The sequence below is a fragment of the Streptomyces sp. NPDC107498 genome (genome assembly GCF_055582805.1).
On the sequence record NZ_JBVJPE010000001.1, the window covers coordinates 502722 to 559169 of the forward strand.

General features: G+C 73.2%; 49 protein-coding genes and 1 pseudogene (2 of these 50 running past the window's edge). 22 read left to right on the forward strand and 28 right to left on the reverse strand.

Annotated elements, in window-relative coordinates; all coding sequences use genetic code 11:
• Positions 1-113 carry the end of a GntR family transcriptional regulator gene (locus ACZ66Z_RS02390; RefSeq protein WP_469932076.1) on the forward strand. 541 nt of this gene lie to the left of the window's left edge, so 113 of the gene's 654 nt are visible here — the last part of the coding sequence; the start codon falls outside the window, past its left edge; the stop codon is at positions 111-113.
• A 248-nt stretch (positions 114-361) separates the two neighbouring features.
• Here ACZ66Z_RS02390 and ACZ66Z_RS02395 read toward each other — a convergent pair whose 3' ends face one another.
• From ACZ66Z_RS02395 to ACZ66Z_RS02410, 4 genes are read right to left on the reverse strand one after another with little or no spacing between them, the layout of a single operon-like run.
• Positions 362-1309 (reverse strand): S66 peptidase family protein, encoded by a 948-nt coding sequence (locus tag ACZ66Z_RS02395; RefSeq protein WP_469932077.1) that lies wholly within the window; start codon positions 1307-1309, stop codon positions 362-364.
• Complete coding sequence (locus tag ACZ66Z_RS02400) at positions 1306-3327, reverse strand: S9 family peptidase (protein ID WP_469932078.1); 2022 nt, start codon at positions 3325-3327, stop codon at positions 1306-1308. Before ACZ66Z_RS02400 ends, ACZ66Z_RS02395 begins: the two co-directional genes overlap by 4 nt.
• Positions 3328-3347: 20 nt before the next feature.
• The gene (locus ACZ66Z_RS02405) at positions 3348-4682 is read right to left on the reverse strand and encodes a M20/M25/M40 family metallo-hydrolase (protein WP_469932079.1); all 1335 of its coding nucleotides are present in this window, start codon (positions 4680-4682) and stop codon (positions 3348-3350) included.
• On the reverse strand, positions 4675-5508 hold the full coding sequence (locus tag ACZ66Z_RS02410) for a M55 family metallopeptidase (protein WP_469932080.1): 834 nt from the start codon (positions 5506-5508) through the stop codon (positions 4675-4677). The genes ACZ66Z_RS02405 and ACZ66Z_RS02410 overlap by 8 nt, the downstream gene beginning before the upstream one ends.
• Before the next feature lie 262 nt (positions 5509-5770).
• Between ACZ66Z_RS02410 and ACZ66Z_RS02415 the strand changes: the two genes are divergently transcribed.
• Complete coding sequence (locus ACZ66Z_RS02415) at positions 5771-6994, forward strand: hypothetical protein (RefSeq protein ID WP_469932081.1); 1224 nt, start codon at positions 5771-5773, stop codon at positions 6992-6994.
• Here ACZ66Z_RS02415 and ACZ66Z_RS02420 read toward each other — a convergent pair.
• The 4 genes from ACZ66Z_RS02420 to ACZ66Z_RS02435 form a co-directional block, all read right to left on the reverse strand.
• Positions 6991-8277, reverse strand: coding sequence for an FAD-dependent monooxygenase (locus ACZ66Z_RS02420; protein WP_469932082.1), 1287 nt, complete (start codon positions 8275-8277; stop codon positions 6991-6993). The genes ACZ66Z_RS02415 and ACZ66Z_RS02420 overlap by 4 nt on opposite strands.
• A 45-nt stretch (positions 8278-8322) precedes the next feature.
• Positions 8323-11223 (reverse strand): BTAD domain-containing putative transcriptional regulator, encoded by a 2901-nt coding sequence (locus tag ACZ66Z_RS02425; RefSeq protein ID WP_469932083.1) that lies wholly within the window; start codon positions 11221-11223, stop codon positions 8323-8325.
• Positions 11224-11306: 83 nt separating this feature from the next.
• Positions 11307-13757, reverse strand: a complete 2451-nt coding sequence (locus tag ACZ66Z_RS02430; RefSeq protein WP_469932259.1) for an MFS transporter — start codon at positions 13755-13757, stop codon at positions 11307-11309.
• Positions 13758-14009: 252 nt separating this feature from the next.
• On the reverse strand, positions 14010-14453 hold the full coding sequence (locus ACZ66Z_RS02435) for an SRPBCC family protein (protein WP_469932084.1): 444 nt from the start codon (positions 14451-14453) through the stop codon (positions 14010-14012).
• Positions 14454-14600: 147 nt separating this feature from the next.
• On the opposite strand from ACZ66Z_RS02435, the gene ACZ66Z_RS02440 reads away from it, so the two are divergent.
• The 3 genes from ACZ66Z_RS02440 (at position 14601) to ACZ66Z_RS02450 (ending at position 17901) form a co-directional block, all read left to right on the forward strand.
• Positions 14601-15632: an Rv2578c family radical SAM protein gene (locus ACZ66Z_RS02440; protein ID WP_469932085.1), complete on the forward strand. Its 1032-nt coding sequence runs from the start codon at positions 14601-14603 to the stop codon at positions 15630-15632.
• A 137-nt stretch (positions 15633-15769) separates the two neighbouring features.
• A complete protein-coding gene (locus ACZ66Z_RS02445) occupies positions 15770-17422 on the forward strand; it encodes an alpha/beta hydrolase (RefSeq protein ID WP_469932086.1) in 1653 nt (550 codons plus the stop codon).
• Between the two features lie 71 nt (positions 17423-17493).
• Positions 17494-17901, forward strand: coding sequence for a RidA family protein (locus tag ACZ66Z_RS02450; RefSeq protein WP_469932087.1), 408 nt, complete (start codon positions 17494-17496; stop codon positions 17899-17901).
• A 232-nt stretch (positions 17902-18133) separates the two neighbouring features.
• Here the strand turns inward: ACZ66Z_RS02450 and ACZ66Z_RS02455 are convergent, their stop codons facing one another.
• Positions 18134-18781 (reverse strand): HEAT repeat domain-containing protein, encoded by a 648-nt coding sequence (locus tag ACZ66Z_RS02455; RefSeq protein ID WP_469932088.1) that lies wholly within the window; start codon positions 18779-18781, stop codon positions 18134-18136.
• Positions 18782-19079: 298 nt separating this feature from the next.
• Here ACZ66Z_RS02455 and ACZ66Z_RS02460 point away from each other — a divergent pair, with 298 nt between their 5' ends.
• The 9 genes from ACZ66Z_RS02460 to pssA all read left to right on the forward strand — a co-directional run bounded on the left by ACZ66Z_RS02460 (position 19080) and on the right by pssA (position 30008).
• Entirely contained in the window at positions 19080-20861 is a 1782-nt protein-coding gene (locus ACZ66Z_RS02460; protein ID WP_469932089.1) for a 3-hydroxyacyl-CoA dehydrogenase family protein, read from the forward strand.
• 115 nt (positions 20862-20976) lie between these two features.
• Entirely contained in the window at positions 20977-21819 is an 843-nt protein-coding gene (locus ACZ66Z_RS02465; RefSeq protein WP_469932090.1) for a TetR family transcriptional regulator, read from the forward strand.
• Between the two features lie 425 nt (positions 21820-22244).
• Positions 22245-23582 (forward strand): crotonyl-CoA carboxylase/reductase, encoded by a 1338-nt coding sequence (ccrA, locus tag ACZ66Z_RS02470; RefSeq protein WP_469932091.1) that lies wholly within the window; start codon positions 22245-22247, stop codon positions 23580-23582.
• 10 nt (positions 23583-23592) lie between these two features.
• On the forward strand, positions 23593-25629 hold the full coding sequence (locus ACZ66Z_RS02475; protein WP_469932092.1) for a protein meaA: 2037 nt from the start codon (positions 23593-23595) through the stop codon (positions 25627-25629).
• A complete protein-coding gene (locus tag ACZ66Z_RS02480; protein ID WP_469932093.1) occupies positions 25626-26591 on the forward strand; it encodes an HpcH/HpaI aldolase/citrate lyase family protein in 966 nt (321 codons plus the stop codon). The genes ACZ66Z_RS02475 and ACZ66Z_RS02480 overlap by 4 nt, the downstream gene beginning before the upstream one ends.
• Positions 26592-26596: 5 nt before the next feature.
• A complete protein-coding gene (locus tag ACZ66Z_RS02485; protein WP_469932094.1) occupies positions 26597-27121 on the forward strand; it encodes a MaoC family dehydratase in 525 nt (174 codons plus the stop codon).
• A gap of 2 nt (positions 27122-27123) precedes the next feature.
• On the forward strand, positions 27124-28329 hold the full coding sequence (locus ACZ66Z_RS02490; protein ID WP_469932095.1) for an acyl-CoA dehydrogenase family protein: 1206 nt from the start codon (positions 27124-27126) through the stop codon (positions 28327-28329).
• Positions 28330-28498: 169 nt separating this feature from the next.
• Positions 28499-29155 carry a phosphatidylserine decarboxylase gene (locus ACZ66Z_RS02495; RefSeq protein WP_469932096.1) on the forward strand — a complete coding sequence of 219 codons (657 nt, stop codon included), beginning with the start codon at positions 28499-28501 and terminating at the stop codon, positions 29153-29155.
• The gene (pssA, locus tag ACZ66Z_RS02500; protein ID WP_469932260.1) at positions 29148-30008 is read left to right on the forward strand and encodes a CDP-diacylglycerol--serine O-phosphatidyltransferase; all 861 of its coding nucleotides are present in this window, start codon (positions 29148-29150) and stop codon (positions 30006-30008) included. The genes ACZ66Z_RS02495 and pssA overlap by 8 nt, the downstream gene beginning before the upstream one ends.
• Positions 30009-30095: 87 nt before the next feature.
• Here the strand turns inward: pssA and ACZ66Z_RS02505 are convergent, their stop codons facing one another.
• The gene (locus ACZ66Z_RS02505; RefSeq protein ID WP_469932261.1) at positions 30096-30629 is read right to left on the reverse strand and encodes a GNAT family N-acetyltransferase; all 534 of its coding nucleotides are present in this window, start codon (positions 30627-30629) and stop codon (positions 30096-30098) included.
• 45 nt (positions 30630-30674) lie between these two features.
• Positions 30675-31094: pseudogene (locus ACZ66Z_RS02510) on the reverse strand (GNAT family N-acetyltransferase); the annotation flags it as partial.
• Between the two features lie 57 nt (positions 31095-31151).
• On the opposite strand from ACZ66Z_RS02510, the gene ACZ66Z_RS02515 reads away from it, so the two are divergent.
• Positions 31152-31988 carry an NAD-dependent epimerase/dehydratase family protein gene (locus ACZ66Z_RS02515; RefSeq protein WP_469932097.1) on the forward strand — a complete coding sequence of 279 codons (837 nt, stop codon included), beginning with the start codon at positions 31152-31154 and terminating at the stop codon, positions 31986-31988.
• A gap of 152 nt (positions 31989-32140) precedes the next feature.
• On the opposite strand, the gene ACZ66Z_RS02520 is transcribed toward ACZ66Z_RS02515, so the two are convergent.
• The gene (locus tag ACZ66Z_RS02520) at positions 32141-33292 is read right to left on the reverse strand and encodes a glycerate kinase (protein WP_469932098.1); all 1152 of its coding nucleotides are present in this window, start codon (positions 33290-33292) and stop codon (positions 32141-32143) included.
• Positions 33293-33404: 112 nt separating this feature from the next.
• Here ACZ66Z_RS02520 and ACZ66Z_RS02525 point away from each other — a divergent pair, with 112 nt between their 5' ends.
• Both ACZ66Z_RS02525 and ACZ66Z_RS02530 read left to right on the forward strand, forming a co-directional pair.
• Positions 33405-35075: a BCCT family transporter gene (locus ACZ66Z_RS02525; RefSeq protein ID WP_469932099.1), complete on the forward strand. Its 1671-nt coding sequence runs from the start codon at positions 33405-33407 to the stop codon at positions 35073-35075.
• An 84-nt stretch (positions 35076-35159) separates the two neighbouring features.
• A complete protein-coding gene (locus ACZ66Z_RS02530) occupies positions 35160-36227 on the forward strand; it encodes an ADP-ribosylglycohydrolase family protein (RefSeq protein ID WP_469932100.1) in 1068 nt (355 codons plus the stop codon).
• Positions 36228-36240: 13 nt separating this feature from the next.
• Here ACZ66Z_RS02530 and ACZ66Z_RS02535 read toward each other — a convergent pair whose 3' ends face one another.
• From ACZ66Z_RS02535 to ACZ66Z_RS02560, 6 genes are all read right to left on the reverse strand, one after another.
• On the reverse strand, positions 36241-36741 hold the full coding sequence (locus tag ACZ66Z_RS02535; RefSeq protein WP_469932101.1) for a methylated-DNA--[protein]-cysteine S-methyltransferase: 501 nt from the start codon (positions 36739-36741) through the stop codon (positions 36241-36243).
• Positions 36742-36754: 13 nt separating this feature from the next.
• Positions 36755-38233 carry an AlkA N-terminal domain-containing protein gene (locus ACZ66Z_RS02540; protein ID WP_469932102.1) on the reverse strand — a complete coding sequence of 493 codons (1479 nt, stop codon included), beginning with the start codon at positions 38231-38233 and terminating at the stop codon, positions 36755-36757.
• Positions 38234-38309: 76 nt separating this feature from the next.
• Positions 38310-39074, reverse strand: coding sequence for a metallophosphoesterase (locus ACZ66Z_RS02545; RefSeq protein ID WP_469932103.1), 765 nt, complete (start codon positions 39072-39074; stop codon positions 38310-38312).
• 155 nt (positions 39075-39229) lie between these two features.
• Positions 39230-39850, reverse strand: a complete 621-nt coding sequence (locus ACZ66Z_RS02550) for an L-threonylcarbamoyladenylate synthase (protein ID WP_030694474.1) — start codon at positions 39848-39850, stop codon at positions 39230-39232.
• Between the two features lie 10 nt (positions 39851-39860).
• Positions 39861-41264 (reverse strand): phytoene desaturase family protein, encoded by a 1404-nt coding sequence (locus ACZ66Z_RS02555; protein ID WP_469932262.1) that lies wholly within the window; start codon positions 41262-41264, stop codon positions 39861-39863.
• Positions 41265-41345: 81 nt separating this feature from the next.
• Positions 41346-42182, reverse strand: coding sequence for an inositol monophosphatase family protein (locus ACZ66Z_RS02560; RefSeq protein ID WP_469932104.1), 837 nt, complete (start codon positions 42180-42182; stop codon positions 41346-41348).
• A 113-nt stretch (positions 42183-42295) separates the two neighbouring features.
• Here ACZ66Z_RS02560 and ACZ66Z_RS02565 point away from each other — a divergent pair, with 113 nt between their 5' ends.
• Together ACZ66Z_RS02565 and ACZ66Z_RS02570 are read left to right on the forward strand one after the other, a co-directional pair.
• Positions 42296-43363: a lipoate--protein ligase family protein gene (locus tag ACZ66Z_RS02565; RefSeq protein WP_469932105.1), complete on the forward strand. Its 1068-nt coding sequence runs from the start codon at positions 42296-42298 to the stop codon at positions 43361-43363.
• 214 nt (positions 43364-43577) lie between these two features.
• The gene (locus tag ACZ66Z_RS02570; RefSeq protein WP_469932106.1) at positions 43578-44369 is read left to right on the forward strand and encodes a serine protease; all 792 of its coding nucleotides are present in this window, start codon (positions 43578-43580) and stop codon (positions 44367-44369) included.
• Here the strand turns inward: ACZ66Z_RS02570 and ACZ66Z_RS02575 are convergent.
• Positions 44323-45864 carry an NCS1 family nucleobase:cation symporter-1 gene (locus tag ACZ66Z_RS02575; RefSeq protein ID WP_469932107.1) on the reverse strand — a complete coding sequence of 514 codons (1542 nt, stop codon included), beginning with the start codon at positions 45862-45864 and terminating at the stop codon, positions 44323-44325. The two genes, ACZ66Z_RS02570 and ACZ66Z_RS02575, sit on opposite strands and share 47 nt — an antisense overlap.
• A gap of 527 nt (positions 45865-46391) precedes the next feature.
• On the opposite strand from ACZ66Z_RS02575, the gene ACZ66Z_RS02580 reads away from it, so the two are divergent.
• Positions 46392-47051, forward strand: coding sequence for a hypothetical protein (locus ACZ66Z_RS02580; RefSeq protein WP_469932108.1), 660 nt, complete (start codon positions 46392-46394; stop codon positions 47049-47051).
• Here the strand turns inward: ACZ66Z_RS02580 and ACZ66Z_RS02585 are convergent.
• The 7 genes from ACZ66Z_RS02585 to ACZ66Z_RS02615 all read right to left on the reverse strand — a co-directional run bounded on the left by ACZ66Z_RS02585 (position 47041) and on the right by ACZ66Z_RS02615 (position 54096).
• The gene (locus ACZ66Z_RS02585) at positions 47041-48057 is read right to left on the reverse strand and encodes a TIGR03842 family LLM class F420-dependent oxidoreductase (protein ID WP_469932109.1); all 1017 of its coding nucleotides are present in this window, start codon (positions 48055-48057) and stop codon (positions 47041-47043) included. The genes ACZ66Z_RS02580 and ACZ66Z_RS02585 overlap by 11 nt on opposite strands.
• 10 nt (positions 48058-48067) lie before the next feature.
• Positions 48068-49471, reverse strand: coding sequence for a dihydropyrimidinase (gene hydA / locus ACZ66Z_RS02590; protein WP_469932110.1), 1404 nt, complete (start codon positions 49469-49471; stop codon positions 48068-48070).
• Between the two features lie 19 nt (positions 49472-49490).
• Entirely contained in the window at positions 49491-50774 is a 1284-nt protein-coding gene (locus ACZ66Z_RS02595; protein ID WP_469932111.1) for an aspartate aminotransferase family protein, read from the reverse strand.
• On the reverse strand, positions 50771-51613 hold the full coding sequence (locus tag ACZ66Z_RS02600; protein WP_469932112.1) for a nitrilase-related carbon-nitrogen hydrolase: 843 nt from the start codon (positions 51611-51613) through the stop codon (positions 50771-50773). The genes ACZ66Z_RS02595 and ACZ66Z_RS02600 overlap by 4 nt, the downstream gene beginning before the upstream one ends.
• 276 nt (positions 51614-51889) lie before the next feature.
• Complete coding sequence (locus ACZ66Z_RS02605) at positions 51890-53200, reverse strand: UL36 very large tegument protein (protein ID WP_469932113.1); 1311 nt, start codon at positions 53198-53200, stop codon at positions 51890-51892.
• Between the two features lie 109 nt (positions 53201-53309).
• Positions 53310-53690: a PPOX class F420-dependent oxidoreductase gene (locus ACZ66Z_RS02610; protein WP_469932114.1), complete on the reverse strand. Its 381-nt coding sequence runs from the start codon at positions 53688-53690 to the stop codon at positions 53310-53312.
• Positions 53691-53700: 10 nt separating this feature from the next.
• On the reverse strand, positions 53701-54096 hold the full coding sequence (locus tag ACZ66Z_RS02615) for a winged helix-turn-helix transcriptional regulator (protein WP_469932115.1): 396 nt from the start codon (positions 54094-54096) through the stop codon (positions 53701-53703).
• A gap of 61 nt (positions 54097-54157) precedes the next feature.
• On the opposite strand from ACZ66Z_RS02615, the gene ACZ66Z_RS02620 reads away from it, so the two are divergent.
• Positions 54158-54814, forward strand: coding sequence for an NAD(P)-dependent oxidoreductase (locus ACZ66Z_RS02620; RefSeq protein ID WP_469932116.1), 657 nt, complete (start codon positions 54158-54160; stop codon positions 54812-54814).
• Positions 54815-54829: 15 nt separating this feature from the next.
• Here ACZ66Z_RS02620 and ACZ66Z_RS02625 read toward each other — a convergent pair whose 3' ends face one another.
• Positions 54830-55081 carry a helix-turn-helix domain-containing protein gene (locus tag ACZ66Z_RS02625; protein WP_469932117.1) on the reverse strand — a complete coding sequence of 84 codons (252 nt, stop codon included), beginning with the start codon at positions 55079-55081 and terminating at the stop codon, positions 54830-54832.
• A gap of 34 nt (positions 55082-55115) precedes the next feature.
• Here ACZ66Z_RS02625 and map point away from each other — a divergent pair, with 34 nt between their 5' ends.
• Positions 55116-55883, forward strand: coding sequence for a type I methionyl aminopeptidase (gene map / locus ACZ66Z_RS02630; protein WP_469932118.1), 768 nt, complete (start codon positions 55116-55118; stop codon positions 55881-55883).
• Positions 55884-55887: 4 nt separating this feature from the next.
• On the opposite strand, the gene ggt is transcribed toward map, so the two are convergent.
• Positions 55888-56448, reverse strand: the final stretch of a protein-coding gene (gene ggt, locus ACZ66Z_RS02635) for a gamma-glutamyltransferase (protein ID WP_469932119.1). It continues 1245 nt past the right edge of the window; the window shows 561 of its 1806 coding nt (coding positions 1246-1806); the start codon falls outside the window, past its right edge — the gene reads right to left on this strand; the stop codon is at positions 55888-55890.

Sequence of the window (56448 nt, forward strand, 5' to 3'; positions counted from 1 at the left end):
ACCGGGGAATCGAGGCCCGGGACGTGGAACGCGTCGAGAAGTTGGCCCTGCGCCATCTGGAGACGAGCCGGGACGAGGCTGCCGCGCACCAGCACAGGGCGGCGCCGGAGTAGGACCGCGGCCCACGCGGAGTGCGCGGCACGACGGACCGCCGCCGCCCGGCCGTGACGGCACGCCCCACCGCCCTCCCGGCCCGAGCCATAGACGCGGCCGGGGCGGGGCCGAGGCCGGACCGGGGTCGGACCGGGGTCGATGACGGGCCGGTTCGGGGCCGACGCCAGGCCGGGGCCGGGCCCGGGCCAGGCGGGCAGCGCCGGACGGGCCTCGTCGGTGCGTCGGCGTCGGCCGCGCACGCTCCCGCTCAGCGCAGGGCCGGTGCGTCCAGGGTGAGCGTGCCCGTGTCCGCGTCGAGTGCGGCGGGCACCCCGAGCGGCAGGGTCAGCGCGGTCGTGCCGTGCCCGAAGCCCATCTCCTCCACGACCGGCACCCCCAGGCCTCCGAGCCGGTCGGCGAGGACCGCCCGCACCTCCTCGTACGGGCCGCACTCCTCCCAGGAGCCGAGGCCGATCCCCGCGACCCCGTCGAGCAGGCCGGAGCGCAGCAGTTGGGTGAGGATGCGGTCGAGGCGGTACGGCTCCTCCCCCACGTCCTCCAGGAGCAGCAGCCCGCCGCGTGCCGACGGGCGCCCGTACGGGGTGCCGAGGTCGGCGGCGAGGAGGCTGACGCAGCCGCCGAGCGTCACGCCCCGGGCGCGGCCGGGCACCAGGGCCCGTGCCGTCTCCAGGCCGAGCGTGAGGACGGTCTCGGGCTCGAAGAGGGTGGCCCGCAGCGACTCCCGGGTGCGCGGGTCCGACAGGAACGTCCCGGCGGCGACCATCGGTCCGTGCAGGGTGGCGAAGCCCGCGCGGACGGCGAAGGCCTCGTGCAGGGCGGTGACGTCGCTGTAGCCGACGAACGCCTTGGGGCCGGCCGCCCGTATCGCCGCCCAGTCGACCAGGTCCACCATGCGCTGGGCCCCGAACCCGCCGCGCGCGCAGAGCACGGCGGAGACCGAGGAGTCGCACCAGGCCTCGGTCAGATCGCGGGCACGCGCCCGGTCCGCGCCCGCGAGGTGGCCGAGCGTGGGGTGGGTGTCCAGGACGTGCGGGGCGACCACCGGTTCCAGGCCCCAGTCGCGCAGGACGTCGAGTCCGGCCGTGAGCCGTTCCTCGGGGACGGGCCCGCTGGGGGCGACGACGGCGACCCGTGCCCCGGGCCTGAGCCGCTCGGCCCGGGCCAGGGGCTCGACGGCGGAGGACGGGCCGGTCACGTGCGGTACTCCAGGTCCGGCACGTCCGTACGATCGATGCCGAAAGCCCGTACGTACAACGCGAGTTCGGCCTCCAGGGCCTGGATCACGGTGTCGTCCCTGCGGAAGCCGTGCCCCTCCCCCTCGAAGGCGAGGTAGGCGTGCGGGACGCCCCGGCCGGCCGCGCGGGCGAGGAGGCGCTCGGCCTGCGCGGGCGGACAGATGACGTCGTCGAGGCCCTGGAGCAGCAGGAAGGGGGCCGTGACGCGGTCGACGTGCTCGATCGGCGAGCGCTCCTTGTAGCGGGCGGGCACCTTGTCGAGCGGTCCGATCAGCCCGTGGAGGTACTGGGACTCGAAGTCGTGGGTCTCGTCGGTGGCCCAGGCGCGCAGGTCCAGGACGGGGTAGATGATCGTGCCGCAGGCGTACACGTCGGTGGAGACGAGGGACGCGGCGGCGGTCCAGCCGCCCGCGCTGCCGCCGCGCACGGCGAGCCGTGCCGGGTCGGCGGTGCCCTCGGCGGCGAGCGCCGTCGCGACGGCCGCGCAGTCCTCGACGTCGACGACGCCCCACTGCTCGCGCAGCCGCTCCCGGTACTCGCGGCCGTAGCCGGTCGAACCGCCGTAGTCGACCTTGGCGACGCCGATGCCCCGCGAGGTGAAGTAGACGGTCTCCAGGTCGAGGGCGAGGGGCGCCCGGCCGGTGGGGCCGCCGTGGGCCCAGACGACGTAGGGCGGCAGCTCGCCCTCGGGGCCGGTGAGACCGGGGTGGTGCGGCGGGTGCACCTGGGCGTGGATCTCCCGCCCGCCCGGTCCGGTGAAGGTGCGGATCCGGGGCTCGGGGAGGTACGCGGGGTCGACGGCGTCGGTGTGCGCCGCACCGACCACACGGCTGCGGCCGGTGCGGGTGTCGAGCTCGACGAGCTCGGCGGAGCGGTGCGGTCCGGCGGCGACGCCGACCACCCGGGTGCCGTGTCCGGCGAGGGTGGCGGCCCAGTCGGTGCGGGGTCCGCCGGCGTCGACGAGGGCGCGGCGCTCGGGGTCGAGGATCCCGAGGGCGGTGGTCCCCTTGCCGTGGACGACGGCGATCAGCCCGTTCTCCAGGGGGGTGAACCAGCGGAGCCCGAGCTGCCAGAGCGGGCCGCCGAACTCCTCGGCGCGGGGACAGAGCGCCTCCGGTTCGGCGAGACGGCCGTCGGCGTCGACCTCGGCCCGGTAGAGGTTCCACCAGCCGGTGCGGTCGCTGACGAGGAGCAGCCGGCCGGCCGCGTCCCAGTCGATCTGCGGGATCGACTCGGCGGCCGAGCCGGCGACGGTCCTGATCTCCCGGAAGGCGCCGTCGGGGGTGACGTCGGCGAGCTGGACCTCGGTGCCGTCCCAGGGCATCCGGGGATGGTCCCAGGCGATCCAGGCCGCCCGACGGCCGTCCGGGGAGAGCCGGGGTCCGGTGACGAACCGGTGGCGTCCGTCGGAGAGTTCCCGGACGGCGGCACGGTCCTCGGCGGCCGAACCGTCGAGGGGCACGGCGGCGAGGACGCGGCGCACGTCGGTGGGCGCGGGACCGGTGAACTCCTCCAGGACGCACCACGCCTCGCCCCGGTCCGGGTGGATCACCGGGTCCGCCCACCGCAGTCCGCCGCCGACGGAGGAGACCGGGGTGAGCGGTCGCGGCTCCGCGGCGGGCCCGGCGTCGGGTTCGTACGCGTAGAGCCGCTGGTCGGGGAAGTGGCAGAACACGGCGAGCGGTCCGTCCGCCGGGCGCGCGACGGCCGCCCAGGGCTGCCCGCCGTACTCGATCACCCTGCTGCGGACGTTCCACGGGGCGGGCAGCAGGCTCTGCTCGGAGCCGTCGGCGCGCCGCCTGACGAGGGCGCGCCGGCCGCCCTCGGCCGGGCGGGGCGCGGTCCACCAGAGCTCGTCGCCGACGGCACCGAGGTACTCGGGCCGCCCGCCGTGGGCGGCGGCGAGCGCGGCGTCGACGGGCGACGCCCAGCTGCCGTACCCGGCCGTGGTCGTGGCCATCTCGTCTCCCCCTGTCATGGGACCGGTCCCCCTCTGTCCTACGCGGACTTCAGATAGTGGTCGAGCACACGGACGCCGAAGTGCAGGGCGTCGATCGGGACGCGCTCGTCGACGCCGTGGAAGAGCGCCCCGTAGTCGAGGTCCGGGGGCAGCCGGAGCGGCGAGAAGCCGTAGCCGGTGATGCCGAGCCGCGAGAACTGCTTGGCGTCCGTGCCGCCGGACATGGTGAACGGCAGGACGTGCCCGGCCGGGTCGAAGCGCTCGACGGCGGCCCGGAGCTTGGCGAAGGTCGGGGAGTCGACCGGGGCCTCCAGGGGCACCTCGCGGTGGTGGAACTCCCACTCCACGTCGGGCCCGGTGAGCAGGTCCATGGTCGCGGCGAACTCCTCCTCGCCGCCCGGCAGCATCCGCCCGTCGACGTGGGCCACGGCCTGGCCCGGGATGACGTTGACCTTGTAACCGGCCTCCAGCATCGTCGGGTTGGCGCTGTTGCGGACGGTCGCCTCGACGAGGGCGGCGGCGGGGCCGAGCTTGTCGAGGAGGAGGTCGACGTCGAGGTCGGGGGCGCTCGTGTCGACGTCGATCCCGTACAGCGCGGCGAGTTCGGTGAGGGCGGCGCGGACGGTCGCGGTGAGGCGGACCGGCCAGGTGTGGGCGCCGATCCGGGCGACGGCCGCGGCGAGGCGGGTGACGGCGTTGGCCGTGTTCACCTTGGAGCCGTGGCCGGCCCGGCCGCGGGCGGTGAGCTTGAGCCAGGCGGTGCCCCGCTCCCCCGCCGCGATCGGGTAGAGGGTGGTGCCGGGCTGCGGGTGGAAGCTGAACGCCCCGGACTCGCTGATGCCCTCCGTGCAGCCCTCGAAGAGCGCCGCGTGCCGGTCGGCGAGGAAGTCGGAGCCGTCCTCGGCGCTGGCCTCCTCGTCGGCGGTGTAGGCGAGGACGATGTCGCGGCGGGGCCGGATGCCGTGGCGGGCCCAGGAGCGGACGACGGCCAGGACCATCGCGTCCGTGTTCTTCATGTCGACGGCGCCGCGCCCCCAGACGACCCCGTCGCGGACCTCGCCGGAGAAGGGGTGCACGGTCCATTCGGCGGGGTCGGCGGGCACCACGTCCAGGTGGCCGTGGACGAGGAGCGCCTCGGCCGAGGGGTCGGTGCCGGGGATCCGCGCCACCACGTTGGTGCGGCCGGGGGTGCGCTCCAGGAGGGTGGGCTCGATGCCGGCGTCCGCGAGCCGTTCGGCGACGTACTCGGCGGCCGGCCGCTCGCGGCAGTCGCCGCCGCCCCGGTTGGTGGTGTCGATGCGGATGAGCTCGGAGGTGAAGGTGACCACCTCGTCGAGCGCCGTCGTGTCCGGGCTCCGGACCTCCTCAGCCATACTGCTCCTCCACCGCGGCCGAGACGATGGTCGTGACCGCCTTGAACGTGCGAATTGCCTCGTACATCGTCTCGCCGGTGTACGCGACGCGCCGCTCGCCGCTCCGCGCCACGCCGGGAACCACCGTGGCGGCGGCGCCCAGGTGCTCGGCGTCGAACTCCAGCTCCACGGTGAACGGGCCGCCCCGGACCGGCGCGTACCGGACGGCGAGCGCGGCGGCGGTCTTCGCCGCGGCGCGGATGTCGGTGGCGGTCCTCGCCGGGGGCCGGCACACCGCCGCGTACCGCGAGACGTGGTCCTTGACGGCGACCTTGAGCGCCCCGGGCGCGTAGCCGAGGGCGTCCTCGCAGGTCAGGTCGTCCCCGGTGACGAGGACGACGGGCACGCCGTACTCCGCGACCACATGGGCGTTGAGCAGGCCCTCGCTCGCCCGCTCGCCGTTGAGCCAGACCCCGGTGATGGAGTTGGCGAGGTAGGTGTGCGCGAGGACGCCTTCGGTGCCGGCGCCGGTGTGGTAGCCGACGAAGGCGATGCCGTCGACGTCCCCGTGCTGCACGCCCTCGACCATCGAGAGGGACTTGTGCCGTCCGGTGAGCATCTCGGCCCGCTCGTCGAGCCGCTCCAGGAGCAGGTTCCGCATGGACCAGTGCGCCTCGTTGATGAGCACCTCGTCCGCGCCGCCGTCGAAGAAGCCGAGCACGGCGGCGTTCACGTCGGAGGTGAACATCGCGCGGCACCGCTCCCACTGCGGCGTGCCGGGCAGCACGTCGGCGGGCCAGGTCACACCGGTGGCGCCCTCCATGTCGGCGCTGATGAGGATCTTCATGTCTGGCACCGTACGCGCCGCCCGGCAGCCCTACCACCCCTGTGGATAACCTCCGTTGGAGTGGACCACTGACACGCACCGGACGGCGGTACGGATCACCCGGCCGGTTCCGGATCCCCCTGGTTCCTCCTCCGCGAACCGGCGCAGCGCGGCGGCGGCCCGCCACCCGGCCGGCGGCCTCCGATTCGGACGAAACATCGCCAACGGGTGCGGATAGGCTGTCGGCCGCAGTTGTCGTTGTCGACCTTCCGGAGAGCCCTCGGTGACCATCGCCTTCACCCCGCCCGAATCCGCGCCCGCCGAGACCGAGCCCGTTGCCGTCCCCGAGCCCGCCGGGCCCGTCATGGCGGAGGAGCCGGAGTTCTGGGAGCCCTCGGACCCGGAGCCCGAGGAGGCGCGCGCCTCCGGGGACGCGGACGACGTACGGAACGCGGACGACGCCCCGGACGCGGACGACGCCCCGGACACGGACGACGCCGACGGCCGGGGCCACGACCCCGTCGTCGTGCGTGACGCCCGGGACTTCGGGGTCTACGCGCGGACCGGTGGCTGGGCCTTCGCGCTGAAGGTGGCCCGGAGCGTCCGGCCGGGCGGCCAGCCCGCCGAGGGGACGGCCCGGACGAAGGTCTCGGCGAGGGCCTTCGCGGAGCTCGCCGGGTGCTCGCCCGAGCGGGTCATGCGCCACTACAAGGCCTGGGACATGGCGGCCGACGACGGTCTGGTCCCGCAGTTCGAGGTCCTGGTCCCGGGCGAGGACGTCGAGCTGCCGGACGCGGACGTCTGGCTCTCGTACTACGCCTCCCGCAACAGCGCGTCCTCCGTGCGCGGCCAGGCGATCAGCGCGGCGGCCGAGGCGGAGGGCATCCGGCCGACGAAGGCCCTGGAGGTCGCGGAGAACCCGACGGCGCTGCGGGCGGCGATCCTCGCGGACCCCGGGACGGCCCAGGCGGCGCGCGGGGCGCTGCTCGACCGGATGAAGGAGGACCCGGCCCTCCAGACCGAGATGGCCCGCGCCATCGCCCGCACCGACGACCTGAAGAAGGCGGTGGCGAGCGAGGCGAAGGCGGCCGACCGCATCGGGTACGTGCGGCAGATCGTCGAGAAGGGGCAGATCAAGACTCCCGCCGGGCAGACCGTGGAGGCGCCGGCCGAGATCCGGGCCGAGGCCGAGCGGCACCTGTCGCTCCTCGACGAGCTGGACGACTCGGAGGAGGCGGGCGAGTGGGCCGGCGAGGCCTACGACACGGTGAAGAACCTGGTCGCCAAGGCGGTCGAGGAGGATCCGGCGCTCCGCGTCCAGGAGCGGCGGACCAAGTTCTACAACAGCCTGCAGAAGGCGACGAAGGTCTTCGAGGAGCTGACGCTCGACGAGGTGATGGAGGAGGACATCTACGAGGTGGACATGCTCCAGCGCCTCGAAGCCCTCCAGGAGGCGATCGGCACCTGCATCAGCGCGCTGCGCAAGGCGACGGCCCCCTCCTCCTAGGACCTGCCGTAGTCGCGCAGGGTGATGTTCTCCGCGGTCCTGCGGGCGATCCTGGCGGCCATGTTCTTGCCCGGCAGATAGGGCATGACCTTGTAGTAGCGGTTGAGGAGGGCGGCCGTCAGCCGGCTGCCGGGGACCATCAGCCCGGCGACTCCGTCGCCCATCCTCCGGCAGCCCTCGGCGTACTCCCGCATCTCCTCCTCGTAGCGGGCGAACGCGACGCGGTGGTCGCCGTGCGCGGCGGCCAGCTCTCCCGCCAGGACGTACGCGCCGACGAGGGCGAGTCCCGTGCCCATGCCGGACAGGGAGGAGGGGGAGCAGGCGGCGTCGCCCAGCAGGGCGACGCGGCCGCGGGACCACGAGTCCATGCGGACCTGGGCGACCGAGTCGAAGTAGAAGTCGGGCGCGTGCCGCATGTCCTGGAGCAGCCTGTCGCACTCCCATCCGGTGCCGGCGAACTGCTCGGTCAGGATCGCCTGCTGCCGCGGGACGTCCTTCCGGTCGAGGTCGAGGGCTTCGGAGGCGAAGTAGAAGACGGCCTTGGCCTCCGTGTTGTCGCGGGCGCTGTACAGCGCGGCGAGCCTGCCCGCGGTGCGGTAGGCGTGGCCAGTGCGGTCGAGCCCGAGGTGGTTGGCGGTGGTGAAGACCGCGCAGTGGACGCCGAGGTGCTTCACGAACCGCTCCTCGGGTCCGAAGGCCAGTCGGCGGGTGGTGGAGTGCAGCCCGTCGGCGCCGATCACCAGGTCGAAGCGGCGCGGCGCGGCGCGTTCGAAGGTGACGGTCACGCCCTCGGCGTCCTCGGTGAGCGAGGTGACGGAGTCCCCGAAGACGTACTCGGTGTGCTTCTCGGTCGCGTCGTGGAGGATCCGGGCCAGGTCGCCGCGGAGGATCTCCACGTCTCCGGCGAAGAGGTCGGCGGGCAGCTTCGCCTGCGGTTTGCCCGCGCTGTCGACGTACGACATGGAGCCCATGCCGGTCCTGGCCCGCTGGACGGCGCCCAGGATGCCCATGCGGCGCAGGACCGACAGGTGGGCCTCGCCGCGGAAGTCGACGGCGTAGCCGCCGTCGCGGAGCGCGGGGGCACGCTCCACCACCGTGGTGTTGAAGCCGTACCGGTGGAGCCAGTGGGCGAGGGCGGGGCCGGCGACGGAGGCGCCGGAGATCAGGACGTCGATGTTCTTGGTGTTCTCGGTGTTCTCGGTGTTCTCGGTGGTCCTCGTGGGCTTCGTGTTCTTGGTGGACTTCGTGTACTTCGTGTTCTTGTTGTTCTTCGCGTTGGTCACGGGAAGAGCTTCCGGCGAGGCCCTCACCGCGGGCTCACCGCGCGCTCACCGCCGCCGGCACGCCCCCGACACGCTCTCCACGACGTGCTCGGGAAGGCCGAGGAGGCGGAGCGCGCCCAGGGTGTCGGGCCCCATGGCGACGGCGGTCTCGCCGGCCTCCCGGTAGCGGGCGCGGGCGGTCGTGCGGTCGCCGCGCGCCTCGGCGACGCGGCCCAGTCCGGCGAAGGTGCGGACCCGGGTGCCGACGCTCCTGATCCAGTGCGGGTCGACCTGTTCGAGCGCCTCCGTGTACAGGCGCTCGGCCCCGGTCAGGTCCCCGTCGAGCAGGGCCGTGTCGCCGAGCCCGCGCAGGGCCGCCGCGAGGCCGGTGGAGCTGCCCGCCCGGCGGGCGAGGACCATGGCCCTGTCGTAGTCGGCGCGGGCCGACGCCGGGTCCGGGACGAGGCGTTGGTCGCCCCGGTTGACGAGCAGGTCGGCGCTGTCCTCCAGGGCGCCGATCTGCTCGGTGAGCGCGAGGGCCTCGTCGGTCAGCGCGACGGCCCGCTCGGGGTCTCCGCGTCCGCCCGCGAGGCCCGCGAGTGCGTCCAGGGCCAGCGCGGTGCCCCAGCGGTCGCCGAGCGAGCGGAAACCCTCGACGGCCGTGACGAAGGCGCGTTCGGCCGACGCGGTGTCCCCCTCGCCGAGGGGACCGAATCCCGACATGTACCGCGCGGTCGCCCGCGTCCACGGCTCCGCGCAGTCGCGCAGGGAGGAGACGAGGGCGAAGGCGCTCCGCGGGTCGGGCCCGCTCGCGTCGCGCAGCATCCACAGGAGCGGGGCGACGGGGTGACGGCCCGTCCGTCCGTCCGCCCACGCGGCGGCCAGAGCCTTCTCGGCGGTCGTACGGTGGCGCTGCCAGACCGGCCGTCCGGCGGCGCCGGAGGCCGCGAGCAGCACGCACAGCACGTACTCCTCGTCGTCGAGGAGTTCGCCGTCCGCCCCTTCCAGGAGCGCGACCGCATGGGGTGCCACCGAGGCGGAGACGCCCCGGATCCAGAGGTAGGTCGAGGCGTGGGCGAGCAGCTTCAGCGCCGTCTCCCGCTCCGCGGCCCGGACCGAGCGGTGCACCGCCGCGAGGAGGTTGCCGTGCTCGGCGGCGAGGACGGGCAGCCACTCCAACTGTTCGGCCCGGCGCAGACGGGGGTCGGCGGTACGCAGCAGTTCCAGGAGCCACCGGGCGTGGGCCCGCTCGGCGGAGACGCGCTCGTCCGCCGCGGCGAGGCGTTCCGCGCCGTAGGCGGCGATCGTCTCCAGCATCCGGTAGCGGCCGCCCGCCACCTCCAGGAGCGACTTGTCGACCAGCGACTCCAGCGTCTCGTCGTCGGTCGCGCACACCCGCAGCGCGGACTCGGCCGTCGCTCCCCCGGCGAAGACCGTGAACCGCCGGGCGGCCCGCTGCTCCTCCTCGGAGAGCAGGTCCCAGCTCCACGCGACCACGGCACGCAGGGTCCGGTGCCGTTCGTCGGCCGTGCGGCTGCCCCGGGCGGCGACCCCGAGCCGGTCGTCGAGGCGTCCCGCGAGGTCGTCGACGTCGAGCGTCCGGGTGCGTGCCGCGGCGAGCTCGATGGCCAGCGGCAGGTTGTCGAGGGCCGCGCAGATCCGGCCGACGACCTCCGGATCGGCGGCGAAACCGCGCCGCACGGCGCGGGCCCGGTCGGTGAAGAGCCGCACGGCGGCACCGCCGTCGAGCGGTTTGACCTGCCAGAGGTTCTCGCCGGTGATGCCGAGCGGCTCGCGGCTCGTCGCCAGGACCCGCAGCCGTGGGCAGGCCGCCAGGAGCCGCGCGGCGAGCGCCGCGCCCTCCTCGATCACGTGCTCGCAGTTGTCGAGGACGAGGAGGAGCGCCCGGTCGGAGAGCGCCGCGATCAGCCGGTCGACGGAGGTCTGCCCGCCGGCTCCCGTGCCGAGGCCGTTCTCGCGCAGGCCGAGCGCGCCCAGCAGCGTCTGGGGCAGCGCGGAGGCGTCGCGCAGCGGCGCCAGCTCCACGAAGCAGATGTCGTCGGCCGCGACCTCGGCGAGTCCGGCGACCTCGACGGACAGCCGGGTCTTGCCGACGCCGCCGGGCCCGATCAGCGTGACCAGCCGGGCCGCCCGCAGCAGTCGGGCGACCTCCGCCACCTCGTCGGCGCGGCCGACGAACGCGGTCAGCTGGGCGGGCGGGGCGGCAGGGCCGGGTGACGGAGCATTGCTCAGCAACTCCCGGTGCAGTGCGACGAGTTCGGCAGAGGGGTCGGCGCCGAGCTCCTCGGCCAGGTGCCGTCGGGTCTCCTCGAAGACCACGAGCGCCGCGGCCTGCCCGCCCTCGGCGAACAGGGCCCGCATCAGCAGTCCCGCGAGGCGCTCCCGCAGCGGATGGCGGCCGACCAGCTCGCGCAGCTCGGGTACGACGGAGCGCGGGTCGCCGATCCGGCACTCCGCCTCGATCCGGTCCTCCAGGGCCCCGAGCCGGTGCTCCTCGAGCCGTACGGCGGCGGGCCCGGCGGGCCCGCCCTCGGCGAGTCCCGCCAGTGCGGGCCCCCGCCACAGCCCCAGCGCCTCGCGCAGCGGGGCGAGGGCGCCTGCCGCGTCCCCGGCGCGCAGGGCGGCCCGCCCCTCGCGGGCCAGGCGCTCGAAGCGGCCGGCGTCCACGTCGTCGCGGGCGACCAGGATCCGGTAGCCCGTCCCGGCCTGTTCGATCACGGCCCCGGGGCCGAGGGCCTTGCGCAGCCGGGAGATCTGGGACTGGAGCGCGTGCGCCGACACCGCGCCGTCCGGGTCGACGGCGTCGGCCAGTCGGTCCGTCGACACGACCTCTCCGGGCCGTATCAGCAGCAGGGCGAGCAGCGAGCGGCGGGCCGGTCCGCCCAGCGGAACCTCGGTCCCGTCGTCGTACCACGCCCGCGTCTCACCGAGGATTCCGAACAGCATGCCGGTGATTATCCAACGGCGTGCCGACGTCGGCGGCGGGCGCTCACCGCCCGCTCGCCGCCCGACGCGGTGGTCCTCGGTCCTCAGTCCTCGTGGCCGAGTTGGAGGTCGCGCTCGGTGCGACCGCCGCCGGCCACCTGGAGGACGGTGGCGACGGGCGGGTACCCGGCGGCGATGACCGTGTACTCGCCGGAGGACAGGTCGACGAAGCGGAAGGTGCCGTCGGCTCCGGTGGTGAGGGTGTCGACGACGTTGCCCGCGGCGTCGAGGAGGGTGACCCGGGCGTCCTCCACGGGACGCCCTCCCCCGGCCCTCACGGTGCCGCGCAACACCGCGCCGCCGGCCAGTTCGATGTCCTGGCGGGTCTCGCGGGAGGCCTGGACGCTCACGGGGAGCGCGGCGGGCCGGAAGGCGGGGGCGCTGGCGGCGAGCGTGTACTCGCCCGCGACCAGTTCGCCGATGACGTAGCCGCCCTCGCGTCCGCTGCGGGTGGAGGCGACGACTTCGCCGCGCACGTCGGTGAGGGTGACGGCCGCGTCGCGCACGGGCGTGCCGTCGGCGGTGACGACGCTGCCCGCGAGCCGCCCGGCGCCGCCGAGGACGACGTCGAGCTCGACCGGCCGGTCGCCGACGGTGACGGAGACGGCCTGCGGCTGGTGGCCGCCCGCCGCCGCGATCAGGACGTACGCGCCGCCGCCGGGGACGCTCAGGGCGTACCGCCCGTCCTCGCCGCTCGCGCCGCGGCCGACCTGCCGGCCCTGGACGTCGATGAGGGTGAGCGCGGCCCGGGGGACCCGGCTGCCGTCGTGGTGCTGGACGGTGCCGCAGACGGGCACTCCGGAGTGCGGAGGGACGGCGGGAGCGGGGGCGGCGTGGCGGGCGTGCGGGACCGACTGGGTGCCGCCGGGCTCGTCGGCGTGCGTGGCCTCGGTGAGGGGGCTGTGGTGGGACACCAGCGGTTTCTCCTTGAGGAAGAAGGCGAGGACGAGGCCGAGCACGAGGACCGGCACGAGGTAGAGGAAGATCCGCGGCATCGCGTCCGCGTACGCCTGGATGTACGCGTCGCGGAGGGCGGGCGGCAGGGTGTGGACGGTTCCCGGGGTGATCGACTCGGCCGGTGGCAGGGGGGTGGGGCCGTCCTGGGCGAGGACGCCGACGAGCCGGTCGCCGAGGGCGTCGTCGAGCCGGGAGGCGAAGAGGGTGCCGAAGACGGCGGCGCCGACGCTGCCGCCGATCTGGCGGAAGTAGGTGTGGGCGCTGGTGGCGGTGCCGAGGTCGGCGGGGCGTACGGAGTTCTGCACGGCGAGCACGAGGACCGGCATGACGAGGCCGATGCCGGTGCCGAGGACGGCCTGCCAGAGGCTGTGCTGGAGGCGCGGGGTGTCGGCGTCCACGCGGGAGAGCAGCCACATGCCGAGGACGGAGACGGCCCCGCCGGTCACCGGGTAGATCTTGTAGTGGCCGGTGCGGCTGATGAGTTGGCCGGAGACGACGGAGGCGATGACGATGCCGCCCATGAGGGGCAGCATCAGGAGGCCGGATTCGGTGGCGCTGGCGCCCTCGACCATCTGCAGGAAGCTGGGGAGGTAGCTGGCGGCGCCGAAGAGCGCGATGCCGACGACGGCGCCGACGAGGGCGGTGACGGTGAAGACGGGGTCGCGGAACAGCCGGAGCGGGATCAGGGGTTCGGGCGCGAAGTGCTCGACCACCAGGAAGAGCAGGGTCGTTCCGGCGGCTCCGCAGGCGAGGGCGAGGATGACCCGGGAGTCCCAGGCGTACTCCGTTCCGCCCCAACTCGTCAGCAGGACGAGGCAGGTGGAGGCGGCGGCGAGGAGCAGCGCGCCGAGGACGTCGAAGCGCGCGCGTACGGTGGGTTTCGGGAGCTTGAGGACGGCGGCGACGACGGCGAGGGTGACGAGCCCGAAGGGCACGTTGAAGTAGAAGCACCAGCGCCAGGAGACGTGATCGGTGAAGAAGCCGCCGAGCAGCGGTCCCGCGACGGAGGCGAGGCCGAAGGCGCCGCCGATGAGCCCCATGTAGCGGCCGCGTTCCCGGGCCGGGACGATGTCGGCGATGATCGCCTGGACGCCGATCATGAGGCCGCCGGCGCCGATGCCCTGGACCGCCCGGAAGGCGATGAGCTGGTCCATCGTGCGGGACCAGCCGGCGAGACCGGAGCCGATGACGAAGACGACGATCGCGAAGAGGAAGACGCCCTTGCGGCCGAGGAGGTCGCCGAGCTTTCCGTAGACCGGCAGGCCGATGGTGGAGGTCAGCAGGTAGGCGGTGATCGCCCAGGACATCCGGTCCAGGCCGTGGAGCTCGCCGACGATCTTCGGCAGGGCGGTGGCGACGATCATCTGCTCCAGCGCGGCGAGGAGCAGCGCGAGCACGAGGCCGCCGAAGACGAGCCGGACGCGGCGGGGGTCGAGGCCGGCGGGCCCCGGGCCGGGCGGGGGCGCGAGGTCGGTGGGCGGGCCGTCCGGGGCGAGCGGTTCCGCGTCCCCCGCAGCACCCTCGGCGCCCTTCACCATCGTGATCGCACCCACGTGTCTGCTCCCCTCGTCACGGCGTCTGCGCCGCGCCATTCTTCGCATTGCATGCGAAGGGGGAGCAAGTCGGGCGGTACGGGAGGGCGGTGGCGGCCCGGGGGTGAACGTCCCTGCGCCACGGCGCACTTGGGTCGCTCATCAGCGCGTTTACGAGAAGGCCCGCGCCCCCCGGCGCACGGGGGGCCGATACGGGGGGCGCGGGCGATCCACTCGAATCGGTGAACGCTCCGGGCGTTACTTCTCGACCTCGTCGGCCAGCTTGGCGAGGACGGCGTCGTAGATGCGGCCGAGCCCCTTGGGCGCGAAGGTCTTCTCGAAGAAGCCCCCGATGCCACCGGCGCCGTTCCAGACGGTGGTGACGACGGCGCGGGACTTGCCCTCGCCGGCGGGCGTCACGGTCCAGGTGGTGACCATGGAGGAGTTGCGGTCCTTCTCGACGAGCTGCCCGTCGGTGGGCTCGGTGACCTCCAGGAGGCAGTCGCGGACGCGCTTGCTGGTGGCCTGGAGCTTCCAGTGGACGAGGGTGCCCTCGCCGTCGCCGCCCTCGCGCACCTCGTACTCGCTGAAGTGCTCGGGGAGCAGCTTCGCGCGCGTGCCGCTGTAGTCGGCCAGGGCGTCGAACACCGTCTCCGCGTCCGCCGCGACGATCCGTTCCGTGGTGGCTTCGACCTGCGCCATTGACTTCCTCCAGCTCGTGGTTCCTCGGGCGTGTGGGCCAAGCGAACCACGTGGGCTCCGGGGGGAGAAATCCGGGTTGCGGCGATCAAGGGAACAGATGTTCTATTCTGGGCGAACGGTCGAGGCCGAGCCACCGAGGAGACGTCCATGCGCTGGGACAATCTGGGCGACACCCCCGCCGCCCCCGCCGACATCTCCCTGTTCGGCACGGACGCGGTCACCACCCGCACCTTCGACGCCCCCGAGTTCCGGGGCATCACCTTCCACGAGGTCCGGGCCCGCTCGATCCTGAACCGGGTGCCCGGCGCCTCCCGGATGCCGTTCGAATGGACGGTCAACCCGTACCGCGGTTGCGCGCACGCGTGCGTGTACTGCTTCGCCCGCAAGAGCCACGCCTTTCTCGACCTGGACACCGGCCTGGGCTTCGACTCCCAGATCGTCGTCAAGACCAACGCCCCGGAGCTGCTGGCCCGACAGCTCGCCTCCGCCCGCTGGCAGGGCGCGCACATCGCCATGGGCACCAACGTCGACTGCTACCAGCGCGCCGAGGGCCGCTACCGCCTCATGCCGGGCATCCTCACGGCGCTGCGGGACCGGGCGAACCCGTTCTCGATCCTCACCAAGGGCACCCTGATCCTGCGCGACCTGGAACTCCTCGTCCAGGCCGCGCAGGTCACCGAGGTCGGCATCTCCGTCTCGGTCGGCTTCGTCGACCAGGAACTCTGGCGGACGGTCGAACCCGGCACCCCCTCGCCGCGGCGCCGCCTCGACGTCGTCCGCGCCCTCGGCGAGCACGGCATCGACTGCGGGGTCCTGATGGCGCCCGTGGTGCCCTTCCTCGGCGACCGGCCCGAGCAGCTGCGCGCGACGGTCCGCGCGATCGCCGAGGCCGGCGCGAGCTCGGTCACCCCGCTCGTGCTGCACCTGCGCCCGGGCGCCCGCGAGTGGTTCACGGCCTGGCTGCGCGACCACCACCCGGGCCTGGTGCGGCGGTACGAGCGGATGTACGCGGAAGGGGCCTACGCGCCGACCTGGTACCAGCGCCGGATCACCCGTCAGGTGCACGAGCTGGCCGCCGAGTTCGGCATCGGGCCCGCCCACCGGGGCGCGGCGCGCCGGATCCCCGTACCGCGGGAGCCGTCCCCGGCGGCCGTCCCGGAGCAGCTCACCCTCCTCTGAGCGTCCGGGCGGCCCCTGACGGGCCGTCGGTCCGATCATCGGACCGGCCGCCTGACACGCCGTCCGATCCGCATCCGTTCGGGTCAACTCTCGCCGAAACAGGTCCTCTCGGCGGCGGTTCGGGACACAAACGCCCTATGACCCCACGCGCAGGAATGCTGATCGCCGCTGGAGCGCTGGTCGCCGGGACGGTCACCGTCCTGCCCACCGCCCCCGCCGACGCCGGCGAGCCGACCCCCCGACCGCTCCCCGGGCTCACCTGGACCGAGTGCGCCACGAAGGCGTACCCCCGGCTCCAGTGCGCCACCCTGAAGGTGCCGCTCAACCACGACGACCCGGCCGGGCGGAAGGTCACCCTGGCCCTCACCCGCGTCCCGCACACTGCGAAGGCCTTCCAGGGCCCGCTGCTCGTGAACCCGGGCGGCCCCGGCGGCAGCGGGCTCGGCATGGCCGGGTACGTGGCGGCCTCCCTGCCCCCGAAGGTGGCCGCCGAGTACGACGTGATCGGCTTCGACCCGCGCGGGGTCGGCAGGAGCGAGCCCGCGCTCGACTGCGAGCCCGGCCACTTCGCGCCGGTGCGGGCGGACTCGGTGCCGACCGGGGCCGAGGCCGAGCGGGCGGCCGTCGGGCGGGCGCAGTCCTTCGCCGAGGCCTGCGGCCGGAAGTACGCGGACGTGCTGCCGTACATCGACACCGTGAGCACCGCCCGGGACCTGGACGCGATCCGGCAGGCGGTCGGCGCGCCGAGGATCACCTACCTCGGCTACTCGTACGGCACCTACCTGGGCTCCGTGTACGCGCGCCTGTACCCGGACCGGGTGCGGCGGATGGCGCTCGACTCCGTGGTGAACCCGCACGGCGTCTGGTACGAGGACAACATCGCGCAGGACTACGCCTTCGACAACCGCCACAAGGACTTCATGGCCTGGGTGGCCCGGCAGAACGCCGTGTACAAGCTGGGCACCGACCCGGCGGCCGTCGAGGCCGCCTGGTACCGGATGCGCGACGCCCTGCGCACGGAGCCGGCCGGCGGCAAGGTCGGCCCGGCCGAGCTGGAGGACACCTTCCTGCCCGGCGGGTACTACAACGGCTACTGGCCCCGCCTGGCGAGCGCCTTCGCCGCGTACGTCAACGACGCGGACCCGGCGCCGCTGAAGGAGGCGTACGAGCGGTACGGGGAGGCCGACGCGGCCGCCGACAACGGTTACTCGGTCTACACGAGCGTGCAGTGCCGGGACGCGGGCTGGCCCCGCGACTGGAGCGTGTGGCGCAAGGACAGCTGGGACGTGCACGCGAAGGCACCGTTCTCGACCTGGAACAACGCCTGGTACAACGCGCCCTGCGCCTTCTGGCCGGTGGAGTCCCTGACCCCGCCGGACCTCACCAACGACCAGCTGCCGCCGGTCCTCATCCTCCAGGCCACGGACGACGCGGCGACGCCGTACGAGGGCGGGGTCGCCCTGCACCGCCTGATGCGCGGCTCCAGCCTCGTCGTCGAGGAGGGCGGCGGGAACCACGGGGTGACCCTCGGCGGGAACGACTGCCTCGACGAGCACCTGGCCGCCTACCTCGCCACCGGCAAGGTCCCGCGCGGCGAGGGCGACACCGAGGTGGACGCGGTCTGCGCCGCGCTCCCCGAGCCGGAGCCGGAGCCCGTGACCGCGGCCGCGCCGAAGACTCCGGAGAAGGCCCCGGGGAAGGACGCGGAGAAGAGCGGCGACCGGGTGGGCGCGGTGCGCGCGGAGTCGGCCGGCGTCGTCCTGCACGGCCTCCTCGGCCACGTGCGCTGACCCGGTCCTCCTCAGTGCCCGCTCCCCGGGAGGGGCGGGCACTGTCAGTGGCGTGCGCCAGGATGGGGGACATGACGAGCCACCTCACCCATGTGCCCGCCCCCGCCGGCCTCGCGCCCAGCCCCCAGTACAGCCACGTCGTGTGGGGCACGGGCCGGTTCGTCGCGATATCCGGGCAGTGCGCCCTCGACGCCTCCGGCGCGGTGGTCGGGGAGGGTGACGCGGCGGCCCAGGCCCACCAGGTCTTCGCGAACCTGGAGCGCTGCCTCGCGGCGGCGGGCGCGGGCTTCGGGGACGTGGTGAAGCTGACGTACTTCGTCACGGACGTGGCGCACCTCCCGGCGGTGCGGGAGGCCCGGGACGCCCGTTTCGCGGGCGCGCCGCTGCCGGCGAGCTCGGCGATGCAGGTGTCGGCGCTGGTCCGGCCGGAACTCCTCGTGGAGATCGAGGCGTTCGCGCTGATACCGGAGCGGGCCTGAGGGCGATCCGGTGAGACCGGGGCGGACTGTCGGCGGGCCGCGCGTTGGGCGGCCTGCTCCACGGCGCCGTGTCCTGGCGGCTGCCCACCGCCGCGCGCCTCTCCCTGTTCACGCTCGGACTCGGCGGGGTCCTGGCGGTGGCGGGACTCTTCCGCATCCGTACGCGCTGGTCGGCGGGGTGGCGCTCGGCGGTCTGTTCCTGGCGCCGGTGCTCCCGCGTCCGGGCGGCCGGTCAGCCGACGGGGCCGAGCAGGTGCAGTGACCGTGCGGCGGCCATGCCGAGCCTGGGGTGCGGAAGGGCCGCCTCCAGGGCGGGGCGGGCCCGGGCGTCGCCCAGGGCGCCGAGCCCCTCGACGCAGGCGAGGCCGACCCGCCAGTGGGGATCGTCGGCGCGAAGTCGCCGTCCGAGGACGGCGATCAGGGCCGGCACGGACTCGGGGGCGCGGAGCTCCGCGAGCAGCCGGACCGGGAGCAGGGCGTAGGCGACGCGGAGTTCGTTGGTCGCGAGGGCGGCGGCCGCGCGGGCGGTGCGGGGATCGCCGAGCCGGACCAGGGCGTGGGCGGCGGTGACGCAGCGCTCCGGGTCGCGGTGGTTGAGGAGCAGGACGAGGGCCTCGAAGGCGCGGGGGTCGCCGGCGACGCCGAGGGAGTAGGCGGCGATCTCGCGGGCCCAGAGCGGCTGTCCGGGTGCGGTGAGGACACGGTGCAGTTCCTCTGAGTCCTCGGAGCCCCCGGCCCCGGCGAGTTCGGCGGGTCCCACGAGTTCGGCGAGTTCCACGAGTTCCGTGAATGCCGTCGGGACTTCTCCGGACTCATTCTCGATCTCGTCCCGCAATCGATCGATCATCGAGCAGAATTCCGGATCCTCGGAGATTTCCATGAATCCGACCCTATCCGCGATCCAGATCACACTTTCCCCACTTCCCGGGACTGGCGCGCTCGTTACCGGCCGGTTAGTCTCAGGTGAGCGGGCACCACCCGCACTTCTCACGACGGCCTGGTGACGCAGCCGTTGTGTTCGCTCGTCGGTTCGGCAGTTTCGACGTGGCTCCGGGACAGAGTCCGTCGCACCTTTTCCCAGGGCACCGCCCTCTTTTCCGGGCGCCGCCCTCGCACTTTCCGCGCCCCTTTCGCGCGCGCACTGCCCTCAGTCGTCACTCTTCCTCTGGAGTCCCCTGATGGACACCCCTCTCTCCACCATCGCCGTCGTCGGTCTCGGCACCATGGGCACCGGCATCGCCGACGTCCTCGCCCGGGCCGGCCGCGAGGTCATCGGCATCGACATCAGCGACACCGCCGCCGCCCAGGCCGTCGCCGCCCTGGAGGCCTCCACCGCCCGCGCGGTGGCCCGCGAGCGGATCACCGAGGAGGAGCGGCAGGACGTCCTGGCCCGCTTCCGTACCTTCTCCGACCTCCAGGCGGCCGCCGGGGCCGACCTCGTGATCGAGGTCGTGCCCGAGTCGTACGAGGCGAAGCAGGAGGTCCTCCGGGCCCTCGACGGGATCGTCCGGCCCGACGCGATCCTGGCCACCGGCACCAACGCCCTCTCGGTGACCCGGCTCGCCGCCGACTCGGCGCACCCCGAGCGGGTCCTCGGCCTGCACTTCTTCGCCCCGGTCCAGGCGATGAAGCTGGTCGAGGTGGTCTCCTCCGTGCTGACCGACCCGCGGGCCGTGGACACCGTCACCCGACTCGCCCAGGACCTCGGCAAGGAGCCCGTGGCGGTCGGCGACCGGGCCGGTTTCATCGCGGACGGGCTGCTCTTCGGCTACCTGAACCAGGCCGCCGCGATGTACGAGGCCAAGTACGCCTCCCGCGAGGACATCGACGCGGCGATGAAGCTGGGCTGCGGTCTGCCGATGGGCCCGCTGGCGCTGCTCGACCTGGTCGGCGTCGACACGGCCCGTACGGTCCTGGAGGCCATGTACGCGGCCTCGCACGACCGGCTGCACGCCCCGGCCCCGATCCTCAAGCAGCTCAGCGAGGCCGGTCTGACCGGTCGCAAGGCGGGGCGCGGCTTCTACACGTACGAGGCGCCGGGCTCCGGCCAGGTCGTGCCCGACGCGCTGACCCCGCTCGCCGCCGCCGGCGCGGGCGGCGGCCGTGAGGTCCGCTCGGTCGGCGTCGCCGGCTCGGGCACCATGGCCTCCGGCATCGCCGAGGTCTTCGCCAAGGCCGGTTACGCGGTCGTGCTCGCCGCCCGCTCCCAGGAGAAGGCGGACACCGCCAAGGCCCGGATCGCCAAGTCCCTGGCCCGCTCGGTCGACAAGGGCCGGATGACGGCCGAGGCGCGCGACACGACGCTCGCCCTGATCACCCCGGCCGGCTCGCTCGACGCCTTCGCCGAGGTCGACCTGGCCGTCGAGGCGGTCGCCGAGGACCTGGCGGTCAAGCAGGAGCTGTTCGGGCGGCTCGACAAGATCTGCAAGCCGGGCGCGGTGCTCGCCACCACGACCTCCTCGCTGCCGGTCATCGCCTGCGCCCGCGCCACCTCGCGCCCGCAGGACGTCATCGGGATGCACTTCTTCAACCCGGCGCCGGCGATGAAGCTGGTGGAGATCGTCCGTACGGTCCTGACCGGCGACGACGTCCACGCCACCGTCCGCGAGGTCACGGCGAAGATCAGGAAGCACCCGGTGGACTGCGGCGACCGCGCCGGCTTCATCGTGAACGCGCTGCTCTTCCCGTACCTGAACAACGCGGTGAAGATGGTCCAGGAGCACTACGCGACCCTGGACGACATCGACGCGGCGATGAAGCTGGGCGGCGGCTACCCGATGGGCCCGTTCGAGCTGCTCGACGTGGTCGGCCTGGACGTCTCGCTCGCGATCGAGCAGGTGCTGCACCGCGAGTTCCGCGACCCGGGCCTCGCTCCCGCCCCGCTCCTGGAGCACCTGGTGGCGGCGGGCTGCCTGGGCCGCAAGACGGGTCGCGGCTTCCGCGAATATGCCCGACGCTGAGCCCCGCGCCGCCGGCTGGGGCGGTCTGCTGAGTCCCCCGGGCACCGCCGGTGCCCCGGGGGCCTCCCCGCCCCCACCTGGGCACACTCCCGCTCCGATGCAGTACGTTCGGACCATGCCCAAGGCCGCGAAGACACCCCGTGCCACCTCACCGTCCGACGCTCCGGAGAGCGCGGCGGGCACCCGTGCCGCCGCACAGCGGCTCAAGATGCGCCGGGAGCTCGCCACCGCCGCCATGGAGCTCTTCGCGACCAAGGGGTACGAGGCGACCACCGTCGACGAGATCGCGGCCGCGGCCGGGGTCGCGCGGCGGACGTTCTTCCGGCACTTCCGGTCCAAGGAAGAGGCGATCTTCCCCGATCACGACGACACGCTGGTGCGGGCGGAGGCGGTGCTGAACGCCGCGCCGCCGCACGAGCACCCGCTCGACACGGTGTGCCGGGGCATCAAGGAAGTCATGAAGATGTACGCGGGGTCCCCCGCGGTCTCCGTGGAGCGCTACCGGCTCACCCGCGAGGTGCCGACCCTGCGGGAGCGGGAGATCGCCTCGGTGGCCCGCTACGAGCGCCTCTTCACCCGCTACCTCCTCGGGCACTTCGACGAGCGGGACCACCACGACGGCAACGACGACCCGCTGCTCGCCGAGGTGGCCGCGTCGGCGGTCGTCACCGCCCACAACCACGTGCTGCGCCGCTGGCTGCGGGCGGGCGGCGAGGGGGACGTGGAGGCCCAGCTCGACCACGCCTTCGCGATCGTCCGGGAGACCTTCGGGTCGGGCATAGGCGCCCGCCCGGCGGCCGCCAGGAGCACCGCCTCCGTACCGGCCGAGCCGGCCCCGGAATCGCCGGTCGCCGCGACCGCGTCCACGACGGGCGACGTCGTGGTCGCCGTGGCGCGCACCGACGCTCCGCTCGACGAGGTCATGCGGACCATCCAGCAGGCGCTCACCAAGCCCTGAGCCCGCTCCGCACGGAGGGCCGTCCCCGGATTCCGGGGGCGGCCCTCCGTGCGTTCCGGTCGCCTTCCCGTCGCGTTCCCGCAGCTCACGGGCCATTTCGATCGATCATCGCTCATCCGTGATGGGCAGATTGCATCTGAGTGAAATTGTTGGCACGCAGTGCCTTGTCAGGTGACACGGCGTGCCATACGTTGATGTTGTCCGGGCGGCCGGCGCGCAGAGACCACACCTCGTGCGCCGGCTGTCCCCACCGACCGACGGTCGGTGCGCCCGGACGCCTGCGTCACAGGCACCCTCGCGCTCCACCACACAGCGCCGCCACCGCACCACCGAGCCGAACCGACGGCACACCTCCACAGCAGCAGTACTTCCCGCCGTAACCCCCAGGCGTCCCCCCTCAGGACGCTCACCGCCGGAGGCAACCCGTGAAGGAAATCCTGGACGCGATCCAGTCCCCGGACTCCACGTCCGCCGACTTCGCGAACATCAAGCTCCCCGAGTCGTACCGGGCCGTCACCGTCCACAAGGACGAGGCGGAGATGTTCGCCGGCGTCGAAAGCCGCGACAAGGACCCGCGCAAGTCGCTCCACCTCGACGACGTCAGGCTCCCGGAGCTCGGCCCGGGCGAGGCGCTCGTGGCCGTCATGGCCAGCTCGGTCAACTACAACTCGGTCTGGACCTCGATCTTCGAGCCGGTCTCGACCTTCGGCTTCCTGGAGCGCTACGGCCGGCTCTCCGAGCTCACCAAGCGCCACGACCTGCCGTACCACGTCATCGGCTCCGACCTCGCGGGCGTCGTCCTGCGCACCGGCCCGGGCGTCAACGCCTGGCGGCCCGGCGACGAGGTCGTCGCCCACTGCCTCTCGGTCGAGCTGGAGTCCTCGGACGGCCACAACGACACGATGCTCGACCCCGAGCAGCGCATCTGGGGCTTCGAGACCAACTTCGGCGGCCTCGCCGAGATCGCCCTCGTCAAGTCCAACCAGCTGATGCCGAAGCCCGGCCACCTGAGCTGGGAGGAGGCGGCGGCCCCCGGCCTCGTCAACTCCACCGCCTACCGCCAGCTGGTCTCCAACAACGGCGCCGGCATGAAGCAGGGCGACAACGTCCTCATCTGGGGCGCGAGCGGCGGACTCGGCTCGTACGCCACGCAGTTCGCCCTGGCCGGCGGCGCCAACCCGATCTGTGTCGTCTCCTCCCCCGAGAAGGCCGACATCTGCCGCTCCATGGGCGCCGAGGCGGTCATCGACCGCAACGCCGAGGGTTACAAGTTCTGGAAGGACGAGAACACCCAGGACCCGCGCGAGTGGAAGCGGTTCGGCTCCAAGATCCGCGAACTGACCGGCGGCGAGGACATCGACATCGTCTTCGAGCACCCGGGCCGCGAGACCTTCGGCGCCTCCGTGTACGTCACCCGCAAGGGCGGCACCATCACCACCTGCGCCTCGACCTCGGGCTACATGCACCAGTACGACAACCGCTACCTGTGGATGTCGCTGAAGCGGATCATCGGCTCGCACTTCGCGAACTACCGCGAGGCGTGGGAGGCCAACCGCCTGATCGCCAAGGGCAAGATCCACCCGACGCTGTCGAAGGTCTACTCCCTGGAGGAGACCGGCCAGGCCGCGTACGACGTCCACCGCAACCTGCACCAGGGCAAGGTCGGCGTCCTCGCCCTCGCCCCGCAGGAGGGCCTGGGCGTCAGCAACCCGGAGCTCCGGGCCCAGCACGTCGACGCCATCAACCGCTTCCGGAACATCTGAGGTCCCGAAGATGACTGAGCGCCAGAAGGACCGGCCGTGGCTCATGCGGACGTACGCCGGTCACTCGACCGCCGAGGCGTCCAACGAGCTGTACCGGCGCAACCTCGCCAAGGGTCAGACCGGCCTCTCGGTCGCGTTCGACCTGCCGACGCAGACCGGGTACGACCCCGACCACGTCCTCGCCCGCGGCGAGGTCGGCCGGGTCGGCGTCCCCGTCTCGCACCTCGGTGACATGCGCCGGCTGTTCCAGGACATCCCCCTGGAGCAGATGAACACCTCGATGACCATCAACGCCACCGCCATGTGGCTTCTGGCGCTCTACCAGGTGGCTGCGGAGGAGCAGGGCGCGGACGTCACCAAGCTCCAGGGCACCACCCAGAACGACATCGTGAAGGAGTACCTGTCGCGCGGGACGCACGTCTTCCCGCCCGGCCCCTCGCTCCGCCTCACGACGGACATGATCGCGTACACGGTCAACCACATCCCGAAGTGGAACCCGATCAACATCTGCAGCTACCACCTGCAGGAGGCCGGGGCCACTCCGGTCCAGGAGATCTCGTACGCGATGGCCACCGCGATCGCGGTCCTCGACTCGGTCCGCGACTCCGGTCAGGTCCCCGAGGACCGCTTCGGCGAGGTCGTCGCCCGCATCTCCTTCTTCGTGAACGCGGGCGTCCGCTTCATCGAGGAGATGTGCAAGATGCGCGCCTTCGGCCGCATCTGGGACAAGATCACGCTGGAGCGGTACGGCATCGAGAACGCCAAGCAGCGCCGGTTCCGCTACGGCGTCCAGGTCAACTCCCTCGGCCTGACCGAGGCCCAGCCGGAGAACAACGTCCAGCGGATCGTCCTGGAGATGCTGGCCGTCACCCTCTCCAAGGACGCCCGCGCGCGCGCCGTGCAGCTCCCGGCCTGGAACGAGGCCCTCGGCCTCCCCCGGCCCTGGGACCAGCAGTGGTCGCTCCGCATCCAGCAGGTGCTCGCCCACGAGTCCGACCTGCTGGAGTACGAGGACATCTTCGCCGGCTCGCACGTGATCGAGGCCAAGGTGGACGCCCTCGTCGAGGAGTGCCTGGCCGAGATCGACCGGATCCAGGAGATGGGCGGCGCGATGGCCGCCGTCGAGTCCGGCTACCTCAAGTCGCAGCTGGTCTCCTCGCACGCCGAGCGGCGCGCCCGGATCGAGGCCGGCGACGACAAGATCGTCGGCGTCAACATCTTCCAGTCGACCGAGGAGAACCCCCTCACGGCCGACCTGGACACCGCGATCATGACGGTCGACCCGGCGATCGAGGCCCGGGTCGTCGACTCGATGAGGACCTGGCGCGACAACCGCTACCAGCCGCCGTTCAACCACCCGCGGCCCTGCAAGGCCCTGGAGCGCCTCAAGGAGGCCGCGAAGGGCACGGAGAACCTCATGGAGGCCACCCTGGAGTGCGCCCGCGCCGGGGTCACCACCGGCGAGTGGGCCGGAGCCCTGCGCGAGGTGTTCGGCGAGTTCCGCGCCCCCACGGGCGTCTCCTCCGCACCGGTCGCCGTCACGGCCGAGGCGGGCACGCCGCTCGCGCTGGTCCGCGAGAAGGTGACCAGGACCGCCGAGGACCTGAACTGCGGGCGGCTGCGGCTGCTCGTCGGCAAGCCGGGCCTGGACGGGCACTCCAACGGCGCCGAGCAGATCGCCGTACGCGCGCGTGACGCCGGTTTCGAGGTGGTCTACCAGGGCATCCGGCTGACCCCCGAGCAGATCGTCGACGCCGCCCTGGCGGAGGACGTGCACTGCGTGGGCCTGTCGATCCTCTCCGGCTCGCACTCCGCGCTGGTCCCGGACGTCCTCGACCGCCTCCGCGAGGCGGGCGCCCCGGACATCCCGGTCATCGTCGGCGGGATCATCCCGAACGCCGACGCCGCAGAACTGAAGCGCGCGGGCGTGGCCGCCGTCTTCACACCGAAGGACTTCGGCATCACGGAGATCATCGGCCGTATCGTCGACGAGATCCGGCAAGCGAACAAGCTCAGCCCCCTGGAAAGTACGGAGGTCCTCGCATGACCAGCCCTGTGAACCGGCTCCGCCCCCGCCGCTCCTGCCTGGCGGTTCCCGGCTCCAACCCGCGCTTCCTCGAGAAGGCCCAGGGCCTCGCCGCCGACCAGGTCTTCCTCGACCTGGAGGACGCGTGCGCCCCGCTGGCCAAGCCCGAGGCCCGGCACACCATCGTGAAGTTCCTGAACGAGGGCGACTGGACCGGCAAGACCCGCGTGGTCCGCGTCAACGACTGGACGACCCACTGGACCTACCGTGACGTCGTCACGGTCGTCGAGGGCGCCGGCCAGAACCTCGACTGCATCATGCTGCCGAAGGTCCAGGACGCCCAGCAGATCGTCGCCCTCGACCTGCTGCTCACGCAGATCGAGAAGACCATGGGCTTCGAGGTCGGCAAGATCGGCATCGAGGCGCAGATCGAGAACGCCCAGGGCCTGACCAACGTCAACGCGATCGCGCAGGCCTCCCAGCGCGTCGAGACGATCATCTTCGGCCCGGCCGACTTCATGGCCTCCATCAACATGAAGTCCCTCGTCGTCGGCGAGCAGCCGCCCGGCTACCCCGCGGACGCGTACCACCACATCCTGATGAGCATCCTGATGGCGGCCCGCGCCAACAACCTCCAGGCGATCGACGGCCCCTACCTGCAGATCCGCAACCAGGAGGGCTACAAGGCGGTCGCGCGGCGCGCCGCCGCCCTGGGCTTCGACGGCAAGTGGGTGCTGCACCCGGACCAGGTCGCCGCCGCGAACGAGATCTTCTCGCCCTCGCAGGAGGACTACGACCACGCCGAGCTGATCCTCGACGCGTACGACTACTACACGTCCGAGGCCGGCGGGAAGAAGGGCTCCGCGATGCTCGGCGACGAGATGATCGACGAGGCCTCCCGCAAGATGGCCCTGGTCATCTCCGGCAAGGGCCGCGCCGCCGGCATGCAGCGCACCGGCAAGTTCGAGATCCCGGAGGCCTGAGAGCGATGCAGTTCGGCCGCACCTATGAAGAGTTCGAAGTCGGCGCCGTCTACAAGCACTGGCCCGGGAAGACGGTCACCGAGTACGACGACCACCTCTTCTGTCTGCTCACGATGAACCACCATCCGCTGCACATGGATGTGAACTACGCCGAGAACACGACGGATTTCGGCAAGAACGTCGTCGTCGGCAACTACATCTACTCGCTGCTGCTCGGCATGTCCGTGCCGGACGTCTCCGGCAAGGCGATCGCCAACCTGGAGATCGAGTCGCTGCGGCACGTGGCGCCGACCTTCCACGGCGACACGATCTACGGCGAGACGACGGTCCTCGACAAGACCCCGTCGAAGTCGAAGAGCGACCGCGGCATCGTCCACGTCGAGACCAAGGGCTACAAGCAGGACGGCACCCTGGTGTGCGTCTTCCGCCGCAAGGTGATGGTCCCCACCGAGACGTACATCAAGGAGCGCGGCGGCGAGCAGCCCGGCCGCCCCGAGCTCATCGAGCCCTCCAAGAAGTCGGAGAAGTAGTCATGGCGCGACTCGCCCAGACCCACGGTCTGACCGATGTCCAGCAGGAGATCCTCGCCACCGTCCGGGACTTCGTCGACAAGGAGATCATCCCGGTCGCGACGGAGCTGGAGCACCGCGACGAGTACCCCCAGCAGATCGTCGACGGGCTCAAGGAGCTCGGCGTCTTCGGCCTGATGATCCCCGAGGAGTACGGGGGCCTGGGCGAGTCGCTGCTCACCTACGCGCTGTGCGTGGAGGAGATCGCCCGCGGCTGGATGTCGGTCTCCGGCATCATCAACACCCACTTCATCGTGGCGTACATGCTCAAGCAGCACGGCACCCAGGAGCAGAAGGAGTACTTCCTTCCGCGGATGGCGGCCGGCGAGACGCGCGGCGCCTTCTCGATGTCGGAGCCGGCTCTCGGCTCGGACGTGTCGGCGATCACGTCGAAGGCGGTCAAGGACGGCGACGAGTACGTCCTCAACGGCCAGAAGATGTGGCTGACGAACGGCGGCACGTCAACGCTGGTGGCCGTTCTCGTCCGAAGTGACGAAGGACACCCCGAGGGCACGGCCCCCCACAAGTCGATGACGACCTTCCTCGTCGAGAAGGAGCCCGGCTTCGGAGAGGTCCGCCCCGGCCTCACGATCCCCGGCAAGATCGACAAGATGGGCTACAAGGGCGTCGACACGACCGAGCTCATCATGGACGGACTGCGCATTCCGGCCAATCGTGTGCTCGGCGGGGTCACCGGCCGAGGGTTTTACCAAATGATGGACGGTGTCGAGGTCGGACGCGTGAACGTGGCGGCCCGTGGTTGCGGCGTCGCACAGCGTGCCTTCGAGCTGGGTGTCTCGTACGCCCAGCAGCGTCACACCTTCGGCAAGGCGATCGCCCAGCACCAGGCAATCCAGTTCAAGCTGGCCGAAATGGCTACCAAGGTCGAGGCCGCTCATGCCATGATGGTGAACGCAGCGCGCAAAAAGGACTCCGGGGAACGAAACGACCTCGAAGCAGGGATGGCGAAGTACCTCGCCTCCGAGTACTGCAAGGAGGTCGTGGAGGACGCCTTCCGTATCCACGGTGGATACGGGTTCTCGAAGGAGTACGAGATCGAGCGCCTCTACCGCGAGGCGCCGATGCTGCTCATCGGTGAAGGTACCGCCGAGATCCAGAAAATGATCATTGGTCGTCGGCTGCTCGAGGAGTACCGATTCCAGGGTTGATTGTCGCTTTTGAGCCGATTAGGCCGCGAAGAAGATCACACCCTGTGTTCGTCTTCCGGCCGTCGACTCGGTTCCTGGCTTGCCCAGTTGCGCCCCGCAACCGATAGCATCGCCGGAAAGCCGCCGTCCCCCGTTGCCAGTGCGGCATCATCCGCTACGAAGGTCATCCATGCCCGACAGTCGAACCTCTGCACATCGCGACAGCCTCAAGGGCGCGCGCATCGCACGCGGAGCATCGCCGTGGCTTCTGCCGACCGTCGCCACCGCGGCGCTCAGCCTCGTGCGCGCGCGCAAGTCGAGGCGTGCCGCGGCCATCGCCGTGCCGACCACCGCTCTCGCGGCCGGCATGCTGTGGTTCTTCCGCGACCCCGAGCGCGAGATCGCTCAGGGCCGGGTCATCTCCCCCGCCGACGGTGTGGTGCAGAGCATCATGCCGTGGAAGGACGGGCGGACCCGGGTCGCCATCTTCATGAGCCCGCTGAACGTCCACGTCAACCGCGCGCCGCTGGCCGGCACGGTGACGTCCGTGGAGCACGTCCCCGGTGGGTTCGTCCCGGCGTTCAACAAGGAGAGCGAGAACAACGAGCGCGTTGTCTGGCACTTCGACACCGAGCTCGGTGACATCGAGATGGTGCAGATCGCGGGCGCCGTCGCCCGGCGGATCGTGCCGTACATCCCGCAGGGGACGAAGGTCGAGCAGGGCGACCGCATCGGTCTGATCCGGTTCGGCTCGCGCGTCGACATCTACCTCCCCGAGGGTGTCGAGGTCGCCGTCGAGGTCGGCCAGGCCACCACCGCGGGGGTGACTCGCATTGACCGTGATTGATCCCGACACACGGGCCGGCGACTGGGTCGCCGAGGCGGAGACGGCCGAAGAGGCCGAGGAGATGCCGCTGTCGCTGAGGCTGTCCATAGCGGACGCCCTCACGCTCGGCAACGCCACGTGCGGCTTCATGGCGGTGTACTTCACCACCACCGGCATCCTCATCCCGCACCTCACCGGCAGCAGCGAGACCGGCATGGCGCGCAACAGCGCCGCCACCGCCGTGATCCTGATGCTCGCCGCGGCGATCTTCGACCTCTTCGACGGCATCGTGGCGCGCAAGCTCCGCAGCTCGCCGATGGGCGCCGAGCTCGACAACCTGTCGGACCTGATCAGCTTCGGTCTGGCCCCGGCCTACTTCGTCCTCGTGTACGGAATGGTCGCGGACGACGCGCAGCAGAAGGTCTCGGCCGTGGCCGCGATCGTGGTGCTGCTGGCCGTGGTGCTGAGGCTCGCGAGATTCTCGTGCGTGACGATGAAGGACGGCATGTTCCAGGGCATGCCGAGCCCCTTCGGCGCGCTGACGGTCGTCTCGATCGTGCTGCTGGAGCTGCCCTTCATCCCGACGCTGCTCGCGATCATCGGAGTGGCGTGGCTGATGGTCAGCCGGGTCGAGTACCCGAAGCCCCGGGGCGTCCTCGCGGTGGCGATGCTCAGCTGGATCGTCGGTGCGATGGCCATGCTGGCGGCCTGGGCGTTCGACGCTCCGGGCGGACAGTTCCTGCTCCAGACCGGCTGCGCGCTGCAGGTCGTGATGGGCGCCGTGATCCCCCTCTTCGCGACGGCCCGCCGGGTCAACACCTTCCGCGACAACCGGCGTGAGAGCCGGGAGGCGCGGGCGGCGCAGCTGCCGTAGCGATCGGCGTACGAAGGGCCCCGGGAGGCGATCCGCCTCCCGGGGCCCTTCCGCGTGCCCGGGGCCCCTTCGATGCCCGGGACGTCCCTAGAGGCGTTTGTAGTAGAGCGTGGTGGCGCGGAGGGTGCCGGCCGGGTCGGCGGCGAAGTCCGGGATCGTCCCGGCCGCGGTCCAGCCCGCTCCCCGGTAGAGGCGCTCGGCCGGGCTGCCGGTCTGGGTGTCCAGGACCAGGAGCGTCAGGCCCGTGGCGGCGGCGTGTGCCTCGGCCGCGGCGAGCAGGCGCTGCCCGAGGCCCCGGCCGCGGGCCGAGCTGTGGACGAGGAGCCGGGCGATCTCGCCGCGGTGCCGGCCGTTGGCGGCCCCGGCACGGACGAGGGTGACGACACCGGTCAGCCGTCCGTCGGGGGCGCGGGCGGCCCAGACGTCCCGTACGCCCCGCGCGGCCTCCTCGGCGACGCGGGACCACCAGGCGGCCGCCTCGGCGGCGTCCAGGGGCGCCAGGAAGCCGACGGAGGCCCCGCCGTCGACGGCGTCGACGAGGAGCTCGGCGAGCCCGGCCGGGGCGTGGGCCCGTACGGCGTCGGGGGCGAGGCGTTCGACGAGGTCGAGCCGCCGCTCCAGGCAGAGCAGGCCGGGGCGGTCGTCCCAGGAGGCGACGGGTCCGAAGCCGAGGCTCCGGTAGAGGGCCAGCGGCTCCTGCCGCCAGTCCCAGACCGTGAGCCGCACGGCGGGGGCGCCCGCGTCGGCCGCCCGGCGCAGGGCCTCGGCCATGAGCGCCTTCGCGATCCCCTTCCCGCGGGCCTCGGGCGCGACCCAGAGCCGCTTGATCTCGGGCGCGCGGGCCTCCCGGGGGGCCTTGAGGACCACACAGCCGGCCGGTTCGTCGGCGCCGGGCGGGGTGGCGAGCAGGACGGTGTCGGCCGCGAACGCGGCGGCCGGGTCCTCCGCCTCGGCGCGGTACGCGGCCGGGAGCTCGACGGCGGTCGCCACGGCGGCGCCCTTCTCGGCCTGGTTCACCAGGTGGTAGGCGGTGAGCAGGGCGGGGAGGCGGGGGTGGGAGCGGTTCTCCTCGATGCGTGCGGTCATGGACCGAGCTTCACACCGCCGTGTTTCCGGGAGGTGACGATCTTCTAGGGTGGACCCGTGCGTGTACTGCTCGCGGGCGCCACGGGCGCCGTCGGTCGTCCGTTGTCGTCCCGCCTGGAGGCGGCCGGCCACGAGGTCGTGGGCGTCTCCCGGCGCGGGCCCCGTCCCGTGGACGTGCTCGACGCGGAGGCGGTGCGCCGGGCGGTGGTCGACATCGCGCCGGACGCCGTGGTGCACCAGCTCACCGACCTGGGCGGGGCGGACGGGGCCGCGAACAACCGGCTCCGCGTCGACGGCACCCGCAACCTGGTGGACGCGGCGCGCGCGGCGGGCGTGCGCCGGATCGTCGCGCAGTCGATCAGCTGGGCGTACGCCCCCGGGGACGCGCCCGCCGACGAGTCCGTACCGCTCGATCCGACCGAGGAGCCGCCGCGGGCCCGGATCGTCGCCGGGGTACGGGCCCTGGAGTCCGCGGTGGCCGAGCTGCCCGAACCGGTGGTGCTGCGGTACGGGATCCTCTACGGGCCCGGCACCTGGTACGCGCCGGGCGGCGCCGTCGCCGCCGCGCTGGCCGGGGACCCGACGGCGCGGTTCCTCGGCAGTACGGCGGCCGACGATTCGGTCAGCTCGTTCGTGCACGTCGCCGACGCCGCCGAGGCGGCGGTGCGGGCCCTGGAGTGGCCCCCGGGCGCGTACAACGTGGTGGACGACGAGCCGGCCCCCGGGCACGCCTGGCTGCCGGTCCTCGCGGCGGCCCTGGGCGTGCCGGTCCCGGAGCGGTCCGGAGGGCGGGTGGAGTGGGCCCGGGGGGCGCGGAACGCTCGGGCCCGTGCGCTGGGGTGGGCCCCGACCCGGCCGTCCTGGCGGACGGGCTTCCCGAACCAGGGGTCGTAGACCGCGTGCCCCCGGGTGGGCCGCGCCCGGCGGGGCGGTGCCCCTCCGCTACCCCCGCGCGGGCCCGCGCCCTCCGGGCGGGGGCGCCGCCTAGTGGAACAGTCGTGCACAACGGGGCGGGGCCGGCGGGCGCGGCCCGTAGCCCGGTGGGGTTACTGCAGGAAGGCTCGGGCGATGTTGGACGCCGTCGTCTCCAGCAGCGGCCCCGCGTTCGCGATGCACTTCTCCGTGTCCGGCTCCAGGTCCGTGAGCGGGTACGCGCGGCGGATGCCGGCCGCTCCCAGGGCCTCGGGCGCCAGGGCGAGGCGTCCGCAGACCGCGACGACCTCCTTGCCCGCCGCGCGGGCCGCCGCGGCGACCCCGGCCGGGGCCTTGCCGTGGAGGGTCTGCTCGTCGAGGGAGCCCTCGCCGGTGATGACGAGGGTGGCGCGCTCCAGGGCGGGGGCGAAGCCGAGGACCTCCAGCATCAGCTCGATGCCGGGCCGGAAGCTCGCGCCGAGGATGAGCGCGCCGTACCCGATGCCGCCCGCGCCGCCCGCGCCGGGCGCGAGGGCGGCCTCGGCGGCCCGGGGGCCGACGGCCTTCTCCAGGACGGTGGCGAAGTGGGCGAGGGCCGCGTCGAGGGTGCGGACGTCGTCCGGGGTCGCGCCCTTCTGCGGGCCGTAGACGGCGGGGGCGCCCTTGGGCCCGGTCAGCGGGTTGTCGACGTCGCTCGCGAGGATCAGGTCGACCGAGGCGAAGCGCGGGTCGAGGCCGCCGAGGTCGGCCGTGGCGAGGTCGGCGAGGGCCGCGCCGCCGGGGCCGACGGGCTCGCCGGCCGCGTCGAGGAACCGGGCGCCGAGCGCGGCGAGCATTCCGGCGCCGCCGTCGGTGGTGGCGCTGCCGCCGACGCCGAAGACGAGGGTGGTCGCGCCCGCGTCCAGGGCGGCGCGGAGCAGCTCTCCGGAGCCGTACGTGGTCGCCGTGAGGGGGGCGAACACGCCGGGCGGGAGCAGCTGGAGGCCCGAGGCCTCCGCCATCTCGACGACCGCGGTGGTGCCGCGCAGCGCGAACGCCGCGGTGACCGGTTCGCCGAGCGGGCCGGTCACGCGGACCTCGCGCCGCTCGAAGCCGGCCGCGACGGCCGCCGCGACGGTGCCGTCGCCGCCGTCCGCCACGGGGAGCGTCTCCACCCTGAGCTCCGGGACGACCCGTCGCAGTCCTGCTGTGACCCGCTCCGCGACCTGTACGGCCGTGAGCGAGCCCTTGAACTTGTCGGCCGCCACGAGCACGTGAGCGACCTGAGTTGCTGCCCCGTCCGTCACCTTGCATCCCTTGCTTTCGAACGTGCAGTCGCGCCGAGGCCGACCCTATCCGTACGGCCAGACGGCGTGCCACCCCCTGATAAGGCGATATTCCGCACCATAGTGGGGTCGCATGAGCGCGGAAAAGATCGTTCCTGACGGCACGCCCGACGGCAAGGTCATCGGGATCGGGGTCGCGGCCGTGGTCGCGGTCGTCGGCTGGGCCTCGCTGGGCGAGGACTCGTTCGACGGCGCGTCCTCCTCCGCCCTGAAGTGGGTGTTGTCGAATTTCGCCTGGCTCTTCGTGGTCGCGGCGGACACCTTCCTGGTGTTGTGCGTGGTGATCGCGCTGAGCCGCTTCGGCCGGATCAGGCTGGGCGCGGACGACTCGGAGCCGGAGTTCACGAACCTGGCGTGGATCGCGATGATGTTCAGCGCCGGAATGGGCATCGGTCTGATGTTCTACGGGGTCGGGGAGCCGCTGACGCACTTCCTGGACCCTCCCCCGTCGTCCGGGGTTCCGGCGGGGACGGGCGCTGCGGCCCGGACGGCCCTGGAGTACTCGTTCTTCCACTGGACGCTGACCCCGTGGGCGATCTACGGGATCGCGGGCCTCGCGCTCGCGTACGCGGGCTTCCGCAAGGGGCGGGGGAACCGGCTGAGCTCGGCCTTCGTGCCGCTGCTGGGGGCGCGCCGGGCGGATTCCTGGCCGGGCAAGGCGATCGATCTCCTCGCGGTGTTCGCGACGGTGTTCGGCACGGCGACGAGTCTGGGTCTCGGTGCCCTCCAGGTCGCCGAGGGGCTGAACCTGACGATGGACGTGGAGAACTCCACGGCCACGCAGCTGATCGTCATCGTGGCGCTGTCGGCGGCGTTCGTGCTGTCGGCCTTCTCCGGTCTCCACAAGGGCGTGAAGTGGCTGTCCACGCTGAACATCGTCCTCGCCGCCTGTCTGATGCTCTTCGTGTTCCTGCTCGGCCCGACCGTCTACGTCCTGGACACCGTCCCGGCCTCCGTGGGGGGCTATCTGCACCAGCTGCTGCCGATGGCCAGCCGTACGGGCGCGTTCACCGACCGCGCCTGGCTGGGGACGTGGACGATCTTCTACTGGGCGTGGTGGCTGTCCTGGGCGCCGTTCGTCGGCACCTTCATCGCCCGGATCTCGCACGGACGGACGATCCGGGAGTTCCTGGTGGGGGTGCTCCTGGTGCCGTCGGGGGCGACGGTGGTGTGGTTCTGCGTGATGGGCGGGACCGCGATCCGGCTGCAGTCGACGGGTGCGGCGGACCTGGCGACGGCCGTGAAGGACGGCGCGGAGGCCTCGCTGTTCGCGATGCTGGAGGCGCTGCCGATCGGAACGGTGACGTCGGTCGTCGCGATGCTCCTGGTGATGACGTACTTCATCACGAGCGCGGACTCGGCCTCGCTGGTGATGGGTTCGCTGACGAGCCGCGGGGCGCTCCATCCGCCGACCTGGCTCGTGGTGACCTGGGGCGTCCTGATGGCCGCCGTGGCGGCGGTGCTGCTGGTGGTGGGCGGTCTGAACTCGTTGCAGACGGCGACGATCCTGGTGGCGCTGCCGTTCGTGGTCGTGATGCTGGTGCTGTGCTTCGCGCTCCTGAAGGAGTTGCGGGAGGACCCGGGGGCGGGCCCGGCCCGCCACCAGGCCCTGCACGGGCTGCGGGACGCGGTGCGGACCCTGGTCGGGGAGGCGATGACCGAGCGGGCCGTCGACCGCCACCGCCGGCTCCGGCGGGCGGCGAAGGCCCGCACCGGCGCGGAGCCGCCGGTGGACGAGGACTGAGGCCCCGGCGCGGAGCCGCCCGTGGACGGGCGGGGGCCGTGGTCCCGGCGCGCGCCCGGCCGCCGGATTGGGTACACCGGAGACATGGGGTTCGCGGACGGGGAGCTCGGGGACCGGATCCTGGGCGGCTGGACGGGCCGGATCGCCGGGAACATGCTCGGCAAGCCCGTGGAGCGCGGGGACCACTGGACCCGCGGGCGCATCGACGCGTATCTGCGGCTGACCGGGGCGCTTCCGCTGACGGACTACCTCCCTCCCCCGCCGCCCGGGGCGGAGGGCTTCGAGCTGCGGCCCGAGTGGGAGCGGTGCGTGCGGGGCGGGATCGACGGCAGCTGCCGGGACGACGACGTCGACTGGTCGGTCCTGGGGCTGCACCTCCTGGAGACGCGCGGCTTCGCGTTCACCACCGAGCAGGTCGGCGAGGAATGGCTGCTGCGGCTGCCGTACCTGCAGACGTTCACGGCGGAGCGGGCCGCCTACCGGAACCTCGCGAACGGGCTGCGGCCGCCGCTGACGGCCACGTACGAGAATCCGTACCAGGAGTGGATCGGGGCGCTGATCCGGGCCGACGCCTACGGCTGGGCCTGCCCCGGCGACCCGCGCCGGGCCGCCTCGCTCGCCCGCCGGGACGCGGTCCTCTCGCACACGGGGAACGGCGTGTACGGGGCGATGTGGGCGGCGGCGCTGATCGCGGCGGCCTTCACCGCGCCGGACCTGCGGTCGGCCCTGGAGGCGGGTCTGGAGCAGGTGCCGGCGAGCAGCCGGCTCGCCCGGACCGTACGGGGCGCGATCGCGCTGTACGAGGCGGGGCTCGGCTGGTCGGAGGCGCTCACCGAGCTCGCGGAGCGGACGGCGGGCCTCGGCTGGATCCACACCGTCCCGAACGCGGCCGTCCTGACGGCCGGACTCCTGTACGGGGAAGGGGACTTCACCCGGACGATCGCGCTGACCGTCCGCGGCGGCCTGGACACCGACTCCAACGGGGCGACGGCGGGTTCGGTGGCCGGAGTCCGCTGCGGCGCGGCCGCGATCCCGCCGCAGTGGTCGGAGCCCCTGCGGGACCGGGTGCGCAGCGCCGTCTTCGGCTTCGACGGCATCCGCATCGGCGAACTGGCGGAGCGGACGCTGCGGTTGGCCGAGCGGGCGGATTGAGGGGGACCCCCGCTCAGAACAGGGCGTCCGGTTCCGCCGCACCCGATTCGAAGGCCAGCAGCCGCTGCTTGCGGTCCAGGCCGCCGCCGTAGCCGGTGAGGCCGCCGCCCGCCCCGACGACCCGGTGGCAGGGGACGATGATGCTGACGGGGTTCTTGCCGTTGGCGAGGCCCACGGCCCGGGAGGCGCCGGGACTGCCGAGCTCCTCCGCGAGTTCGCCGTACGTCCGGGTCTCCCCGTACGGGATGCGCAGCAGCTGCTCCCAGACCCGCAGCTGGAACGGGGTGCCGATCAGGTTCAACGGCAGCTCGAACTCGGTGAGTCCGCCCGTGAAGTAGGCGTCGAGCTGGCGGATCGCCTCGGCGAAGGGCCGCGGGTCGGGCTCGCCGAAGGTCTCCTCGGGCGGGCGGTGGCGCTGGCCGGTCATGTGGACGCGGCTGAGGACGCCGTCGACGGCGACGAGCGTCAGCGGGTCGTACGGGCTGTCCACGACGGTGTGCCGGATGACGGGCATGGGGCGGAGTCCTTTACGCGGGAAGGTGGTTGATCGGGTGGTCGTCGGTCGCCCAGAGGTACTGGACCGCATAGGCGCGCCAGGGACGCCAGTGCGCGGCGCGGGCGGTGAGCGCGGCCGGGGTGCCGGGCAGGCCGAGTCCCTCGGCCGCGCGGCGGACGCCGAGGTCGCCGGGGAGGAAGGCGTCGGGGTCGCCGAGGGCCCGCATGGCGATGATCTCGGTGGTCCAGGGCCCGAAGCCGGGCAGGGCGAGCAACCGGGCCCGGGCCTCCTCGCGGTCGTCGGCGGGTCCGAGCGGGAGCGAGCCGTCGGCGAGGGCCCGGACGAGGGTGAGGAGGGTGGTGCGGCGGCTGCGCGGCAGGGCGAGGCCCTCGGGGTCGAGCGCGGCGAGCGCCTCGGGGTCCGGGAAGAGGTGGGTCAGCCCGCCCTCGGGGTCCTCGATCGGGACGCCGTACGCGGTGACCAGGCGGGCGGCGTGGGTGCGGGCGGCGGCGGTGGACACCTGCTGGCCGAGGACGGCCCGTACGGCGAACTCGGCGGGGTCGACGGTCCCGGGCACCCGGCGGCCGGGCGCCGCGTCGACGAGCGGGGCGAGCAGCGGGTCGGTGCGCAGTCGCTCGTCGACGGCGACGGGGTCGGCGTCGAGGTCGAGGAGCCGGCGGCAGCGGCTGATCGCGTGGGTGAGGTCGCGCGGGTCGGTGAGGAGGAGACGGCAGGCGATGTGGTCGGTGCGCGGGGCGAGGGCGACGATGCCGTGGCCGTACGGGAGGCCCAGCGTCCGCCGGTAGGCGCCGTCGCGCCACTCCTCCACGCCGGGGACGGCGGTCGCGGCGAGGTGGCCGAAGAGGTTGGAGGGTTCGAAGGGGGTGCGGAACGGCAGCCGGAGGCCGATGACGCCGGGGGTCGCGGTCGCCCGGACCGGTGAGCTGCGGGCCGCGCGGGCGCGGAGCTCGCCCGGGGTGAGGGCGAAGACCTCGCGGACGGTGTCGTTGAAGGTGCGGATGGAGGAGAAGCCGGCCGCGAAGGCGATCTCGCCGAAGGCCATCGGGGTGGTCTCGACGAGCAGCCGGGCGGTCTGGGCGCGCTGGGCCCGGGCCAGGGCGAGCGGCCCGGCACCCAGTTCGGCGAGGAGCTGGCGCTCGATCTGGCGGGTGGACCAGCCGAGCCGCCGGGCGAGACCGGGGACGCCTTCCCGGTCGACGACGCCGTCCTGGATGAGGCGTACGGCGCGGGCGACGGCGTCGGCCCGGACGTTCCACTGGGGCGAGCCGGGGCTGGTGTCGGGCCGGCACCGCTTGCAGGCCCGGTAGCCGGCGCGCTGGCAGGAGGCGGCGCTGGGGTGGAACTCCATGTTCTCGGGCTTGGGCGGGACGACCGGGCAGCTGGGCCTGCAGTAGATCCGGGTGGTGCGGACGGCGGTGAAGAACACGCCGTCGAAGCGGGCGTCCTTCGACTGGACGGCCTGGACGCAGCGCTCGGTGTCGGTGTGCATGGTTCAAGGATCGGGGACGGACGGCCCGCGGGCTGGCGAGAAAACGACATGGACGTCCGCCCCCGTCTCCGCCGCCTCAGACGGTGACGCTCCGGTAGTGGGTGGTCAGCCGGCCGTCCTCGCCGAGGACGTGGAAGGCGAGGGCGGGCGGCAGGTCGAGGTGGACGTGCGGGTTCTCGGGACTCGGGTTCTCCCAGGGCAGCCGGAGGGCGGAGACGACGCCGGGCGCGACGAGCAGCGGCCGCCCGGCGAAGGTCGTGGCGGCCGCCGTGTGCGCGTGGCCCGCGAGGAAGGCCGTCAGGTGGGGGTGGCGGCCGGCGATCGCGGCGAGCCGCTCCTCGCCGAACTGCCGGATCCCGTCCACGTACGGGGTGTGCAGCGGAACCGGCGGGTGGTGGAAGGCGACCAGGACGGGCACCTCGTGCGGGGTGTCGGCGAGGACGCCGTCGAGCCACTCGATCGTCTCGTCCTCCAGGAGGCCGTGGTGCTCGCCGGGCACCGAGGAGTCGCAGAGGGCGATGACGAAGCCCTCCCCCCGGAGCACCTGGTTGACGGGGGCCTGGGGTCGCGCCGTCGTCTCCTCCGGGAGGAGGCCCTTGCGGAACGCGGCGCGGTCGTCGTGGTTGCCGGGGCAGACGAGCAGCGGGTGACGGGAGGTCAGCAGCTCCCGGGCCACCGCGTACTCGTCCGGGGTCGCGTGGTCGGCGATGTCGCCGGTGACGAGGACGGCCGCCAGGTCGTGCGGCAGCTCCTCCAGGTAGCGCAGGACGGCGCGGGTCCGGTCCGCGCTGCGCTGCCCCTCGTCGATGTGGACGTCGCTGACGTGGGCGATGACGATCATGCGGGTCGGACCTCCGTGAGTGTGCGTGAACGGTCGTTCACACGCGACCGTACGGTGATCACGCCCGGACCGGGAAGGGCCGCCCCGTGACCGGTGGACCGCTTTCCGGACCGGGGATCGGCTTTCCGGGACCGGTGGACCGCTTTCCGGGCCGTCTACTCGAAGCGGGTGGTGTCCCCCGCGCCACGGCGGACGATCTCGGGCTCGCCGCTGGAGAAGTCGACGACGGTGGTGGGTTCGGTGCCGCACTCTCCCGAGTCGAGCACCGCGTCCACCTGGTGGTCGAGCCGCTCCTTGATCTCCCAGCCCTGGGTCAGCGGTTCGGCCTCGTCGGGCAGGAGCAGGGTGCTGGAGAGCAGCGGCTCGCCGAGTTCGGCGAGGAGGGCCTGGGTGACCACGTGGTCGGGGATGCGGACGCCGACCGTCTTCTTCTTGGGGTGCAGCAGCTGGCGGGGCACCTCCTTGGTGCCCGGCAGGATGAAGGTGTACGCGCCGGGGGTGGACGCCTTGACCGCGCGGAAGACGTCGTTGTCGATGTGCACGAGCTGGCCCAGCTGGGCGAAGTTCGCGCACATCAGCGTGAAGTGGTGCCGGTCGTCGAGGTCGCGGATGGCGCGGATCCGGCTGATGCCGTCACGGCTGCCGATGCGGCTGCCCAGCGCGTAGCAGGAGTCGGTCGGGTACGCGACGAGCGCCCCGTTCCGGATGGAGTCGGCCACCGCGTTGATGGTGCGGGGCTGGGGGTTGTCGGGGTGGACGTCGAAGTACTTGGCCATGGGGACCAGTCTATTTTCGCAGGCTCCGCCATACGGCCTTCGCCGCGTTGTGCCCGGACATGCCGTGCACGCCGGGGCCGGGCGGGGTCGCGGAGGAGCAGAGGAAGACCGCCGGGTGCGGGGTCGCGTAGGGGCGGAGGGACAGCGTGGGGCGCAGCAGGAGCTGGAGGCCGCGGGCGGCGCCGCAGGCGATGTCGCCGCCGACGTAGTTGGCGTTGTGCTCGGCGAGTTCGGGCGGGCCGGCGGTGGCGCGGGCCAGGACGCGGTCGCGGAAGCCGGGGGCGAAGCGCTCGATCTGTCGCTCGATCGCCTCGGTGAGGTCGCCGCGCCAGCCGTTGGGCACGTGCCCGTACGCCCAGAAGACGTGCTTGCCCTCCGGGGCGCGGGAGGGGTCGACGAGGCTCGGCTGGGCCGTGATGAGGAAGGGCGCGGCGGGCGCGGTGCCCGAGGAGGCCTCGCACAGGGCGGTGCCGATCTCGCCGGCGGTGGGGCCGATCTGGACGGTGCCGGCGCGGCGGGCCTCCTCGGCGGTCCAGGGCACGGGCCCGTCGAGCGCGTAGTCGACCTTGAAGACACTGGCGCCGTACCTGTAGTGGTCGTAGTGCCCGCCGAAGCCGGCGATCCGGGCCAGGGCGGTGGGCGAGGTGTCGAAGACGTAGGCGCGGGCCGGCGGCAGGTCGTCGAGCCGCTTGACCTCGAAGTCGGTGTGGACGGCGCCGCCGAGGTCCTCGAGGTACGCGGCGAGGGCGTCGGAGATCGACTGCGAGCCGCCCCGGGGCATCGGCCAGCCGCCCGCGTGCGCGGCGAGCGCGAAGACGAGGCCGACGGCACCGGTGGCGATGCCGCCGAGCGGGGCGATGACGTGCCCGACGAGCCCGGCGAGGAGCGCGCGGGCCTTCTCGTCCTGGAACCGTCGCATCAGCCAGGTGGACGGCGGCAGCCCGGCGAGGCCGAAGCGGGCGAGCATGACCGGGTCGCGGGGCAGCGCGGTGAGCGGCAGCTGCATGAAGTCGCTCGCCAGCGTGTCCCACTTGCCGAGGAAGGGGGCGACGAGCCGGCGGTACGTGCCGGCGTCGCGCGGCCCGAAGGAGGCGGCGGTCTCGGCGACGGAGCGGGCGAGGACGGCGGCGGTGCCGTCGTCCCAGGGGTGGGCCATGGGCAGTTCGGGGTGGAGCCACTCCAGGCCGTACCGGTCGAGCGGCATCGTCTTGAAGACGGGCGAGCCGGCGCCGAGCGGGTGCACGGCGGAGCACGGGTCGTGACGGAAGCCGGGGAGGGTGAGCTCCTCGGTCCTGGCACCGCCGCCGACGGTGGACTTGGCCTCGAAGACGGCCACGGACAGGCCGCGCCGGGCCAGTTCGACGGCGGCCGTCAGTCCGTTGGGCCCCGCCCCCACGACGACGGCATCGAGCATCGACGTCTCGTTCGTCACCTTCGGACTCCTTCGTCAGCCGATGGCCAGGGCCCCCAGGATAGGCGGGTGGAGGAGCCCGTCTCACACGCCCCCGAGGAGCGCCCGGATCCGCTCGGCGGTCGCCGCGTCCCGGGCCGTCGTGAACGGCAGCGCGTTGCCCCCGGCGATGCGGAACGGCTCTCCCGCGACCGTCGTGGTCGCGCCGCCCGCCTCGGCGACCAGGAGGAGTCCGGCGGCGTGGTCCCAGGCGTACTCCCAGGAGAACGCCGTGCCGGACAGCTCCCCGCGCGCCACGGCGAGGTACTCGAGACCGGCCGAGCCGCAGGGGCGGGGACGGACGCCCTCGACGTTCAGGCCGAGCAGGGCCCGCTTCTGGTCCGGCGTGGTGTAGTCCGGGTGCGAGGTGGCGACCTCCAGGACCGTGCCGGGCGCCGGCGAACCGGAGCGTATCTCCTGCCCGTTGAGCGTGGCGCCGCGCCCGCGCACGGCGACGGCGAACTCCTCCAGGGCCGGTGCGAAGGTCCAGGAGGCGAGGACCTCGCCGTGCCGGGCGAGAGCGACGAGGGTGCAGAAGGCGGGGTCGCCGTGGACGAACTGGCGGGTGCCGTCGACGGGGTCGACGATCCAGACGGGGGCGTCGCCGCGCAGCGCCCCGTACACGGTGGGGTCGGCGTGGACGGCCTCCTCGCCGACGACCACGGAGCCGGGCAGCAGGGCCGTGAGGGACGCGGTGAGATGGGCCTCGGCGGCCCGGTCGGCGACGGTGACCAGGTCGTGCGGCCCGTTCTTCTCGATGATGTCGTCGGCGGCCAGCTGCCGGAAGCGCGGCATGATCTCGGCGGCGGCCGCCTTGCGGACGGCCTCCTCGACCTCGGTCGTACGGCCGCCGAGGACCTGCTCAAGGAAGTCTTCGATCATGCCCCCAGCTAAGCACGGGCCGCTGACAACCGGTACGCCGCACTCGTCACCCCCCGTTTCCCCGGGGAGTACCCTTTGGCCCAGTTCACCCCTTACACGCAGGGAGGGTTCCCGTGCACGGCGCCTGTCACGGCGAGTACAAGGTCCCCGGCGGAAAGCTGGTGGTCGTCGACCTCGACACCGAGGACGGGGTCCTGAGGAACGTCCGGGTCGCGGGCGACTTCTTCCTCGAACCGGACGAGGCGATCCTCGCGATCGACGGAGCCCTCGAGGGCGCGCCGGTCGACACGGACGCCTCGGGGCTCGCCGCGCGGATCGACGCGGCGCTCCCGCCCGGCACGCAGATGTTCGGCCTGACCACGGAGGGCGTCGGGGTCGCGGTCCGGCGCGCCCTCGCCCGCGCCACGGACTGGACCGACTACGACTGGCAGCTGGTGCACGAGCCGCCGCAGTCCCCCGCGCTGCACATGGCGCTCGACGAGGTCCTGACGGCCGAGGTGGCGGCCGGCCGGCGCCCGCCGACCCTGCGGGTCTGGGAATGGGGCGCCCCGGCGGTGGTGATCGGCAGCTTCCAGTCCCTGCGCAACGAGGTGGACGCGGAGGCGGCGGAGCGGCACGGCATCCAGGTGGTGCGCCGGATCAGCGGCGGCGGGGCGATGTTCGTCGAACCGGGCAACACCATCACGTACTCGCTCTCCGTCCCCGACGCCCTCGTGCAGGGCCTGTCCTTCACCGACAGCTACGCCTACCTGGACGACTGGGTGCTCGGCGCGCTCGGCGACATGGGGATCCGGGCCTGGTACCAGCCGCTCAACGACATCGCCACGGAGGCGGGGAAGATCGCGGGCGCGGCGCAGAAGCGGCTCGTGGCGGGCGAGGGGGCGGTCCTGCACCACGTGACGATGGCGTACGACATCGACGCGGACAGGATGACCGAGGTGCTGCGGATCGGCCGGGAGAAGCTCTCGGACAAGGGGACGAGGAGCGCGAAGAAGCGCGTGGACCCCCTGCGGCGCCAGACGGGTCTGCCGCGCGAGACGGTGATCGAGCGGATGGTCGCCTCCTTCCGGAACCGGTACGGCCTCACGGAGGGGCGCCTCACGGAGGACGAGCTGACCCGGGCGGAGGAACTGGCGGAGTCCAAGTTCGGCACGGCGGAGTGGACCGCCCGGGTGCCGTAGCGCCCCCGCCTCCCCCCTCCCCGCCCGTCCGCGCGGCGGGGGCGCCCGCTCGGCCGTCGGTTCGGCCCCGTCGTCGGGTGACCCCTGCGCGCCCTCCTCGTTGATGCCCACGCGGGCCGCGGCACGGCGGGCGGGGGGAAACGTCTCCGCACCCGCCCGGCCCGGGACGGGGTGTCGACAGGGCGGAGATCAGGTGGGACGGGCGAGGAAGTTCATGGCGGCGGTCGCGGGCGCGATGACGGCGGTGTGCCCCCTCGGCATCGCGCCGTCCGCCCACGCGGTCGTCGGGGGCCAGGAGGCGCGGCCCCACCAGTACCCGTTCATGGTGGGGCTGGTGGACCTGGCGGAGCGACGGGTGATGTGCGGCGGAGCGCTGATCGGCGAGCGGTACGTGCTCACCGCCGCGCACTGCCTGACCGGCTCGTACAGCGACACCGCGCGCGTGGGGGTGCTCCTCGGCGACCACGACCTGACGCGCGGGGACGACAGTCCGAACGCGGTGCTCGCGGCCCCGGCCGCCTTCCTCACGCACCCGGGCTACGACCCGGCCGCCCAGCGCGACGACATCGCGCTGGTCCGGCTGGCCGAGCCGGTGGCGTTCGACCGCGACGTGCGGCCGGTCGCCCTGCCCTCCCGGTACGCCCACGACGCCTTCGACCACACGCAGGTCGAGGCCCCCGGCTGGGGCGCCACCTCCTTCGGGGGCCGTACCTCCGACGTCCTGCGGACCGTGGTCCTCGGCACCATGAGCAACGCGGCGTGCGGGGCCCGGGGCATGTCCCAGGTGACCGCCGCCCAGCTCTGCACGTACGCGCCCGGGCGGGACACCTGCCAGTACGACTCGGGCGGTCCCCTGGTCCACACGGTCGCGGGGCGGCCGTACCTGGTCGGCCTGGTCTCGTACGGGAAGGGCTGCGCGACCGACACCCCCGCCGTGAACACCCGGGTCTGGTCCTACCTCAGCTGGATCGGGCGGACGGCCGGGAAGCCGCCCCGCGCCTCATGAGGGCGGTGTACAGCAGGAGCGCGGCGGCGAGGCCCACGGCCCAGCCGTAGTCGGCGAGCGGCCTGAGGAACGGGATCAGGCCGTCCTCGGGGAACGGTCCGGTGCCCGGCGCCGAGTGGGAGCCGCCGACGGCGAGGACGCCGCCGACCGCGAAGGCGAGGACGGCCGCCGGGTTCCAGCCGCCCCGGTACCAGTAGGGGCCGTCGGCCCGGTAGAGGCCTTCGAGGTCGAGGGCGGTCCGGCGGACGAGCCAGTAGTCGGCGATGAGGACGCCGGCGACCGTGCCGAGGAGGCCGCCGACCAGGCCGAGCCAGGTGAAGATGTACAGCTCGGGGGTGGCGGTGAGCTTCCACGGCATGATGAGCACGCCGACGACGCCGGTGATCAGCGCGCCCGTACGGAAGTTCACCAGTCTCGGGGCGAGGTTGGCGAGGTCGTACGCCGGGGAGACGACGTTCGCCGCGATGTTCACGGAGAGGGTGGCGACGAGCACGGTCACCAGGGCGAAGAGCAGCCCGAAGACGTTGTCGGCCTTCGCGGCCAGCGCCACCGGGTCCCAGACGGGCGCTCCGTACACGGCCTGCGAGCCGGAGGTGACGAGCACCGAGAGCAGCGCGAACAGCGTCATGGTGGTGGGGAGGCCGAGGGTCTGGCCCCGGACCTGCGCGCGCTGGCCCGCGCCGAAGCGGGTGAAGTCCGGGATGTTGAGGCTGAGCGTGGCCCAGAAGGCGATCATGCCCATGAGGGCGGGGAAGAAGACGGGCCAGAAGTCGGCGCCCCAGCCCAGTTTCGACGGCTGGTCGAGGAGCGGACCGAGGCCGCCCGCCTTGACGGTGATCCAGACGAGGAGGGCGAGCGCGCCGACGATCACGAAGGGCGCGGCCCAGTTCTCGAAGCGGCGCAGGGTCTCCATGCCCCGGTGGATGACGGCGAGTTCCAGCATCCAGAAGAGCACGAAGCAGAGCCACAGCGTCCAGGGCTGACCGGCGACCTCCGACGCCTCCGCCCAGCCGCCGCCGAAGACCTCGTCGAGCAGGACGAAGACGCCCTGCCCGCCGATCCAGGTCTGGATGCCGAACCACGCGCAGGCGACGCCGGCCCGGACGAGGGCGGGCAGGTTGGCCCCGCGCAGTCCGAAGGAGGCACGGGCGAGGACGGGGAAGGGGATGCCGTACTTGGGTCCGGCGTGCCCGGTGAGCAGCATCGGCACGAGGACGACGACGTTGGCCAGGGCGATGGTGAGGACGGCCTGCTTCCAGTCCATGCCGAGGGCGACGAGGCCGGAGGCGAGCATCCAGGAGGGGATGTTGTGGGCCATGCCGACCCAGAGGGCCGCGAAGTTGTACGTGGTCCAGCGGCGGTCGGCCACGGGGACGGGGAGCAGGTCGTCGTTGGCGAAGCGGGGGTCGGCGGGGGCCGTGCCGGGCGCGAGCTCGACACGGCCGTCCCGGGCGCCGGAGGGGCCGGGTCTTCCGGAGGGCGCGGTTGCGGTCATGGACGGAACCCTTCGTTCGGGGACGGAACGAGGCCGTGCGGGACGTGGGGTTCTTGACCGTGCGGAGTCTCGTCCTGCGGAGCGGGGGCGTCAAGGGAGGCGGAACGTCCCGCCACCTGCCGTCATCCGTTCGGCGGACCCGTTCGACGGGCCGCTGCCGAACGCGCCGGCCCCGAGCAGCACCGCCGCGAGGGCGAGGCCCCGACGGCGCGGTGCCGGGCCCGGGGACGGGGTCCGGGACTTCTTCCCGCTCGGCCGGTTCTGCCAGTTCTTCCGTGGTGGACGTGGCCGCACTTTCGGCCGTCTCGAATTCGGCCCGGGTGGTGCACCACGGGAATCCGCGCGTGCCAGGCGTCCGACAGGTCCGGCAGGACGCCTTCGGCCTTCCCTGTGGGTGGGCTCCGGTCCCACCGGTCGGATCCGACGGCACGGACCGAACCGGAACGGAAGATCGGCTTCGCATCCCCCGCCGGTTTCCGCGGGTGGCGGGCGGTACGGTTCGCTCTCGTCTTCGAGAGGAACGTTCGATGTCCGGCCACTGGCTCGCGGTCGTACGCCGCCTGACCGTGCCCGCCCTGACCATCGGCCTGGTGTGCGGGGCCGCCGTGGCGGCCGTCCTGGTCCTGGCCGACGGCACGCCGTGGCGGGAGGCCGCTTCCCCGGCACTGATCGCGGCGGCCGTGCCCGCCCTCGGCTTCGCCGCCGTGCTGTCCACGGCCACCGTGGCGAACGCCGCGCGGACGGCCCGCCGGTACGGGCTCGCGCTCGGCCCCGAGGCCGTGGCCCTGCCGTGCGTCCGGGAGGTACGGGTGTCCGGTGTCGTGGGCAGGACGGCGTTCCGGCTGACCGACGGCGTGCGGTACGCCGTGGAGAGGGACCCCGCGCTGCGGCTGGACGAGGTCACCGCGTTCGGGCACGGAGAACTGGACCTCGCCGTGCAGGGGCCGTCGGACACGACGGTCGTCGCGCGGATCCGCGTCACGACCGGACCGGAGGGAACGGTCGCGGTCGTGGAGACGCGTCCCGCCGACACGCGCAAACGCCTGGACGCGGCCGCGTCATGGGCCGTCGCGCGGATCCTGGAACGCCGTGTCGAAGGGGCCCTGCGGGCCGAGGCCGCGGACGACGGACCGGCCCGCCGAGTCCGTACCCGACGACGACCGCCGGAGGGCCGGACTAACCGTTGAGGACGGGGATGACGTCGGAGCCGTACGCGTCGACGGTGCCCTCGCGGTTGTCGTGCATGTCGTAGACGGCGAACTGGTCGACGCCGAGGTCCTCGAGGTGCCGGAGCTTCTCGACGTGGGCCTCGGCGGGGCCCAGGAGGCAGAAGCGGTCGACGATCTCGTCGGGGACGAAGGCGGTGTCGGGGTTGTCGGCGCGGCCGTGGTGGGAGTAGTCGTAGCCCTGCCGGTCCTTGATGTACGCGGTGAGCTCCTCCGGCACCATCGACGAGTGCTCGCCGTACTTGGCGACCAGGTCGGCGACGTGGTTGCCGACCATGCCGCCGAACCAGCGGCACTGGTCGCGGGCGTGCGCCAGGGCCTCGGGCGAGTCGTCGGCCGTGACGTACGCGGGGGCGGCGACGCAGACGGTGAGGGCGTCGGGGTCGCGGCCGGCGTCGGCGGCGGCCTGGCGGACCGCCTTGACCATCCACTCGGTGAGGAAGGGATCGGCGAGCTGGAGGATGAACCCGTCGGCCTTCTGACCCGCCAGGGCGAGGGCCTTGGGCCCGTACGCCGCCATCCACACCGGCAGCTTGCCGTTCTTGATCCAGGGGATGCGGATCGGGCTGCCGTCGACCTCGGCCTCCCGGCCCTCGGCCAGGTCGCGGATGACCTCGATGGCCTCGCCCAGGCGGGCCAGGGTGTTGGGCCTGCGCCCGGCGACGCGCATGGCGGAGTCGCCGCGGCCGATGCCGCACACCGTGCGGTTGCCGTACATGTCGTTGAGGGTGGCGAAGGTGGAGGCCGTCACCTCCCACGTGCGGGTGCCCGGGTTCGTCACCATGGGGCCGACGTGGAGCTTGGTGGTGTGTTCGAGGATCTGGCTGTAGATGACGAAGGGCTCCTGCCACAGCACGGCGGAGTCGAAGGTCCAGCCGTAGCGGAAGCCGTTGCGCTCCGCCCGGCGCATCAGGCCCACGACCTGCGAGGCGGGCGGGTCGGTCTGCAGGACGAGTCCGAAGTCCAACGTCGTTCTCCTAGTTCAGGTACTGGCAGGTGGCGCGTGGGACGAAGGCGCCGTGGCCGGCGCGGCCGGTGAACTTCCGCTGCTCGATGACCGGTTCGCCGCGCGAGAGGACCGTCTCCACCTGGCCGGTGATCGTCTTCCCCTCGTACGCGGAGTAGTCGACGTTCATGTGGTGCGTCTCGGCCGACAGGGTCTGGGTCGCGTGCGGGTCGTAGATGACGACGTCCGCGTCGGCGCCGGGCGCGATCGTTCCCTTCTGCGGGTACAGGCCGAACATCCGGGCCGGGGTCGCGCAGGCGATCTCGATCCAGCGGCGGCGGCTGATGTGCCCGTCGACGACGGCCTGGTGGAGGAGGTCCATGCGGTTCTCCACCCCCGGCAGACCGTTGGGGATCTTGGAGAAGTCGCCGCGGCCGAGGTCCTTCTGCCCCACGAAGCAGAAGGGGCAGTGGTCGGTGGAGACCACCTGGAGGTCGTTCGTCCGCAGCCCCCGCCACAGGGCGGCCTGGTGCTCCCTGGGCCGGAGCGGAGTGCTGCACACGTACTTGGCGCCCTCGAAGCCCGGCTCCGCGAGGTTGTCGGTGGAGAGGAAGAGGTACTGGGGGCAGGTCTCCCCGAAGACGGGCAGTCCCTTGTCGCGGGCGGCGGCGATCTCGGCGACGGCCTCCTCGGCGGAGACGTGGACGACGTAGAGCGGGGCCCCCGCCACCCGGGCGAGCTGGATGGCGCGGTGGGTGGCCTCGGCCTCCAGGAGCGCCTTGCGGACCTCCCCGTGGTAGCGCGGGTCGGTCTCGCCGCGGGCGAGCGCCTGCTCGACGAGGACGTCGATCGCGATGCCGTTCTCCGCGTGCATCATGATCAGCCCGCCGTTGTCGGCGGAGCGCTGCATGGCGCGCAGGATCCGGCCGTCGTCGCTGTAGAAGACGCCGGGGTAGGCCATGAAGAGCTTGAAGGAGGTGATGCCCTCCTGGACGAGCTTGTCCATCTCCTTGAGCGTGTGCTCGTTCACGTCGGAGAGGATCATGTGGAAGGCGTAGTCGATCGCGCAGTTGCCGTCGGCCTTGGCGTACCAGGCGTCGAGCCCTTCGCGGAGGCCGTGGCCGACGCTCTGGACGGCGAAGTCGACGATGGTGGTGGTGCCGCCCCAGGCGGCGGCGCGGGTGCCGGTCTCGAAGGTGTCGGAGGCGAAGGTGCCGCCGAAGGGCAGCTCCATGTGGGTGTGGGCGTCGACACCGCCGGGCAGCACGTAGCGGTCGGTGGCGTCGACGGTCCGGTCGGCGGTCCAGCCGGCCGCCGTGTCCGAGCCGTGGGCGGCGAGGGCGACGACGCGGCCGTCCTCGATCAGCACGTCGGCGTGGAGTTCGTCGGCGGCGGTGACGACGAGACCGCCGCGGATGAGGGTACGGGTGCTCACGGGACTTCTCCCCTGCCGGCTAGAGGGACCTGAGGGCCTGTTCGAGGATCGCGGCGCCTTCCTCGGCCTCGGCGACGGTGAGGGAGAGCGGAGGGGCGATGCGCAGGGTGCTGGTGTCGTGGCCGCCGCCCTTGCCGATGAGCAGGCCGTTCTCGCGGGCGGCCTCCAGGACGGCGCCGGCCGCGTCCGGGTTCGCCCGGTCGGTGCCCGGTTCGGTCAGCTCGATGCCGATCATCAGGCCGCGGCCGCGGACCTCCCGTACCTCCGCGACCCCCGCCGCGGCGGCCCGGACGCGCTCGATGAGGAGGCCGCCGACGCGGCGGGCGTTGCCCTGGAGGTCGTGCTCCAGGAGGTAGGAGAGGTTGGCAAGGCCGGCGGCCATGGTGATCGGCGAACCGCCGAAGGTGGAGATGGAGTTGGCGTCCAGGCAGTTCATGATCTCGGCGCGGGCGACGACGCCGCCGATCGACATGCCGTTGCCGATGCCCTTGGCGAAGGTGAGGATGTCGGGCGGTCCGGCCTGGCCGTGGGCCTGCCAGCCCCAGAAGTGCTCGCCGGTGCGGCCCCAGCCGGTCTGGACCTCGTCGGAGATCCAGAGGATGCCGTGCCGGTCGAGGACGCGGCGGAAGGCGGCGTAGAGGCCGTCGGGCGGGCACGTGAAGCCGCCGACGCCCTGGATCGGTTCGGCGATGAGGGCGGCGACGCCCGCGCGGGTCTGGCCGAGCATGTCCTCCAGGTCGGCGACGCAGGCCTCGGTGAAGCGCTCGTCGGTGAGCCCGGCGTACGGGCCGCGGGTGCGGACGCCGCCGTGCACGTACAGGGTCTGGAGCGGCGAGAGGCCGGTGGGCGACCAGGCGCGGTTGCCGGTGATGCCGATGGTGGAGAAGGAGCGCCCGTGGTAGCTGTTGCGCATCGCCAGGATCTGGTTCGAGCGGCGGTACGTGGTGGCGAGGAGCAGGGCCGCGTCGTTGGCCTCGGTGCCGGAGGTGGTGAAGAAGACGCGGGCGTCGGGGATGCCGGAGAGCCCGGCGACCCGTTCGGCCAGTTCCACCATCGGGCGGTTGAGGTAGAGGGTCGAGGAGTGGATGATCCGCCCGGCCTGCTCGGTGACGGCCTTGGTGACCTCGGGCAGGGCGTGGGCGGTCATGGTGGTGAGGATTCCGCCGAAGAAGTCGAGGTACCTGCGCCCCTCGGCGTCCCAGACGTGGCGGCCCTCGCCGTGGGTGATCTCGATGGGGTCGCGGTAGTAGAGGGCGACCCAGTCGGGGATGACGGCCTTGTGCCGGTCGTACAGGCTGCTCACGGCTGCACCAGCCCGTCGTACGCGTCGGGACGGCGGTCCCGGTAGAAGGCCCACTGCTGGCGGACCTGCTCGATGAGGCCGAAGTCGAGGTCGCGGACGACGAGCTCCTCGGTCTTGTCGGAGGCGACGTCGCCGACGAACTGGCCGCGCGGGTCGACGAAGTAGCTGGTGCCGTAGAAGTCGTTGTCCCCGTACTCCTCGATGCCGACGCGGTTGATGGCGGCGACGAAGTACTCGTTGGCGACGGCGGCGGCGGGCTGCTCCAGCTGCCAGAGGTAGGAGGAGAGCCCACGGTGGGTGGCCGAGGGGTTGTAGACCAACTGGGCTCCGTTGAGCCCGAGTTGGCGCCAGCCCTCCGGGAAGTGGCGGTCGTAGCAGATGTAGACGCCGACCCGTCCGACGGCGGTGTCGAAGACCGGCCAGCCGACGTTGCCCGGGCGGAAGTAGTACTTCTCCCAGAAGCCCTTGACCTGGGGGATGTGGTGCTTGCGGTACTTGCCGAGGTAGCTGCCGTCGGCGTCGATCACGGCGGCGGTGTTGTAGTAGAAGCCCTCGCCCTCGACCTCGAAGACGGGGACGACGATCACCATGCCGGTCTCGCGGGCGAGCTCCCGCATCCGGCGGACGGTCGGGCCGTCCGGGACGGGCTCGGCCCAGCGGTAGTGCTCGGGCTCCTGGACCTGGCAGAAGTAGGGCGCGTTGAAGACCTCTTGGAAGCCGATCACCTTGGCGCCCTGCCGGGCGGCCTCGCGGGCGTGCTCCTCGTGTTTGGCGATCATGGATTCGGTGTCGCCGGTCCAGGTGGCCTGGACGAGTGCGGCGCGTACGACGTCGGTCATGAGCTGCTCCTTCGGCGCGGCGTCAGAGAGCCTCTACGCACGTAGACGCGGTGCGTAGGAGGAGAACGTAAGCCCCGTCACACCCCGGAGCAAGACCGCCGCCGTGAAGCGGCCGGGTCGATCATGTTTCATACCCGAGTGGTCCACATCGGACACGTACCGACACATGGAGATCCGTACGGAGAGGACCGCGGGCACCGCAGCCGCCCCGACCCGGCCTCGGTCTCGGTCGCACCCCCGGCACCGTGGCCGCGGCTCCCTCCACCCGCCGCCCGGTCACACTCCGGCCAGGCCCGCCACCCGCAGGGCGTGGACCAGTTCGCGCTCGCGGGACGCGGACACCGCACGAGCCGCGGCGAGCAGGTGGGGGACGAACCCGTGCGGGTCCACGCCCGCGAGCCGGGCCGCGTCCCCGGGGGCCCTGACCCGGACGAACGCGGCGAGCAGGGCGTGCGCCTCACGGTGGTGGCCCTCGGCGCGCAGCGCGGCGCACGCGCCCGCGAGGTCCTCGACCGGGCGGGCCACGCCCTGCCGGAGCAGCTGTTCGCAGTCGGCCGCCCGCCCCGCGTCGGCGAGGGCGCCCGCGACGGCGGCGAGCCGGGCGGGCGGCAGCGAGGCCGCCTCCCAGAGCAGGGTGGACCAGTCCGCCCCGAGCCCGGCCCGGTGCAGCCGCACCGCGAGGGCGGGCAGTCGGGCGGGCGGTCCGCCGAGCGCTTCGCAGAGCAGGACGTGCGCCTCGCCGCTGCGGCCCTGCGCCCGGAGGCGGCCGAGGGCGTGGACGACGTCGGCCGCCGCGCGGTCGGCCTCGGCGGGGTCCGTTGCGGGGGCCTCGGGCACGGGGACGGGTTCGGCGCCTCCGAAGCGGGCCCCGCGGGGCGCCGCTCCCCCGGCCGGGAGCGCGGGCGGCGGCACCGGCTCCTCGGCCACCGTCTCGTCCCCCTCCTCCAGCCAGGCGTACCGAGCACCCCGCGGCCGCCGCCGAGCGGCCTTCGCGACGCGCGCGGGCGCGACGGTCGCCGGGGCGGGCGCGACGGTCGCCGGAGCGGCTCGGTGAGACGGCGCCACGTCCGTCCCCGCCGCCCCTCCCGGCCCCGGCCGGGCCACGCGGGCCAGGCGGGAGGTCAGTTCGGTGACGCGGGCCGTCGCCCTGGCGTGGTCGTCGCGGGCCCGGGCGAGTTCGCGCTCCAGGCCGAGGGTCCCGGTCGGGTCCGGGGCGCCGCGCAGTCGCCCGGCGAGTTCGCGGGCGCGGGTCTCGGCGTACCGGCGTTCGGCCTCCATGAGGTCCCGGCGTTCCGCGAGCGCCTCCGCGCCGCCGGGGCGGCCGTCGTGGGCACCCGCGGCCGCCGCGTACAGGATCCGTCCCCGGGCGGCGAACGGCCCGTCCACGGGTTCGCCGACGTCCTGGAGAAGGGATGCGACGACGTCCCGGGGCAGGATGTCGGCCCCGTCGAGGCAGGCGTGCAGGCCCTCGGGGTCGCGTGCGGCGAAGACCCCGTACCAGCCGTCCCCCGGCCGCGCGCGGTCCGTGAGTTCGGCCAGCCAGCGCGTGAACGCGGCGACTTCCGGCAGTGGTCGATGTGCCGTCATGCGTCACGCACCCGTCCCGCGGTCGACCGGGGCCTTCCGGTCCGCGGGTAGGGGACCACGGTCGTGTTACGGGACGGCTACGGACTGTTCCCGTCCGGATGCGCGGGAGTCAGAAGGTCACGACGATCCCGGTGTGCGGGCGCCTGCCGAGCCGGACGAGCATGGCCGGCACGTCGGTCAGCCAGTACTGCCAGGTGTACTTGCGCGAGAGCAGGCGCCGGATCCGGCGCAGCTCCTCCCCCTCCACGAGGCGCCCCGTGCCGGCGAACCGCTCGGCGCCGTCGGGGATGTTGCCGCGCAGGTCGCAGACGGCGACCTCGACCCGGGGGTCGTTGCGCAGGCGCTTGACCTTCCAGGAGTCGGAGCGGGTCCACACGTACAGCTCCGAGCCCTCCGTCGCGTACCAGACGGGCGTCGCGACCCCCGTGCCGTTCTTCCGGAAGGTGGTCAGGCTGACGTAGCGGCCGCGCCGCAGCTCTTCGGGCATCATGCCCGGGAGCTTAGGGCGCGGCCTGCTCGTACGCGGCGCGGGCCTCGGTGATCTCCGGGGCGTGGGTGCGCGCCCAGTCGCACGCCGTGTCGAGCGGGACGATGAGGGACCGGCCGAGACCGGTGAGGGCGTACTCGACGCGGGGCGGGTTCTCGTCGTGGACGGTGCGGGTGAGGAAGCCGTCGCGCTCCATGGCGCGGAGGGTCTCGGTGAGGACCTCGGGGGTGATCCGGTGCAGGGGAACACGGAGTTCGGAGAAACGGCGGGGCGTGCCGCCCTCCGGGCAGCGCAGCACCGTCGCGGTCCACTTGCCGCCGACGCGGATGGGGCGGGCGGGGCTTCCGGCGCAGCCGGGACCGTCGAAGAGGGACGGGCTCAACGGCTCCGGTGAGGACTTCTCGATCATGCGGTCGACGCCAGTCCAGTACCGTTGAAGTAACCGGGAGTGCCCGTTCCACGGTCCCGCCATGGACAACGACGGCAAGAACGTCATCGTCTTCGGAGCCGGTGGGCGCGTGGGCCGGGCGGTCGTGGCGGAGGCGGTGGCGCGGGATCACCGGGTGACGGCCGCGGTCCGCGACCCGGCCGCGCACCGCGACCTGGAGGGCGCGGGAGTCGCGCCGGTCCGGGGGGACGCGACGGACGCGGCCTCGGTGGCGGCGCTCGCGGCGGGCCACGACGCGGCGGTGAACGCGGCGGTCCGGCTCGACGCGCCCTCGGTGGACTTCTTCACGGCCGCGGCGAAGGCGATGGTCGCCGGCCTCACCGAGGCGGGGGTCGGGCGGCTGCTCACCCTGGGCATCGCCACGACCCTGGAGACCGCTCCCGGGGTGCGGCTGATGGACGCGCCCGACTTCCCCGAGCAGTACCGGACCTCCTCCCAGGGGCACGTGGCCGAGTTCGAGCTGCTCACGGCGGAGGCCGGGCCCGGGCTCGACTGGCTGATGGTGGTTCCGGGGCTGGACCTGAACGCGGAGGCCGAGCGGACGGGCGGCTACAGAACGGCAGTGGGCACGGCACTCGAGGGCCCGGGGCGTATCGGCCACGCCGATCTGGCGCTCGCCCTCCTGGACGAGATCGAGCACCCGCGCCACAGCCGGGTGGAGCTCGCGGTCTCCGTCTGACCCCTGGAGGACGGGTCAGACGGGGGCCGGGGCGCAGTGCGCCACGAGCTCGTCCATGGAGAGGCCGAGGACCCCGACCAGCGCCGCGACGGTGAAGAAGGCCGGGGTCGGGGCGCGGCCGGTCTCGATCTTGCGGAGGGTCTCGGCGGAGAGGCCGGCGGCCGCGGCGATCTCCACCATGGACCGCTCGCCGCGCGCCGCGCGCAGGAGCAGGCCCAGGCGCTCGCCGCGCTCGCGTTCTTCGGGGGTCAGGGGTGTGCGCACCATGTCGACCATTCTAATACCGGTATAGTAATTGGTCATGGTGGAGATCAAGACGAACGAATCCCTGGCGGCCATGCGCGAAGCGGGGCAGGTGGTGGCCCGTGCCCTGGCGGCCGTACGGAAGAAGGCGGCGCCCGGCGTGCGGCTCACCGAGCTCGACCGGGCCGCGCGCGACGTGCTCGACGGGGCGGGCGCCGGCTCGCCCTTCCTCGACTACCACCCGGAGTGGGCCCCGGTGCCGTTCCCCGCGGTCGTGTGCGTCTCCGTCAACGACGCCATCGTGCACGGCATCCCGGACGGCACCCGGCTGGCCCCGGGCGACCTCGTCTCCGTGGACTGCGGGGCGACCCTGGGCGGCTGGGCCGGCGACTCGGCCGTCAGCTTCACGGTCGGCCCCGCCCGGCCGGAGGACGCGCGCCTCGTCGCCGCGGCCGAGGAGGCCCTGGAGGCCGGCATCGCCGCGGCCGTCGTCGGCAACCGCATCGGCGACATCGCCCATGCGATCGGCCGGGTCTGCCGGGGCGCGGGCTACGGCATCCCGGACGGTTTCGGCGGCCACGGCATCGGCCGCGCCATGCACGAGGACCCGGGCGTCCCCAACGAGGGACGCCCGGGCCGGGGCATGAGGCTGCGCCACGGGATGGTGCTCGCGATCGAGCCGATGCTCATCGGCGGCGGCACGGACGAGCACTACACGGCGCGGGACGGCTGGACGATCCGCACGTCCGACGGCTCGCGCGCGTCCCACGCCGAGCACACGGTGGCGATCACGGACGACGGCCCGCGCGTCCTGACGGCGCTGTAGTCCCCTACGGCGCCGGCCGTACGACCATCGCCGAGCCGCCGCCCCTGCGGACCGTCTCCGCGGCGGCCACCCAGCGGCCGTCGGGGAGGCGCTGGACGCCGGTCGCCGCGCCGATCTCCGGGTTCTGCCGGAAGCCGTGCCCGATGCCCTCCAGTTCCGTCCTCAGCGGGCTGTCCCACAGGGCCGGTTCGAGTTCGGTGGTGGTCTGGTTGCGCTGGCTGGCGCGCGGCGCGGCGATCGCCTCGACGAGCGGCAGCCCCCGGTCGACGACGCCCGTCAGCGTCTGGAGGACCGTGGTGATGATGGTCGCGCCGCCCGGGGAGCCGAGGGCGAGGACGGGCCGGTCGTGCCGGTCGAGGACGATCGTCGGGGAGATCGAGGAGCGCGGCCGCTTGCCGGGGCCGGGCAGGTTCGGGTCGTGGACGGCCGGGTTCGCCGGGGCGAAGGAGAAGTCGGTCAGTTCGTTGTTGAGCAGGAATCCCCGGCCGGGCACGGTGATGCCGCTGCCGCCGGTGGACTCGATGGTGAGCGTGTAGGCGACGACGTTGCCCCACTTGTCCGCCAC

Excerpts from the sequence above, each read along its gene's own strand:
- ACZ66Z_RS02400 (WP_469932078.1), bottom strand. The coding sequence starts at position 3,327 with ATGACAGGGGGAGACGAGATGGCCACGACCACGGCCGGGTACGGCAGC.
- ACZ66Z_RS02405 (WP_469932079.1), bottom strand. The coding sequence starts at position 4,682 with ATGGCTGAGGAGGTCCGGAGCCCGGACACGACGGCGCTCGACGAGGTG.
- ACZ66Z_RS02410 (WP_469932080.1), bottom strand. The coding sequence starts at position 5,508 with ATGAAGATCCTCATCAGCGCCGACATGGAGGGCGCCACCGGTGTGACC.
- ACZ66Z_RS02425 (WP_469932083.1), bottom strand. The coding sequence starts at position 11,223 with ATGCTGTTCGGAATCCTCGGTGAGACGCGGGCGTGGTACGACGACGGG.
- ACZ66Z_RS02430 (WP_469932259.1), bottom strand. The coding sequence starts at position 13,757 with ATGGTGAAGGGCGCCGAGGGTGCTGCGGGGGACGCGGAACCGCTCGCC.
- ACZ66Z_RS02435 (WP_469932084.1), bottom strand. The coding sequence starts at position 14,453 with ATGGCGCAGGTCGAAGCCACCACGGAACGGATCGTCGCGGCGGACGCG.
- ACZ66Z_RS02440 (WP_469932085.1), top strand. The coding sequence starts at position 14,601 with ATGCGCTGGGACAATCTGGGCGACACCCCCGCCGCCCCCGCCGACATC.
- ACZ66Z_RS02445 (WP_469932086.1), top strand. The coding sequence starts at position 15,770 with ATGACCCCACGCGCAGGAATGCTGATCGCCGCTGGAGCGCTGGTCGCC.
- ACZ66Z_RS02450 (WP_469932087.1), top strand. The coding sequence starts at position 17,494 with ATGACGAGCCACCTCACCCATGTGCCCGCCCCCGCCGGCCTCGCGCCC.
- ACZ66Z_RS02455 (WP_469932088.1), bottom strand. The coding sequence starts at position 18,781 with ATGGAAATCTCCGAGGATCCGGAATTCTGCTCGATGATCGATCGATTG.
- ACZ66Z_RS02460 (WP_469932089.1), top strand. The coding sequence starts at position 19,080 with ATGGACACCCCTCTCTCCACCATCGCCGTCGTCGGTCTCGGCACCATG.
- ACZ66Z_RS02465 (WP_469932090.1), top strand. The coding sequence starts at position 20,977 with ATGCCCAAGGCCGCGAAGACACCCCGTGCCACCTCACCGTCCGACGCT.
- ACZ66Z_RS02475 (WP_469932092.1), top strand. The coding sequence starts at position 23,593 with ATGACTGAGCGCCAGAAGGACCGGCCGTGGCTCATGCGGACGTACGCC.
- ACZ66Z_RS02480 (WP_469932093.1), top strand. The coding sequence starts at position 25,626 with ATGACCAGCCCTGTGAACCGGCTCCGCCCCCGCCGCTCCTGCCTGGCG.
- ACZ66Z_RS02485 (WP_469932094.1), top strand. The coding sequence starts at position 26,597 with ATGCAGTTCGGCCGCACCTATGAAGAGTTCGAAGTCGGCGCCGTCTAC.
- ACZ66Z_RS02490 (WP_469932095.1), top strand. The coding sequence starts at position 27,124 with ATGGCGCGACTCGCCCAGACCCACGGTCTGACCGATGTCCAGCAGGAG.
- ACZ66Z_RS02495 (WP_469932096.1), top strand. The coding sequence starts at position 28,499 with ATGCCCGACAGTCGAACCTCTGCACATCGCGACAGCCTCAAGGGCGCG.
- ACZ66Z_RS02525 (WP_469932099.1), top strand. The coding sequence starts at position 33,405 with ATGAGCGCGGAAAAGATCGTTCCTGACGGCACGCCCGACGGCAAGGTC.
- ACZ66Z_RS02530 (WP_469932100.1), top strand. The coding sequence starts at position 35,160 with ATGGGGTTCGCGGACGGGGAGCTCGGGGACCGGATCCTGGGCGGCTGG.
- ACZ66Z_RS02535 (WP_469932101.1), bottom strand. The coding sequence starts at position 36,741 with ATGCCCGTCATCCGGCACACCGTCGTGGACAGCCCGTACGACCCGCTG.
- ACZ66Z_RS02540 (WP_469932102.1), bottom strand. The coding sequence starts at position 38,233 with ATGCACACCGACACCGAGCGCTGCGTCCAGGCCGTCCAGTCGAAGGAC.
- ACZ66Z_RS02545 (WP_469932103.1), bottom strand. The coding sequence starts at position 39,074 with ATGATCGTCATCGCCCACGTCAGCGACGTCCACATCGACGAGGGGCAG.
- ACZ66Z_RS02550 (WP_030694474.1), bottom strand. The coding sequence starts at position 39,850 with ATGGCCAAGTACTTCGACGTCCACCCCGACAACCCCCAGCCCCGCACC.
- ACZ66Z_RS02555 (WP_469932262.1), bottom strand. The coding sequence starts at position 41,264 with ATGCTCGATGCCGTCGTCGTGGGGGCGGGGCCCAACGGACTGACGGCC.
- ACZ66Z_RS02560 (WP_469932104.1), bottom strand. The coding sequence starts at position 42,182 with ATGATCGAAGACTTCCTTGAGCAGGTCCTCGGCGGCCGTACGACCGAG.
- ACZ66Z_RS02570 (WP_469932106.1), top strand. The coding sequence starts at position 43,578 with ATGGCGGCGGTCGCGGGCGCGATGACGGCGGTGTGCCCCCTCGGCATC.
- ACZ66Z_RS02575 (WP_469932107.1), bottom strand. The coding sequence starts at position 45,864 with ATGACCGCAACCGCGCCCTCCGGAAGACCCGGCCCCTCCGGCGCCCGG.
- ACZ66Z_RS02580 (WP_469932108.1), top strand. The coding sequence starts at position 46,392 with ATGTCCGGCCACTGGCTCGCGGTCGTACGCCGCCTGACCGTGCCCGCC.
- ACZ66Z_RS02600 (WP_469932112.1), bottom strand. The coding sequence starts at position 51,613 with ATGACCGACGTCGTACGCGCCGCACTCGTCCAGGCCACCTGGACCGGC.
- ACZ66Z_RS02605 (WP_469932113.1), bottom strand. The coding sequence starts at position 53,200 with ATGACGGCACATCGACCACTGCCGGAAGTCGCCGCGTTCACGCGCTGG.
- ACZ66Z_RS02610 (WP_469932114.1), bottom strand. The coding sequence starts at position 53,690 with ATGATGCCCGAAGAGCTGCGGCGCGGCCGCTACGTCAGCCTGACCACC.
- ACZ66Z_RS02615 (WP_469932115.1), bottom strand. The coding sequence starts at position 54,096 with ATGATCGAGAAGTCCTCACCGGAGCCGTTGAGCCCGTCCCTCTTCGAC.
- ACZ66Z_RS02620 (WP_469932116.1), top strand. The coding sequence starts at position 54,158 with ATGGACAACGACGGCAAGAACGTCATCGTCTTCGGAGCCGGTGGGCGC.
- ACZ66Z_RS02625 (WP_469932117.1), bottom strand. The coding sequence starts at position 55,081 with ATGGTGCGCACACCCCTGACCCCCGAAGAACGCGAGCGCGGCGAGCGC.
- map (WP_469932118.1), top strand. The coding sequence starts at position 55,116 with ATGGTGGAGATCAAGACGAACGAATCCCTGGCGGCCATGCGCGAAGCG.